Annotated in this window: 50 protein-coding genes and 4 tRNA genes (1 of these 54 only partly in view); 29 read left to right on the top strand and 25 right to left on the bottom strand. The window is 53.8% G+C overall.

Annotation, left to right across the window (positions count from 1 at the left end; translation table 11 throughout):
* The 3 genes in view from CYR55_RS04540 to CYR55_RS04530 are tightly spaced (at most 56 nt apart) and all read left to right on the top strand, a layout consistent with a single transcriptional unit that may run on beyond the window.
* Positions 1 to 109, top strand: the 3' end of a protein-coding gene (locus CYR55_RS04540) for an L-fucose dehydrogenase (protein ID WP_101814954.1). 668 nt of this gene lie to the left of the window's left edge; the window shows 109 of its 777 coding nt (coding positions 669–777); its start codon lies beyond the left edge, outside the window; it ends in the stop codon at positions 107 to 109.
* Positions 106 to 453 carry an L-rhamnose mutarotase gene (locus tag CYR55_RS04535; RefSeq protein WP_101814953.1) on the top strand — a complete coding sequence of 116 codons (348 nt, stop codon included), beginning with the start codon at positions 106 to 108 and terminating at the stop codon, positions 451 to 453. The genes CYR55_RS04540 and CYR55_RS04535 overlap by 4 nt, the downstream gene beginning before the upstream one ends.
* A 56-nt stretch (positions 454 to 509) precedes the next feature.
* On the top strand, positions 510 to 1,751 hold the full coding sequence (locus CYR55_RS04530; protein ID WP_101814952.1) for a sugar MFS transporter: 1,242 nt from the start codon (positions 510 to 512) through the stop codon (positions 1,749 to 1,751).
* Positions 1,752 to 2,074: 323 nt separating this feature from the next.
* On the opposite strand, the gene ampH is transcribed toward CYR55_RS04530, so the two are convergent.
* Positions 2,075 to 3,223: a D-alanyl-D-alanine-carboxypeptidase/endopeptidase AmpH gene (gene ampH / locus CYR55_RS04525; protein WP_101814951.1), complete on the bottom strand. Its 1,149-nt coding sequence runs from the start codon at positions 3,221 to 3,223 to the stop codon at positions 2,075 to 2,077.
* A 238-nt stretch (positions 3,224 to 3,461) separates the two neighbouring features.
* Between ampH and CYR55_RS04520 the strand changes: the two genes are divergently transcribed.
* From CYR55_RS04520 to CYR55_RS04500, 6 genes are all read left to right on the top strand, one after another.
* Positions 3,462 to 3,546, top strand: a tRNA-Leu gene (locus CYR55_RS04520).
* Between the two features lie 485 nt (positions 3,547 to 4,031).
* Complete coding sequence (gene dptF / locus CYR55_RS04515) at positions 4,032 to 5,681, top strand: DNA phosphorothioation-dependent restriction protein DptF (RefSeq protein ID WP_101814950.1); 1,650 nt, start codon at positions 4,032 to 4,034, stop codon at positions 5,679 to 5,681.
* Positions 5,682 to 5,685: 4 nt separating this feature from the next.
* Entirely contained in the window at positions 5,686 to 7,008 is a 1,323-nt protein-coding gene (gene dptG, locus CYR55_RS04510) for a DNA phosphorothioation-dependent restriction protein DptG (RefSeq protein WP_101814949.1), read from the top strand.
* A complete protein-coding gene (dptH, locus tag CYR55_RS04505) occupies positions 6,989 to 12,094 on the top strand; it encodes a DNA phosphorothioation-dependent restriction protein DptH (protein ID WP_101814948.1) in 5,106 nt (1,701 codons plus the stop codon). Before dptG ends, dptH begins: the two co-directional genes overlap by 20 nt.
* Entirely contained in the window at positions 12,094 to 12,597 is a 504-nt protein-coding gene (locus CYR55_RS23285) for a hypothetical protein (protein WP_146000945.1), read from the top strand. Before dptH ends, CYR55_RS23285 begins: the two co-directional genes overlap by 1 nt.
* 2 nt (positions 12,598 to 12,599) lie before the next feature.
* The gene (locus CYR55_RS04500; RefSeq protein ID WP_101814947.1) at positions 12,600 to 13,808 is read left to right on the top strand and encodes a DGQHR domain-containing protein; all 1,209 of its coding nucleotides are present in this window, start codon (positions 12,600 to 12,602) and stop codon (positions 13,806 to 13,808) included.
* 50 nt (positions 13,809 to 13,858) lie between these two features.
* Here the strand turns inward: CYR55_RS04500 and dndE are convergent, their stop codons facing one another.
* The 9 genes from dndE to CYR55_RS04455 all read right to left on the bottom strand — a co-directional run bounded on the left by dndE (position 13,859) and on the right by CYR55_RS04455 (position 23,237).
* Positions 13,859 to 14,218 (bottom strand): DNA sulfur modification protein DndE, encoded by a 360-nt coding sequence (gene dndE / locus CYR55_RS04495; protein WP_101814946.1) that lies wholly within the window; start codon positions 14,216 to 14,218, stop codon positions 13,859 to 13,861.
* On the bottom strand, positions 14,218 to 16,215 hold the full coding sequence (gene dndD / locus CYR55_RS04490) for a DNA sulfur modification protein DndD (protein WP_101815030.1): 1,998 nt from the start codon (positions 16,213 to 16,215) through the stop codon (positions 14,218 to 14,220). Before dndD ends, dndE begins: the two co-directional genes overlap by 1 nt.
* Positions 16,205 to 17,842 carry a DNA phosphorothioation system sulfurtransferase DndC gene (gene dndC, locus CYR55_RS04485; protein WP_101814945.1) on the bottom strand — a complete coding sequence of 546 codons (1,638 nt, stop codon included), beginning with the start codon at positions 17,840 to 17,842 and terminating at the stop codon, positions 16,205 to 16,207. Before dndC ends, dndD begins: the two co-directional genes overlap by 11 nt.
* Positions 17,839 to 18,924, bottom strand: a complete 1,086-nt coding sequence (gene dndB, locus CYR55_RS04480) for a DNA sulfur modification protein DndB (RefSeq protein ID WP_101815029.1) — start codon at positions 18,922 to 18,924, stop codon at positions 17,839 to 17,841. Before dndB ends, dndC begins: the two co-directional genes overlap by 4 nt.
* 389 nt (positions 18,925 to 19,313) lie before the next feature.
* On the bottom strand, positions 19,314 to 19,673 hold the full coding sequence (gene symE / locus CYR55_RS04475; protein ID WP_101814944.1) for an endoribonuclease SymE: 360 nt from the start codon (positions 19,671 to 19,673) through the stop codon (positions 19,314 to 19,316).
* A gap of 235 nt (positions 19,674 to 19,908) precedes the next feature.
* Positions 19,909 to 20,481 carry a DUF1349 domain-containing protein gene (locus tag CYR55_RS04470; RefSeq protein WP_101814943.1) on the bottom strand — a complete coding sequence of 191 codons (573 nt, stop codon included), beginning with the start codon at positions 20,479 to 20,481 and terminating at the stop codon, positions 19,909 to 19,911.
* Between the two features lie 48 nt (positions 20,482 to 20,529).
* Entirely contained in the window at positions 20,530 to 21,366 is an 837-nt protein-coding gene (locus CYR55_RS04465; RefSeq protein WP_101814942.1) for an ABC transporter permease, read from the bottom strand.
* 12 nt (positions 21,367 to 21,378) lie between these two features.
* Positions 21,379 to 22,203, bottom strand: a complete 825-nt coding sequence (locus CYR55_RS04460) for an ATP-binding cassette domain-containing protein (protein ID WP_101814941.1) — start codon at positions 22,201 to 22,203, stop codon at positions 21,379 to 21,381.
* 101 nt (positions 22,204 to 22,304) lie between these two features.
* Entirely contained in the window at positions 22,305 to 23,237 is a 933-nt protein-coding gene (locus CYR55_RS04455) for a LysR substrate-binding domain-containing protein (protein ID WP_101814940.1), read from the bottom strand.
* Between the two features lie 105 nt (positions 23,238 to 23,342).
* Between CYR55_RS04455 and betC the strand changes: the two genes are divergently transcribed.
* From betC to CYR55_RS04440, 3 genes are all read left to right on the top strand, one after another.
* Positions 23,343 to 24,890, top strand: a complete 1,548-nt coding sequence (gene betC / locus CYR55_RS04450) for a choline-sulfatase (protein WP_101814939.1) — start codon at positions 23,343 to 23,345, stop codon at positions 24,888 to 24,890.
* Positions 24,887 to 25,828: a choline ABC transporter substrate-binding protein gene (gene choX, locus CYR55_RS04445; protein WP_101814938.1), complete on the top strand. Its 942-nt coding sequence runs from the start codon at positions 24,887 to 24,889 to the stop codon at positions 25,826 to 25,828. The genes betC and choX overlap by 4 nt, the downstream gene beginning before the upstream one ends.
* Before the next feature lie 189 nt (positions 25,829 to 26,017).
* Positions 26,018 to 26,932: a restriction endonuclease gene (locus CYR55_RS04440; protein ID WP_101814937.1), complete on the top strand. Its 915-nt coding sequence runs from the start codon at positions 26,018 to 26,020 to the stop codon at positions 26,930 to 26,932.
* Positions 26,933 to 26,998: 66 nt separating this feature from the next.
* Here the strand turns inward: CYR55_RS04440 and CYR55_RS04435 are convergent, their stop codons facing one another.
* The 5 genes from CYR55_RS04435 to CYR55_RS04415 form a co-directional block, all read right to left on the bottom strand.
* Positions 26,999 to 28,114 carry an NAD(P)/FAD-dependent oxidoreductase gene (locus CYR55_RS04435; RefSeq protein WP_101814936.1) on the bottom strand — a complete coding sequence of 372 codons (1,116 nt, stop codon included), beginning with the start codon at positions 28,112 to 28,114 and terminating at the stop codon, positions 26,999 to 27,001.
* A gap of 39 nt (positions 28,115 to 28,153) precedes the next feature.
* Positions 28,154 to 29,233, bottom strand: a complete 1,080-nt coding sequence (locus CYR55_RS04430; protein ID WP_101814935.1) for a Gfo/Idh/MocA family protein — start codon at positions 29,231 to 29,233, stop codon at positions 28,154 to 28,156.
* Positions 29,233 to 29,991: an amino acid ABC transporter ATP-binding protein gene (locus CYR55_RS04425; RefSeq protein WP_101814934.1), complete on the bottom strand. Its 759-nt coding sequence runs from the start codon at positions 29,989 to 29,991 to the stop codon at positions 29,233 to 29,235. Before CYR55_RS04425 ends, CYR55_RS04430 begins: the two co-directional genes overlap by 1 nt.
* A 1-nt stretch (position 29,992) precedes the next feature.
* Entirely contained in the window at positions 29,993 to 30,811 is an 819-nt protein-coding gene (locus tag CYR55_RS04420) for an amino acid ABC transporter permease (RefSeq protein ID WP_101814933.1), read from the bottom strand.
* A gap of 78 nt (positions 30,812 to 30,889) precedes the next feature.
* Positions 30,890 to 31,711 carry an ABC transporter substrate-binding protein gene (locus tag CYR55_RS04415; RefSeq protein ID WP_101814932.1) on the bottom strand — a complete coding sequence of 274 codons (822 nt, stop codon included), beginning with the start codon at positions 31,709 to 31,711 and terminating at the stop codon, positions 30,890 to 30,892.
* Between the two features lie 202 nt (positions 31,712 to 31,913).
* On the opposite strand from CYR55_RS04415, the gene CYR55_RS04410 reads away from it, so the two are divergent.
* Entirely contained in the window at positions 31,914 to 32,981 is a 1,068-nt protein-coding gene (locus CYR55_RS04410; RefSeq protein ID WP_101814931.1) for a LacI family DNA-binding transcriptional regulator, read from the top strand.
* Between the two features lie 50 nt (positions 32,982 to 33,031).
* On the opposite strand, the gene CYR55_RS04405 is transcribed toward CYR55_RS04410, so the two are convergent.
* A complete protein-coding gene (locus CYR55_RS04405) occupies positions 33,032 to 33,796 on the bottom strand; it encodes an HNH endonuclease (RefSeq protein WP_101814930.1) in 765 nt (254 codons plus the stop codon).
* A 401-nt stretch (positions 33,797 to 34,197) separates the two neighbouring features.
* Between CYR55_RS04405 and CYR55_RS04400 the strand changes: the two genes are divergently transcribed.
* Positions 34,198 to 35,442: a DNA cytosine methyltransferase gene (locus CYR55_RS04400; protein WP_101814929.1), complete on the top strand. Its 1,245-nt coding sequence runs from the start codon at positions 34,198 to 34,200 to the stop codon at positions 35,440 to 35,442.
* Positions 35,443 to 35,566: 124 nt separating this feature from the next.
* On the opposite strand, the gene CYR55_RS04395 is transcribed toward CYR55_RS04400, so the two are convergent.
* The 3 genes from CYR55_RS04395 to CYR55_RS04385 all read right to left on the bottom strand — a co-directional run bounded on the left by CYR55_RS04395 (position 35,567) and on the right by CYR55_RS04385 (position 36,970).
* Positions 35,567 to 36,058 (bottom strand): SinI family restriction endonuclease, encoded by a 492-nt coding sequence (locus tag CYR55_RS04395; RefSeq protein WP_241522083.1) that lies wholly within the window; start codon positions 36,056 to 36,058, stop codon positions 35,567 to 35,569.
* 14 nt (positions 36,059 to 36,072) lie between these two features.
* Complete coding sequence (locus tag CYR55_RS23925; RefSeq protein WP_241522075.1) at positions 36,073 to 36,255, bottom strand: hypothetical protein; 183 nt, start codon at positions 36,253 to 36,255, stop codon at positions 36,073 to 36,075.
* A 370-nt stretch (positions 36,256 to 36,625) separates the two neighbouring features.
* The gene (locus CYR55_RS04385) at positions 36,626 to 36,970 is read right to left on the bottom strand and encodes a hypothetical protein (protein ID WP_101814928.1); all 345 of its coding nucleotides are present in this window, start codon (positions 36,968 to 36,970) and stop codon (positions 36,626 to 36,628) included.
* Positions 36,971 to 37,262: 292 nt separating this feature from the next.
* On the opposite strand from CYR55_RS04385, the gene CYR55_RS04380 reads away from it, so the two are divergent.
* From CYR55_RS04380 to CYR55_RS04365, 4 genes are all read left to right on the top strand, one after another.
* Entirely contained in the window at positions 37,263 to 38,912 is a 1,650-nt protein-coding gene (locus tag CYR55_RS04380; protein WP_101814927.1) for a dihydroxyacetone kinase subunit DhaK, read from the top strand.
* A 243-nt stretch (positions 38,913 to 39,155) separates the two neighbouring features.
* Entirely contained in the window at positions 39,156 to 40,514 is a 1,359-nt protein-coding gene (locus CYR55_RS04375) for a glycoside-pentoside-hexuronide (GPH):cation symporter (RefSeq protein WP_101814926.1), read from the top strand.
* A 10-nt stretch (positions 40,515 to 40,524) separates the two neighbouring features.
* The gene (locus CYR55_RS04370) at positions 40,525 to 42,561 is read left to right on the top strand and encodes a glycoside hydrolase family 31 protein (protein ID WP_101814925.1); all 2,037 of its coding nucleotides are present in this window, start codon (positions 40,525 to 40,527) and stop codon (positions 42,559 to 42,561) included.
* Between the two features lie 285 nt (positions 42,562 to 42,846).
* A complete protein-coding gene (locus CYR55_RS04365) occupies positions 42,847 to 43,848 on the top strand; it encodes a LacI family DNA-binding transcriptional regulator (RefSeq protein WP_101814924.1) in 1,002 nt (333 codons plus the stop codon).
* A 6-nt stretch (positions 43,849 to 43,854) separates the two neighbouring features.
* Here the strand turns inward: CYR55_RS04365 and CYR55_RS04360 are convergent, their stop codons facing one another.
* The gene (locus tag CYR55_RS04360; protein WP_101814923.1) at positions 43,855 to 44,952 is read right to left on the bottom strand and encodes a GGDEF domain-containing protein; all 1,098 of its coding nucleotides are present in this window, start codon (positions 44,950 to 44,952) and stop codon (positions 43,855 to 43,857) included.
* 265 nt (positions 44,953 to 45,217) lie between these two features.
* On the opposite strand from CYR55_RS04360, the gene CYR55_RS04355 reads away from it, so the two are divergent.
* The gene (locus CYR55_RS04355) at positions 45,218 to 45,505 is read left to right on the top strand and encodes a DUF1435 domain-containing protein (protein ID WP_101814922.1); all 288 of its coding nucleotides are present in this window, start codon (positions 45,218 to 45,220) and stop codon (positions 45,503 to 45,505) included.
* 129 nt (positions 45,506 to 45,634) lie between these two features.
* On the opposite strand, the gene CYR55_RS04350 is transcribed toward CYR55_RS04355, so the two are convergent.
* The 4 genes from CYR55_RS04350 to CYR55_RS04335 form a co-directional block, all read right to left on the bottom strand.
* A tRNA-Leu gene (locus CYR55_RS04350) sits at positions 45,635 to 45,721 on the bottom strand.
* A 45-nt stretch (positions 45,722 to 45,766) separates the two neighbouring features.
* Positions 45,767 to 45,853 (bottom strand) — tRNA-Leu (locus CYR55_RS04345).
* 33 nt (positions 45,854 to 45,886) lie between these two features.
* A tRNA-Leu gene (locus CYR55_RS04340) sits at positions 45,887 to 45,973 on the bottom strand.
* A gap of 142 nt (positions 45,974 to 46,115) precedes the next feature.
* Positions 46,116 to 47,018: a LysR family transcriptional regulator gene (locus CYR55_RS04335; RefSeq protein ID WP_101814921.1), complete on the bottom strand. Its 903-nt coding sequence runs from the start codon at positions 47,016 to 47,018 to the stop codon at positions 46,116 to 46,118.
* Between the two features lie 112 nt (positions 47,019 to 47,130).
* Here CYR55_RS04335 and CYR55_RS04330 point away from each other — a divergent pair, with 112 nt between their 5' ends.
* Positions 47,131 to 48,123 (top strand): aldo/keto reductase, encoded by a 993-nt coding sequence (locus CYR55_RS04330; protein ID WP_101814920.1) that lies wholly within the window; start codon positions 47,131 to 47,133, stop codon positions 48,121 to 48,123.
* Here the strand turns inward: CYR55_RS04330 and rsmC are convergent.
* Positions 48,113 to 49,162, bottom strand: coding sequence for a 16S rRNA (guanine(1207)-N(2))-methyltransferase RsmC (gene rsmC, locus CYR55_RS04325; protein ID WP_101814919.1), 1,050 nt, complete (start codon positions 49,160 to 49,162; stop codon positions 48,113 to 48,115). The genes CYR55_RS04330 and rsmC overlap by 11 nt on opposite strands.
* A 111-nt stretch (positions 49,163 to 49,273) precedes the next feature.
* Here rsmC and CYR55_RS04320 point away from each other — a divergent pair, with 111 nt between their 5' ends.
* From CYR55_RS04320 to CYR55_RS04280, 9 genes are all read left to right on the top strand, one after another.
* Positions 49,274 to 49,711 carry a DNA polymerase III subunit psi gene (locus tag CYR55_RS04320; protein WP_101814918.1) on the top strand — a complete coding sequence of 146 codons (438 nt, stop codon included), beginning with the start codon at positions 49,274 to 49,276 and terminating at the stop codon, positions 49,709 to 49,711.
* Positions 49,656 to 50,096, top strand: a complete 441-nt coding sequence (gene rimI / locus CYR55_RS04315) for a ribosomal protein S18-alanine N-acetyltransferase (protein ID WP_101814917.1) — start codon at positions 49,656 to 49,658, stop codon at positions 50,094 to 50,096. The genes CYR55_RS04320 and rimI overlap by 56 nt, the downstream gene beginning before the upstream one ends.
* A gap of 131 nt (positions 50,097 to 50,227) precedes the next feature.
* Complete coding sequence (locus CYR55_RS04310; protein WP_101814916.1) at positions 50,228 to 50,539, top strand: helix-turn-helix domain-containing protein; 312 nt, start codon at positions 50,228 to 50,230, stop codon at positions 50,537 to 50,539.
* Entirely contained in the window at positions 50,539 to 51,801 is a 1,263-nt protein-coding gene (locus tag CYR55_RS04305) for a type II toxin-antitoxin system HipA family toxin (RefSeq protein ID WP_101814915.1), read from the top strand. The genes CYR55_RS04310 and CYR55_RS04305 overlap by 1 nt, the downstream gene beginning before the upstream one ends.
* Before the next feature lie 153 nt (positions 51,802 to 51,954).
* Positions 51,955 to 53,544, top strand: coding sequence for a peptide chain release factor 3 (prfC, locus tag CYR55_RS04300; RefSeq protein WP_101814914.1), 1,590 nt, complete (start codon positions 51,955 to 51,957; stop codon positions 53,542 to 53,544).
* A 547-nt stretch (positions 53,545 to 54,091) separates the two neighbouring features.
* Positions 54,092 to 54,703 carry a molecular chaperone OsmY gene (osmY, locus tag CYR55_RS04295; RefSeq protein ID WP_101814913.1) on the top strand — a complete coding sequence of 204 codons (612 nt, stop codon included), beginning with the start codon at positions 54,092 to 54,094 and terminating at the stop codon, positions 54,701 to 54,703.
* A 223-nt stretch (positions 54,704 to 54,926) separates the two neighbouring features.
* Entirely contained in the window at positions 54,927 to 55,088 is a 162-nt protein-coding gene (locus CYR55_RS04290) for a DUF1328 domain-containing protein (protein WP_072928640.1), read from the top strand.
* Between the two features lie 156 nt (positions 55,089 to 55,244).
* Positions 55,245 to 56,357, top strand: a complete 1,113-nt coding sequence (locus CYR55_RS04285; RefSeq protein ID WP_101814912.1) for a patatin-like phospholipase family protein — start codon at positions 55,245 to 55,247, stop codon at positions 56,355 to 56,357.
* Complete coding sequence (locus CYR55_RS04280) at positions 56,354 to 57,151, top strand: TatD family hydrolase (protein WP_101814911.1); 798 nt, start codon at positions 56,354 to 56,356, stop codon at positions 57,149 to 57,151. Before CYR55_RS04285 ends, CYR55_RS04280 begins: the two co-directional genes overlap by 4 nt.
* Positions 57,152 to 57,671 lie beyond the last annotated feature (520 nt).

Below are 57,671 nucleotides of genomic sequence, written 5' to 3'. Positions count from 1 at the left end.
GATCGCCGACACCGTGGTGTTCGCACTGTCGCCGCGCTCGTCGCACACCACCGGGCAGTGGCTTTCGGTGGATGGCGGCTACACCCACCTCGACCGGGCGATCACATGAGGATCTGTCAGGCGCTCGACCTGGTGGAGTCCCCGGCGCTGATTGCCGAGTATCAGACGCACCACCAGCGCATCTGGCCGGAGGTGGCGGCGCACCTGCGGCAGCACGGCATTCTCGACATGGAGATTTACCGCCTCGGCACGCGGCTGTTTATGGTGATGGAGGTGAGTGACGCCTTCGACCCGGCGGCCTTTGCCGACGCGAGCAACGCTAACCCGCACATTCAGCGCTGGGAGGCGCTGATGTGGCAGTACCAGCTTCCCACCCCGTGGACGCCACCGGGTGATAAATGGGTGACGATGGACCGCCTGTTTTCCCTTGCGGATCAACCCGCAGCGCAGTAACCCGGCGCGCCGGACGCGCCAATGATGCGTTATCCAACCTGGATCAAGGAGTTAACATGCTAGTCAATAAAAGTGCGTCACTGTCGGCCAATACCGGCCAACTGGCCACCAGCGGGCGCTGGGCGCTGATGCTGGTCACCAGTCTGTTCTTTATGTGGGGGTTGTCGTATGGGCTGCTGGATGTGTTGAACAAACACTTTCAGGAGACGTTGCATGTGACCAAGGCGCAGTCCGGCCTGTTGCAGGCGGCCTATTTCGGTGCCTATTTCCTGGTAGCGCTGCCCGCCGGGCTGTTTATGGACCGTAAAGGCTATAAAGCGGGGATTCTGGTCGGTTTATGCCTGTATGCGCTGGGCGCGCTGCTGTTTGTGCCCGCTGCGTCTGCCAACAGTTTTGCGCTGTTCCTGCTGGCGCTGTTTGTGATTGCCAGCGGGCTGGGCTGCCTGGAGACGGCGGCGAACCCGTATGCCACGGTGCTGGGTGACCCGGCCGGGGCGGAGCGGCGGCTGAACCTGGCGCAGTCGTTTAACGGGCTGGGGCAGTTTATCGGCCCGATGATCGGCGGCACGCTGTTTTTCTCCGCCACGCAGGCGCCGGGCAGCGGGCAGGAGTCGGTGAAGATCACCTATGTGGCGATTGCGGGGCTGGTGCTGGTGATTGCGTTTCTGTTCAGCCGCACCCGGCTGCCGGACATCCGTGAGAGCGGCGACGTGCCGGGGGAAGCACCGCGCGGGTTGTGGCAGCACCGGCATTTTGTCGGTGGCGTGGTGGCGCAGTTCTTCTACGTGGCGGCGCAGGTCGGCGTGGGGGCGTTCTTTATCAACTACGCCACCGAGCACTGGCATAACGTGTCGAACCAGAGCGCCTCGTATCTGCTGTCGGTGGCGATGATCAGCTTTATGGTCGGGCGGTTTTTCAGCACCTGGCTGATGGGGCGCGTGGCGGCCACCACGCTGCTGATGCTCTACGCGCTGGTGAATATCGTGCTGTGCGGGCTGGTGGTGATGAGTATTGAGAACGTGTCAGTGATTGCGCTGGTGGCGGTGTTCTTCTTTATGTCGATTATGTTCCCGACCATTTTCGCGCTGGGCGTGAAGAACATGGGCGTTCACACCAAGCGCGCCAGTTCATTCATGATCATGGCGATTGTCGGCGGCGCGATTATGCCGTACTTCATGGGCGCACTGGCGGACCATTACCACACGGCGATCTCCTACCTGTTGCCGATGGCCTGTTTCGCGGTGGTGTTTGTGTATGGGCTGAGCCAGCGCCGGGCGCAGAGGGCGGGGCGCGTATAGATTGCAATAAGTTTGGCGATAGCCGCTGCCAGATCGGCGATACCCGTTGCCAGTTGCTGCCGGATCGGCGATACCCGGGGCGACCAGCAGGCCGGGCGTCCCTCCGGGAACCCGGTCTGCTGTTTCCCCTAATAGCGGGCGTTGTGAGTTGCTGTGAGATATGTTGCGACAGGACTAAAAGCGCATAGGCCGCTGTGGGGGCGTCGCGGTAAGTCTGGAGACTCACGGGGCGACCAGCGGGCGAGGCATCCCTCCGGGAACCTCGTCCACTGTTTCCTCTGTTATTGGGCGTTGTGAGTTGCTGTAGGTATATAAGTCACGCGTCAGTCATGGCTGTTGTTATTCACCAGCGCCGTCACCAGATCGTTTACCCCGTCACTCATATTGGTGAAGCGCGTCAGTTCGGTGCGCGTCACCACCACGAACACGCCGATGTTTTTCTTCGGCACCATCGCCATATAGGTAATGAACCCGCCACCGCCGCCGGTTTTCTGGATGATCGCCGGGCGGCCGTTTTTCGCGGCCATCGTCACCCAGCCCAGCCCGAGCGCATCCGCCTGACCCGGTACGTCCATGCCTTTCAGTGACACCAGTTCACTGCGGCGGAAGTACATGGTCTGATCACGCGTGGCAACGATTGAAGGCGCACGGCCGTTAGAGGCTAAGAACTGCTGCATCCAGCGTTGCATATCTTCCGGCGTGGAGTAGACGCCGCCACTGCCCGCCGCCGCAAGGGTGCTGCGGCAGGCGCTGCTGCCTTTGCCGACCATCAGCCGGGCGCACTGTGCCGCCGTGGGCGTGAAGGTGGTGTTGACCATGCCGAGCGGGCCGGTGACTTTCTCACGCAGCAGCGTGGGGTAGGGCTTACCGGTGGCGTTGGAGAGCGCATCGGCCAGCAGGTCATAGCCTAAGTTTGAGTAAGCGGCATGCACGCCCGGCGGCACGGTAACCTTGGCGGAGCGCAGGTATTGCCAGCGGTTGGCCTCGGTCGGCCAGGTAAACACCGTGCGCCCGGCCTTGCCGCCCGGCTGCTCACGCGGCAGGCCGCTGGTGTGGGTGGCGAGGTTCAGCAGGGTAATCGGCTGGCGCGCATTATAGGCAGGCACACGGGCACCGCGCGGTGCATATTTTTTCAGCGGATCCACCAGCCGGACTTTACCTTCATCCGCCAGTTTCACCATCACTTCGCCGGTCATCAGCTTGGTCAGCGAGGCGATGCGGATCATCGAGTCCGGCCGCGGGCGCAGGTCATTACCCGGTTGGGTTTCCCCATAACTGCGGAACACTTGCTGGTTGTTATCAATCACCACCAGCGCCATACCCATCGCACCGCTGTTATAGAAAATGTGCTCTGCAAAGCTGTCCACGACCTGCGAGGTCAGCTGCGCCTGGGCAAAGCCACGCATTGGCAACGCCGCCGCGACCAGCCCGAGCAATAAAGAGGGGAGTAATTTAGCCAATCTGGTTTCCATGAGAGGCAAGAGACAAGTGGCGAATATCATAATGGCAACTGCCGCATCTGGCAGGCAGAAAATGCGGCCGATACTAAAAAAAGTGTGAACAATCCTCACGCCCGCGTTGCGCACGCCCGGTGGGGCAGGATGATGAAGCGCTGAATTTTTCGTCACTTAAGCGGAGACAAAAGGGATAACAGTTGCATGGCGATCGTGGGCAGGTATAATGCACCCGTTTTCCGCATACTACTTCAGTGCCGAAGTGGCGAAATCGGTAGACGCAGTTGATTCAAAATCAACCGCCGCAAGGCGTGCCGGTTCGATTCCGGCCTTCGGCACCATCGAGTATGAACAATCAAACCACCGCGAGGTGGTTTTTTTGTTTTTGGGGGTTGGGGATTATTGGTCTTTGCGACCGCTCATGTTATTCAAGTCATTAGGGGCAAAGGAAAGGTATTCAGATTAAAGTCAACAGTCATGTCTTAGAGTTATGACCTGAAGCTAGTTAATTGGACGAAATCTGTTTTGGGGTAGCAGACGAGCTAACGAGAACATAACTCTGGATATACGCCTTAAGCCCATATAGATGGGTATCAAACACAAGAAAATTCTGTAACATTAACTAATTGACTGAATGTGAAACGTCAAAGCAGAGTAGCCTATACGCCTCTCCGATATAAATTTTCGACAGAATGTTGGGATGCAGTGCTTAGTTGCCTGGCTAAATGGGGCAAGCAACACTAATAAAAACCTTACAAAGTAGGGTAGAGATAATGAAATTATTTATATAAAATAGTTATTATTTATTATTAGAGAACATTCGGTTATGAGCGCAATCACATTACGTAAAGCGTTGGGTGTACTTGCGAAATCATCGTCGTTTTCCGTCACGACAGTGACACAGCGGCAAAAGGATAATTTCGATCGGCTAAAAGAACAACTCTTTGTTAAACAGGACATTGAGACTGATCTGCAACGTCACTTGGATGTAGCGATGCCTGGAGAAATCATTTTTCTATGTGGCAGTAGTGGTGATGGAAAATCTGAAATTTTAACCCGATGTCAGTCTGCTCCACGCAATCAACAACGATTTAATTTTCATCTGGATGCCACACATAGTTTCGCTCCGCAACAATCAGCTATTGAAGCTTTAAACGAGTTATTTGGGAATCATCACCAACAGTCACATCCGTTGCTCGTCGGAATCAACACGGGCATGCTCGCTAATTTTGCTAGAGAAGGTGCTGACTGCCATCAAGCCATCCGTTCTGCGATTGACTCATTCTTATTGAAGCAACAGAATGAAAGTCGGCCTTATCAAAATGGAAATTGTACATTTTTTGACTTCGAACAGTATCCTAAATTTCATTTTGATGAAAGTAAACAGTACTCACCATTTATTAAGCAGTTATTAAGTAACTTAACTTGCGATGATGACAGTAATCTTTTCCATTTCATTTTTAGGAGAGATGAATCAATTAATCCTGATTTAAAAGAAGTCGTTAATTTCAAGTTGCTTTGCATGTCAGGCGTACAAGACGTATTGATCACACAACTCTTTAAGGCTCGATTAATTAAAGACCAGTTTGTTACCACCAGAACGCTGCTAGATTTTATACATCATTTGCTCATGGGGCCGGATTACCTATTTGATAACCTCTTTAACAACTTAGAAAACGATTTAATCAGAAAAATTTCTGATTTTGATCCTGCTAGATTACATACCTATGAGCTAGATCAATTCATTTTACGTTATGAGCTTGGCTTGCCTGATCCCGAGCTAGATGATTTCTTAATAGAGCTTGGGAAATTGCACATTAAGTTTGATCGCCAGGACGTTAAAGCAGGGGATGCAGCCTCCTTAATTCGAATGTTCTGGTTGTTACAATATGAATCATTGGGAAATGATTACCATAGAAAATTTTCAGCATTTTTTAATGAAATAATTTTTGAGTCTTATTCGAAAATCTGGCATCTACATAAAAACTATACTGGAAACCTAGAGCAGAAAAGGTCATTGAATCGATTTTATTCTTTCGAGCTTATTGCGGGTATCCAGCGCTACGCAAACCGCAAAGCTCCTGAATTAATTACGCAAAAAGATGAATTCTTTTTAGGCGAGTTTGGTGGAGTTAAAATCACCGCACCTGTCGCGCTGAAACCGGACTGGGATGCCATTCTCAGGAAAAACACTGCTCACCCAACTTATTTCAATATTCATCTAAAAGTGGGGGAAAAGCCGCTGTTACCTTTTCGTATCGGGCTTAATTTATTTGAGCTATTGACTAAACTGAATAATGGTTATCGCCCTAATAAATATGACAAGAGCGCAATTGTATTGCTTGATGAAATGATTGAACTGATTGCGGAACAGGCTAAATCCAGTAGTGAAATAAAATTTTATGAGGGCGCCCAGAAAGTTTACAGCGCTAGGGCGGATGACGACATTATCACCATTAGTGGCATGGAGGGATAATATCATGTATCCCATTGCAACAACGTTAAAAGTTGGCAACAACCTACTAGATAGCTATCTACCAATACGTAATAAAAACAATAATATTGACTGGCAGATTGTCACCGGTCTAGTGCTAAGTTATGCCGTGAAGTATAAGATCGACACATATAATCTTGAGCAATTTCGTGAGGATTGCAAAAATCACCTGCAAGCATTGATTGATGAGCCCGCTTTCTGGACTGTGCTAGAGCGGATGTATTTTTCTAGCAAGGATATTTTTCATGTCTCGCCACTTTTTTTGCTGTTCCACGCCCAGTTCGATGCTGAAAAGATAAGCTCAGGCTCTGCGGCAGACAGACGCCTTGGAACGTTATTTGCCAATCTAATGAAGGACTTTAGACTTGGTCACCCGATCCAGGACAAACTGAATTTTGTCGAACAGCAAATGCTGAATAAACTCAATGAAAAATTAAAACGGTTAGGGGAAGGCCCGTTTGCTAAAGAACAACCTTACCTTCCCTATATGGCAACGTGCTTCCAATCAGATCTGGCATTTCTGGCAGAGCACCCGCAATATCTTTTGCAAGAATTGACTAATACTTTGCGTTTATATGCTTTTAGCTGGTGCGCTCAATTGGCACTCAACTTGGATAATTGGCGGGATGGTGAGCCACAAAGCAAATCTTTGTTTTTTATCCTCGATACCGAAAAAGCCAGTTCAGAGCGAGATCAAATAAAGCGTTTTGGCTATAAATGGTTCGCTAGCCACAGTGAAAAACTTTTCCCGATGCTCTCTGCACTAGAGGTTTTGCAATGGGGGAAAGGAGCGACAAAGCGTCCCTTATGGCAGGTCTATCAGGATGTTATGAATTATTCAGAGCCTTCTGAGCAGATATTAAATTCCCTTAACAAGTACTTGCAGGAGTTTATTGAGGATCGCCAACTTTCCTCTCGTGAGCGAGCTACAAACCTGGACGATGCTTTCAAACAGCTACTATCGGTTGCGGTTGAACAGTTTCAAGGTAAGAAATCAGAACGAGCATCGGTAAATCGTAAATACATTAATGAGCTGGAAAACCAGATTTGTACGGAATTTATTCAAGTGCGTGGCCGGGCGGGAAAAGTGCTGGTGCTTAATCAGGATCGGTTGTTGTTACTGACAAACCTTACCGTAGGTAAAAACAAAAAACTTCGGTTGCATGAACTACTGCACGGTTTTGAGCAACGCGGATTTTATCTGGATAACCAGTCTACACAAACGTTGATAGCGTTTTATGAACGCATGGGGAACGTGGAGCGAATGAGTGACAGTGGAGACGCCGTATATGTCCGTAAAACAGTATGAAACTTATCTAGCGGAAACCTTCATTGAATGGGTTAGTAGCACCATCCAGCCAGGTGAGCGCTACCAGTTCAAATCTCCCGATCCTGACAACGCCTTAAAACTCTGGGAGGCTTTCGATTACCTGGCTGATGGAAATACATTAGAGATTGCGCCGGAACAGTACCTCTCTTACGTATCATGTAACGGTATTCAGCTTATTCCGGTACTGCACGGTACTACCGCGCCCGCATTTACGGAAAACTATATTTCTCATTTGCGCGATCAGGTTTCCGGCCGCAATGGCGTATTTGCCCAGACGGCGTTATTGATTATTCATAACAGCATGCTGGATACCTTGCTCAATAGTACCAAAGATGTGGCTGCTCCAGATGCTATTTGGCATCCCGAAACCTTCCGTTATCAACTCGAAAAATTAATCACAACGGACAGTAATCACTCACAAGTATCCCGCTGTTTACTAAGCGATCAATTGACAACGATACTAGATGAAGGTGCAACCGTATTTGGTTTCTCATCGTTATACCGTCTGCTGGAAGACGGTAACTTGGATTTCTCTGAGCTAAAACTATTCAACGATAGTCAATTACTGAACTTTAGCGGTAAACAGTTACGCTCCCGATTAAATGAAAACCAGAAGTTATATCGCCAGATAGAGGACAGCATCGAGCGTTACAGTGGGCAACTGGAGAACGTGCTGACTGAGTTCAGTACCAAATTTATTCAGAAACATTTTGTCGATACAGACGACTGGCGCGAGCTTGATTTCTCTGTCTACCAGAATGAAAAAGCGCAAAACAGCGAACAGAAACTGGTACTGGAAAATATCTGCGTTGAAAACGGTGAAGTCTGGCAAAGAGCAAAAAGCATCAGTAAGGTGGGTAAGCGTGATATTAGTGTCCTAGTGCAGGTACAGCCGGGACAATCGCAGGTCGAACTGGAATTCAGCTTTCAGAGCAACGATCTTCAGGATGACCAGATAAAAATTGCTCATCATCGCCGGTTACAGAAAGAGCGTTTCTGGCGTACCAGTCGGGCCGGAGGAAAATCTTCCCGGATTATGGCGTCAGTACCTTTCGACGGGCACCCCTGCTTCTTTAGCCTCGAAATAGTCAACCGCAATAACTCGGCGGAGGAGTATAAGTTTCGCCTGCTGATAGTTGAACAAGGGCAATTCTGGCTGAATGAGATCCAACACTGTTACCGCATTGAGCCGGGTAAAGACCAGCTAACTTTGCAGCTGGAAGATAATGAGTTACGTATTGCGGAGACAGGCGAGCAGACATGTACGCTGGATGAAGATAGCGATGACATTAACTGCCGGCATTATGCTCGGGTGAATTTTGAGACATTAGCGAACCAAAGTGAGCTGATCAAATTCGCGCTAATTTCAGGTGATTCACGTCTCTTACTTAATATTGAAGGGCCAGGAGCTTCTGAAGGATTAACATTACCACTGCTTTTTGATCAGAGCCGTTTCAATAAGCTCTTCAAAGAAGAGGGAAATGGGACTTGGAATCGGATTAAAGGACGCGTCATTCTGGATAATACCGAACATAACGTGGTCGGTGTGCGTCAGCAGTTGTTGATACTAGAAGCCTCACTAATTGAACGGGGCATCCTCGGGGCAGGCAGTGACAACAGTGTATTTGCGCTGGATGAACTTCTTGCCAGCTATCCTGACCTCCATAATGCATACCATCAACTACTGGCTTATTATCAGCGGCGTAACACTCTGCCAAGCCTGGTATCATGGTCAGCAGAATATCGTGCGCTGGTCAGCCATGTAGTCACTACTTTTGAACAGGCGTTGCAACAAATTGGTCTAAGTAGGGCATTAACAATACAGGAAAAAAGGCTATTGCATCTGGGGATCTGCCGGGGTGAAACGCATGAGCGTCTTTCTCCATTGCATCCATTAGTATTGTCTTATCATTTGCAATTGGCAGAAACCATCCTCACAGAGTCAGAGCACTCGACATCGGCTTCATTTGCCTCATTACCATCAATTACCCTCGATCGCCTAGTTGTCTCTGGATTAATGCCTTTTGTATACCATAGTGAACATGAATATGCGCAGCTACAGCCAGTAGTGGAAAATCGTTTCTGGATTGACATTATTCCACAGCGCCAAATGAGTCATGACTATGTTAAGAGACTGGTAAAAGATAAACTTAACGAATTCACGGATGCCTATTCCCGATTATTCCAACGATCTGGTAACAATGCTTTAATTATCAATGGAATTAACCAGGGGTATTCTAGAGAGTTATTTCTAGGGGTCGTGGAGTACTTCAAGCAGGAAAAAGAGCGCGCTATTTCAGTACATGTAAACTGCTATGATGAACGTCTAATACCCAATGCGTTTGACCATTTTGCCGAAAGCGGTAGTTATGAACAGCTTAAAAATGATCTTGGCTTGAACAGCGGTGGATGGCGTGCAGAAGCCGATATGCTGATCGATTTGCTGCGCAGCCGCTTAACATTCAGTAAATTTATTTTGCCGCGGGAAAGTGACAAACTGGCCTACGCTCATCTGGCATTTTTTACAAATACCGCACCGGTTGATTGCCGTCAGATCCGTATTGAAGACGCCGCCAGCGGGGTGTTATGCCATGGGCTTATTGCTGGCGAAGGGGCGGAAATACAGGGCGATGCCTATTTTACCGCTTTTGGCTTGCGTAATGTTGATACTGAACCTTATTGCACACTGCGCCTTGCACGCTTGCTGGGGGGGCTGTGGCAACCGGCGCGTCAAAGTAACAGCCAGTATCACGGTCAGGGAATCAGCCTGGCAGTGAGTGGCAATTTTAAGCAGTTGCTCGACTACTCTTATGACAGCTCACTCTGGACCACTATTATCGACCCCAAAGTCACACTCGATTTCTTTACCAGTCAGAAAGATGTGGTGCTTATCCACTACTCTGACCAGTACACCAGTTGTGCGGGTTATGATGCCGTGACCGTCACAAAACAGGTCGAGCTGTTCCTGCGTTTACTTCAGACAGAAAATCAGACCGGGCAGCCTTCCGTTGGCAGCCAGCACCTGCTGGCTGAATTTAATGCCTTTAACGGTGAATGGCTGCTGAAAATGCTGCGTTCAAACGAGAAGGAGCGCAAAGAGAAGCACGGCATTATTGGCGCGTATAAATTCGTGCAGTCCATGCTGCATCAGTCCGATATTTGCTGGGTTCCACTATCGGTGGCCGAAATGATCCGTGTGTCCGGTAACGTCGGACTGAGAATGAAAGAAAGTGATTTATCTCGCCACTTACAGGGTTACCAAAAAGGTGCGATTTCGGATGATGTGCTCTTTGTAGGTTTCAAAGAAAACAGCCTTTACCTGTTACCGCTGGAAGTAAAAACGGGCGCGCGGCCTGATTACAACTATGCCGGGCAGCAGGCTCGTGAACTGAAGCGTTACTTACAGCAGGATATCCTGGGGCCACAAACGCTGGCATCACAACTGTACCGAGCACTTTTTATTCGCCAGGTATTAATGCAGGTGGAAAAGCTGCGTCTATATGGCGTGCTGGATAACGACAAACTGGCTCCCCTGTTGGCACGACGCGAGTGGTGGCTCACCGGCGACTACCAGTTAGGTGAACTTGCCGACTACGCGGATGGCTTTGTAATAGCGCACGTAGACAGTGAGAGCTGCTTTGATCTCTCTTATAAAGTGACGCCGGATAATATTTTACAGATTGAGATCCCTTATTCACTGCTGCCGTCACTCATTTCCACGCAGGGAGAGCAATCACTGCTGGCCGAACGCTATCACGTGCCGGAAAAATACCGGCTGAAGCCAGGGTGTGAGTTATCGCCGTACCAGCTTGAGTCGGTAGCAGAAACACCTTCTCAGACTGAAGTGCAAGCGGTTCCCGAGCCTGAACTGCAACAGCCTGTTGCACCATCGCTCCCTCCTGAGATCAACGGTGCACCGCTGCAAATCCTGTTTGGTCATGATGCTGTGCGTCAGAGCCCATTGTATTGGGAGCCAACGAACACAGCGAAGTTCATGAATACCAATACCGGTATTATTGGGACGATGGGTACCGGGAAAACCCAGTTTACCAAATCGCTAGTCACACAGTTGATGCGCAATCAGTCCTGTAACGTTGATGGTAAGCCGATTGGTTTATTGATCTTCGATTATAAGTCGGACTATGTAGATGAAGCTTTTCTGGAGGCGACGGGTGCTAAGAAATACCAGTTATCTTTGTTGCCTTATAATCCGTTATCACTATTTGGCGATATGCCAATGTTGCCCAGACATACGGCAATGGCATTCTCTGAAACGATGGGGAAAGCCTATAACCTTGGTGTGAAACAACGGATGAAGTTGGTTACGTTGATTATGGATTGTTACGACCTTGCAGGGATTGTTCCTCATGATCGTACAACCTGGAACCGTACCGCACCGACAATCGAAGATGTTTGGCAACAGTATTTAGCTCAGGAAAAAGTAGACGAAGATTCATTGTACGCTGCACTTTATAATCTGGCAGGTTTCCAAATTTTTGAAACAAATCCTGAAAAGATGACTAGCTTGTATGATTTGGTTGATGGCGTCATTGTTATTGAGTTGGCGGGCTATCCATCTGAGATTCAAAACCTGGTGGTCGCCCTGACGCTGGATTTGTTTTACGCACAAATGCAAAAAAGAGGCAAACCTGTTGTGCGAGGAGATTACCGTCAGCTAACCAAAATGATCCTAGTTGACGAAGCCGATAACTTTATGAGGCAGGATTTTGCCAGCCTGCGTAAAATTCTTAAGGAAGGCCGTGAATATGGAGTTGGCGCAATCCTGTCAACGCAGGAGATTACCCACTTCAAAACTGGAGAAAATAATTACGCCTCCTATATCTTGACTTGGGTGATTCATCGCGTATCTGAGATTAGGAATGCGGATATCAAGGCGGTATTTAACATCGATGATAAAGGTGAGCAGGAGTCTTTGATGGGGCAGATTCGGCAACTGGAGAAACATTTTAGCTTGTATGTAGATGGAGATAAACAGGTTAAGAAGATGCGCGATAGGGCATTTTGGGAGTTGCAATATGAATTACATACAAAGGGGATTGAATAATGGTTAAAAAAAGACCAAATCCTTGGGGGGACGTTTTGGATGAGTTTTCATCTCGCTTATGCAACGCTATAAAGAGCCCTGCATTTTTAGTTTATTTTTTTATTGGTGTTATTTTCATTGGTGGTGTTGGTATTTGGTTACCTTACTTCTCTTCAGATGACCCGAATCCAGTTTTTATGGAAAGTCAAAATGTATTTACCTATTCATTTGCAATATTGGGCACTTTAGCTATAGAGGTTATGCTAAGTTCGTCTGTTAGCAAATATTTGAAATCATTGGGGCTGTTAATCGGAGCTATAGCATTGGTTTTTTGTGGGCTTGGATATTATTACATAAAACATGGCAATTCAATTTCTCTGAATATTGGAGCTTTTTTAACATTGCTCCTTTTTTTGCTGGCAAATGTCAATGATGAAAAATTTGATCATGATGATTCTTCTGCTCCTGCCTCCCCGGTTGGTTTTGAAAGTGCTAGAAAAGACCTGATAACAGATAAGGAATAACAATGAATAATTATCCTTTGCGCTTGCCTGCATTGAAAATAATACAGCCACTAGGTGAGTTTTATGTCGCGTCAATAAGTGCAGAAACTTTATTGGAAGTTAGTTATACAATTAAAGCTGAAATATTAGATGATGAAGATGAGGCATCCTCTGGTTATTTAGGTGGGGTGATTAATAAATTGGTAGGCAATCAACGGAAAAGAACTCCAAAGCGATTGGAAGAAATCCGAGCCTATACAGAAACAATTGATGCAAGTTTTCCAAATTCTATTATTTTGGGGGTTAATTATCACGAGGATGGCGGCCTAGAAACAAACCCTGAAGAAAGATGGTATATAGAAAAAGTTGGAAATGATTTTTATAATATAGTTATTCCATCTTCTAAGAAACTTGCTTCAATAATTGATGGTCAGCATAGGGTATTCGGTTTTGAAAACTCCAAAGCTAAAAGCATGGAGCTCTTGTGCTCGGTTTATCTAGACCTACCTTTAGCATATCATGCGCGAATATTTACAAATATAAATATCAATCAAAAAAGAGTTGATAAAAATTTAGCTTATAATTTATTTCAATTTGATATAGAGCAAGGGGAACCTGAAACTTGGTCACCGGAAACTTTAGCTGTTTATTTTGCTAGGGTTTTAGAAAAAGATGCAGATTCTCCTTTTAAGGGGAAAATTAAACTCGGGGTTGAAAACTCATCATCATCAACATCTATATCAATGGCATCAATAATAGATGGTATTTTATCTCTGATTACTAATAACCCTAAATCAGATAGAGAGTTGCTTCATACTAAAAAAATAGGTGATGGACGTAACAGAACTATGCTTTCTAGAGTTAAAAGTAATGCACCCCTAAGAGAGCTTTATATAAAATCTCAAGATAAAACGATCTTTAATATAATTAATGATTTTTTCTTGATCATAAATAAATATTTAGGTAGATATAAGGTTTTTAATAAGACACTGGGAGTGCATGCAACATTTGATTTCTTAAAGATTATTTTGAATAAAAATATTAAATTTACTCCGAGTATGGCTATTCTTTGTTCTAAGGTTAATTTCAACGATTCATTTTTTGGTGTCCAAACGAAACTAAGAGTTAGGCTAAAGAACACTTTGTTGCTTGCTTCAGGTGTTATCGACATTGTAGATCTTGAAGTAAAGGATCCAAACGAGTTACAAGAATATATCCGTATCCTGAAGTAAAGAAAATTACGACAGTCATTGTAAATGTGTACAATGACTGTCTCTATTTTTTAATTTTTTAACGCAAGTACTATATGTTTTATGCTTTTATAATTTCTCAACGCAGCAATCCCATCCTCGACATGCGCCGCCCAGACCTTAATTAGCATTTTCTGTTCTATTTGTGGATAAAGCATCTTTAGCACTAGTTCCGTGGTTTGCAGTGTTTCGCCCAACCATGTAATTTTATCCAGAACCAATGACCCATCTAGCTTCTTACTATCCATTTCAGGCGAATAACGAAATTTACTTTCTACCGAGCGAAAAAATGCTAAGCGGGCAGCAACGTTAGGGGTGATGCCCGTATACACTTTTAACTTTTTCAGTTGTTCCTCAGTCTCACGACTTAGTTGCATGCGATTGGGGAGCATTAGATGGCCTCCTTAGTTAATTCCCAAAAATACCCTGGCTTAAGCGTAGATGATTTAGTATTAGCATTAAATACGATCTCATAGGCATGAGAAATATCATCTCTCAACTGATCGACAAAGTAACGCTCATCGACTTCTGTATCGGTGGACAGTAAGACAACCTGATGGCTAGCAAATGGGAAATAGTGGTTGATCAACTTATCACGATGCTGAGAATCTAAACGCCCTAACGGAGTATCAATAATCACAGGCAGATCTCGGCCCGACGTTTTTGCAAGCGCTTCAAGAATGGCTATAGCATAAATTTGCTTTTCACCCGCAGAAAGTAACTTACGGTTAATGACTGCTCCTTTTTCATTAACCAGCTCTACATCGAACGTCTCGGGGTTAATATGCGCATTAAGTTGTAGATCCTCTTTACGTGCTAACTTTCGATAAGCTACTTCAAAATTTGTAGAGAGTGTTTTTACTCGTGCCTGGGTCAATACTTCACTATAACGATCAAGCAGGTTTATCGTTTCCTGAGCATTTTTAAAGGCGCTGCTAAAGCCATGCTGATTACGTACTGCATCATGTACTTTTTGCACTTGACGGACGCAATCAAGTTGCTGCTGTTTTGTACGCTTAGCATCTTCTAATAATGAACTATATTTCTGGCGCAATGCCTCCCGCTGCCGGTCAAGCTCCCGCAACTTTTCAAAAATATCGAGAAGCTGTTCATCTTCTGGGGCACGAGCAATATTTGCGGCAGCCTGTTCTAACTGTTTTTCTACATCAGCGAGCTGATTCCTATAAAGATCAAAACGTTGCCACGCTTTTTTACTTTCCTGCTCAATGGCTTGTTGAAGCATACCCGCTTCACGTTCAGAAATATCAAAAAGCAAATCGCCTTGAGGTTTAGTTGCCATATACTCTTTTAGATTATCAGTAATGGCTTCTGTAGCGATTTTACTTGTGGTGCTGGATCGCAATGCAATATCGTTTCTAAGTAGAGTTAAAAACTGGTTTAATTCTTTCTCAAAACTATTCGCTTGCTTAATTTGTGCTTCGTTAGCAATCCTTTCCAGCAACTGGGACAAGATATTAGGAGCGAGAGCATAGGGTAGTGTCCCATCGCACTCTTGACGTAATGCTTTTTCTAAATTCTCTTTATCTCTTAACAAGGTATCGACTTTTTGCTTCTCCTGCGCCTTAGTCTGAGCAAAAGCTCCACCCTGTGCATTTAATAACCCTTCATAGCGGATAATATCTTTAGATAGAAAATCAATTCTCGTTTTCGTAAAATCAGCGTTTTCCAGAAGCTCTTCAGTTTTATAAGTTAACTGCTTAATTTGGGTTTCGAGTTCTGCAAGTTGCTGCTGTTGAGAGCCTACCAATTGGCTAGATTGTTGGCGCTTAACAAAAATCATTAAGTCGTTACGTAATTTGGAGATGAGATCCAGGCCCAATAAACGGCGCACCGCAGTCCGCAATATGTTACCTGATTCATCTTCAGCCAATTCCGCGATTTTTTCACCATCAAAAAAGAATAGATCAGCTATGCCATGTGGGATTAGTTCATTAAGAAAACCCTGGCATTGCTCATAGTCTAATTCATTAAGAGGCTGGCCATCTTGTTGCAATGAAAGGCGGTCTTTCTTACCATTTTTCCAAGTACGGGTTACTGTGAATTCAGATTCTTGCCCTCCTTTATTGTAAGTAAAGGTGAGCTCTACGGCAGCCTCTTCTGGGCGTTCAGTAGCATGATTACCATGATGAATGAGTGTACTGAGTTGCTCAATATACTCTTGTTGTTGAGTAGCGAGTCCAAAAGCTAGTCTGCCATATAATGCTAATCGTATAGCTGATAAAATAGACGTTTTCCCTGCGCCATTTAAACCACCGAATAACACTATAGGGCGTGGATTATTATCACAACGTGTTTTGGGTGCGAGATCGATAATATGCGTGCCATTAAACACCCGGAAATTGCGCAATACCAGTTGTTTAATCAGCATGTTCATTACCCTCAGTAGTCAAAACTGATAAATTAGTAGCCTCAGAAATTCTGCGCTGCAAAATCTGAATTTCGCTTTCTAGCTTTGTCACTTCTTCTTGATAAATATCTCGATCACTACGTTTTTGTAGCATAATTTGTTGTTGCTTTATTTCTTCCAAACTGCCCCAGTCCTGTTTAAGAATGCTGCCGAGTTTGTCAAAAATTCCCTGGCGGCGACTTAGCCCTTCCATTGATATTTCAAGTTCGATTAACTTCATTACCATCTCTGGTTCGACGTCAAAACCTTGTGAAATCTGTACTAATAGATCTGCATCACTAGCATCAAATCGTGATTGATCGTCGACTACCCAATCTAAATCTTTTTGGTAGACTTCACGATAGATATCAGGCAAAGAATCATACCAATCGGGCTCATTAGGATCTTTTAACCACTCTTGACGAATAGCATGCAATTCTGGCTCTGAAATCAAAGAAATAGTATGGCCTTGTGCATTTAAATCGCGCTCTATTTCCAATAACTGTTTTAGCCATTGTTGACGGTATTTTAACCAGTAAGGGCCGGGGACATGCTTACGTTCTGCATTGATCTCCTCACCTTCTTTGGCATATTGGTAACTTACCTTACCGCTGCGGCGCTTGTAATTTCGAAAGGTATCTTTATTGACAGGATCAGTTGTGAATGCAAGTAAATCGCGATATTTGAGTAATGGAGACATCCAGTCTTCACCATTTTGGATGAGACTTTCCATTGCTTTATCTTTTGTGACAACAGTACAAGTCCAGCAGCCAAAGCGTGAGCTGCCGCATGAAGGCGTACTATCATCGATCACTAATGGGCATTCACCTTGTGCTGAAGAGTCCATATATAGTGTCCAAAGGGGGCGATTATTTCCTCCCCATGGACTTTCCCACTCTTCAAACTCATTATCCTGAGCATACCGGAATGCACCTCGCAGTAGTTTCCATACATCTTCTACATCCCAGGTATCAATTGGAGTGTAGATAAAAGCGTTCGGCAACGTGGTATGACGTGCAAGCCGAGAACCATCAATTTTATGCTTAGCTATAACTTGCGCGCGTGTTGCGCTTTCACTGCTGCGCGAACCAAGCACCACAATAACTTCATCGAATTGACTAACTTTATCTTTGATAAAATCGCTGACTGGATTGATCTTCATGCGTTCCGTACACCAACGGAAGCTACGGGTCGGCGCTGGATAACCTTTACCTAATAGATTTACCCAGAATGTTTCGTGAGTTTTTGGTGTCACCGCATGTTGAGTCATGGGCAGCTTGTTACGTTTTGCACCTGCTTCAATTTGCAACATGGTTTTTTTGATCAAATCGACTACCACAGGTGTTTCTACCAGCGTATCGGATGAGACGACAAACACATCTTTGGTACGCATTTCTGGCGGAAGCCCTAACAATGCCAAATATACCAATGTTACAACCGCGGAGGAGTCTTTACCGCCGCTATAGCCAATCACCCATGGGCGGTTATCTGTACAGTAGATGCGCTGAACTTCAGAGACATACTCTGCTAATGGACGTCCAGCAAAGTTCTCTTTATTAATAAAATCTTCGTATTCGGCCAAATCATAGGCTTGAATAAGTTCGCTCATAATACAACCATTTGATTTTCAAGCTCTTGCTCTTCAGGAGAAAGAGGAAGGGAAAGTGCAATTTTCAGTGCGTTGCAGGTTAGCTGGATAGCGGTACTGGTTTTGCTTAATTTGCCATGCTGCATGGCCCGTTTAATTAATTCGGGGTTACTTTTACGCCAGTCAAAGCTTTTAAGCTCAGCAATTTTTTGCTGCCAATCTTCAGGGTGTTCTATCAGTAAAGCTCTCCCTAAAAGACCGAGAGCCTGAAGGCCTATACCATGAGCATGAACATACTCCTGACGTAGTTGTGCAGCAGAAACTTCTTTTTTGGCAGCGAGTTGCCAATCCGGCATAATATAGAAAATCGCTCGCCAGTAGAGCGTAGCAATGTGTGTATTCTCTTCGAAATTATCTTCTTTGGGATCTTTACCCAACAAGGCGCGTGTTGCCTGTTTGATACTGCTAAGCGTAAATAACTTGTTAGAGCGCGCACTAATGCTGGATTTCTCTAGCTCAGTGAGCCCAATAAACGGTTCAACAGACATGGCTAAACAGCGTGCCAGGCTAGAGCTGATATCTCGATGATCATACAACGCTGACAGCGATGGGCTAGGGCGAATGGCATACTTGTTTAAGTCGGCAAACATCTGCTGGCTACGTTTTAAGCCCTCATCCACGAAAAACAGGACAGGGATGTTGTCCTGTCCCAACTCTGGGCGCTCTTCAAGTGCATCTTCGATTGCTTTTCGTCTATGTTGCCCATCATTAATGAGAATCTGCGCTTCCATTGGAACACGTAACGTACCAAGGTTATTCGAGCCCGAAAATTCATCAAATTGGACATCAATAGCTATAGAAGCTGTTAATGCAGAGAAGACATAGTCGTTAGGATTTTCAAGAAGATAGCGCACCATTTCTGGAATTCTTGACTTGTTAAGTATACGTTGCGCCCGGAGTTCGGGCGGAACTTCATTCTCATCAAAGCTAAAAATCTTAGGAATGATGCGCATCGGACAAGTTGCAATGTAGAAGGGACGCCCCGCCTGCATGCCTCGAACAGCAGGGAAGGAGTAGCAATAGTCAGTGTCAAAGTAGGCCATATACATGTTTCGCTTTGTGTGAATAACATAGGGTACGTGATTTATTACGTATTTTGAAGCGGATGAGGGATTTATTACGTGAGAAGTCTAACTATGGGGCAATAATCTGGGTAGATTAATAATAGATGTTTGCTTTAGGTGCAACGTCAGAGCCACTTCCAGGTCTTCTGACGTATAGAACTCCAAAAGTAGCTAGCTTTCCAACGCCGATCATTCAGTCCTTCATCTGGTAGCGGGGGTGAACCTACTGTGGAAAGATCGGAGCATCTTAACCATTAGCACTACGATGCTTATGTGTGATTTAGCCTCACTAGTTTGCTTTTATAAGATCTCAACATCACCAACCATCCCGGCCTTCGGCCGGGACACCCCCCCACCTCAACACCTGTTTACCCCCGCCTGCAACTTCCGGAGACACCATCAATAAACGCCCACACCTGCTTCTGTTTCCGCTTCGAAAGTTTCCCCACCCGGCGCAGTGCCTGCATCAGTTCCGGTTCCGCTTCGTCCTGCGGTTTCTCCTCCGGCACTTCTTTCGCCATCAGCACAATGCACCCCTTCATCACCCGCACATCCACCTCTGTGCCGGTATCAAACCCTGCCGCTGCCAGCCACTTGCCTTTCATAATTACCGCCGGAATTCGGGTGTAATCTGGATAACGGCTCGCATAACTGACTTTTAAACGGCGAATAGTCTCCTGGGTGGCTTCTGTTACTGAATTTTCTGCAATACAATCCTGTGCAGCCATTTTGACTACCTCGATTAGTTATTGTGGTCAGCGGTAAAGGTGTGTTGCACCACATCTTTGCCGCGCTTAATTACCCTGTAAAAATAGCCAGTTACGTGATGAAAAGCCAGATGAAAATAAATGAAAATCATCGGCGAAATAATGCGACATGTATTCCTTTTTTATTGGGGTAAATAAAAGAAGTCTGAGGGTTTTAAATATAATAAGGCACGCAATAAACGCGTGCCTTATTATTTCAGCTTAAATCATGCAGCGCTTTATCCAGCGGCGGGGTGAGTGCCATATCTAAGAATTCGACCTCTAATCCGCGGCGTTCTGGCGTGCAGCACATCACACCCACTTTTACAGATACTGCCGGGAAATAGCTTAAGCGCAACAGCGGCCAGTGCCGGCCGTCGGTGGAGTACTGTAACCGCAGGCCGTCGCCTTTGCGGCTCAGGCGGAGCCAGAAGGTGCGCGGGTCGCCGGGGAAAATGCCGGTCGCCCAGTCGGAGTGGCCGAGCGTCAGCACGCTGCCGATAGCGGGCGCGCCGTCATTGTACTCAATGCCCGCTTTTAGCCAGTGATGCTCGTCGGCCATCAGCATAATCCCGGCTTGATCGTAGAGCGTGTTGAAGTCGGCACACACTTTCACCTGAAAGGTGAAATCGTCGGCCGCATCTGTTGCGTAAATATGCCCGGAAAAGCGTTCGAAGCCGTACCAGGTTTTGCGCCAGAAATCGGTATGGTCATCCGTGACCACCGTTAATTTATCGTTCTGGTAGTGCCACTGTTGCGGTTCGTTAATCCAGGAAAAAGCGTTGCGCATCGGTTCTCCGGGGCAGGCATGGGTCGGGTCTACCGAGAATAGAAGATCTTATGCGCCTTCGCTGCTGCGCCGCGCAAAACTTGCGGACAGCCGATCAAGCAGGATCGCCATCAGCACCACCACAATGCCGCTCTGTAGCCCCAGCCCGATATCAAGCTGCTGGATGCTGCTGAGAATGTCATTGCCCAGCCCACCGGCACCCACCATCGAGGCGATAATCACCATCGACATCGCCATCATAATGGTCTGGTTCACCCCGGCCATAATCGCGGGCTGCGCGGCGGGCAGCTGCACTTTCCACAACAGCTGGCGCGGCGTACAGCCGAAGGCGAGGCCCGCCTCAATCCGTGCGGCGTTCACCTGGCGGATGCCGAGATCGGTCAGGCGCACCACCGGCGGCATCGAAAACAGGATGGTAGCGAAAATCCCCGGCGGGCGGCCGAGGCCGAACAGAATGGTGGCGGGGATCAGGTAAACAAACGCGGGCATGGTCTGCATAAAATCCATCAACGTGCGCACCACGCTGCCCACCGTGGCCCGGCGCGCGCTCCAGATGCCGAGCGGAATGCCGAGCACCAGGCTGAAAAAGGTCGAAGAGAGCGTCAGCGCCAGCGTGATCGAGGCGTGTTCGCTGTAGCCGCTATAAACGATGTAAAGCGTCGCCAGCAGGGCAAACAGCGCAAACCCTTTACCGATGCGCCAGGCACCAATGCCGACCGCCAGCGCCACCAGCCCCCATGGGGTCAGCCAGCCGAGCAGCGTCTCCAGCCCGCCGGAAAAAGCATCAATGCCTGCGGAAAGCCCGTCAAAAAAACCACCGGCATGCACCAGCAGCGCATGAATGCCGCTGTCGATCTGGCGGCTGAAATCTAAAGGATGTGACATACCGTTACCTGTTCAGACATGGCCATAGCTCTCCGCCCACTGCCAGCGGGCGGTGTCCACGCCGGAGAAAAAGTGCCGCACATAGGGTGAGGCGGGCGTGTTGATGATGTGCTCCGGGGAACCGACCTGCACCAGCCGCCCCTCTTGCATAATCGCGATGCGCGTGCCGAGCCGCAGCGCCTCTTCCATATCATGGGTGACGAACACCACCGTGCGTTGCTGCTCCTCCTGCAACGCCAGCAGCAGTGACTGCATCTCACGGCGGATGATCGGGTCGAGCGCCGAAAAGGCCTCATCCATCAACAGCACCGCCGGGTTCACCACCAGCGCCCGCGCCAGGCCGACCCGTTGCTGCATCCCGCCGGAAAGCTGGTGCGGATAGTGCGCGGCCACCTGCGCCAGCCCGACCTTCTCCAGCATCGCGTGCGCCCGCTGGTGCCGCGCCTCCCGGGCCACCCCGGCCACCTCCAGCCCGAACGCGACGTTATCCAGCACCGTGCGCTCTTCAAACAGCGCGAAAGACTGGAACACCATGCCGATCTGCTGCCGCCTCAGGGCGATCATCTCCGCGGTGGTCAGCGTGCCGAGCGGCTTCCCCTGAAAGCGCACTTCACCGCGGGTCGGGGCGATCAGGAAGTTCAGGGTGCGCAGCAGCGTCGATTTACCCGAGCCGGAAAGCCCGACAATCACAAAAATCTCACCCGGGAAAATCTCCAGGTTAATCTGGCTTAACGCATTGGCCGTAGGCGTGGTATCCGGCCGGGAAAATAACCGCTTCCCCGGCGGGGGAGAATAATTTTTATCAACGTCGCGTAATTCAATGATAGGTTGCGTCATGGCAGCATCACATATTATCGGGGAACGCACTCACGCTAACCTAAAATAAACGGCGTCAGGTAAATATTTTACGCAGGCAGATAGACATATTTTGCATTTACTTATTTATAATCCGGCAATGCGGCTGGTTGATGATGAAAGTTCCAGGCCTCATTTAATAACCAGTGGGAAACTTTCTCCTGCTGTGCAGAGGCGGGTTTACCGCTGGCGGAAATCAGGTAATAGCCCCGTTCAGTGCGGACTTCCGGGCCACAGACCACCAGCTGTTTTGACGCCAGCAATGAGGAGATCAGCGGCCGCCAGCCGAGCGCGATCCCTTGCCCCTCCACCGCCGCCTGAATCACCAGCGAGTAGGCGTTAAAAGTGCGTGACCCGGCGTGCGCGTGGGCGGGCACCCGCTGAAAACGGAACCAGTCTTCCCAGTTCAGCCAGCGTTGCGGGCGCGTCTCCGGCAGCTTCAGCAGCGGGAAGTTCAACAGCTCGCCGGGCGTGGGCGTGATGCTCATCTTGCGGATAAGTGACTGATTACAGACCGGAACCACATCCTCCGGGAACAGCTTCTGCGCTTGGGTTCCCGGCCAGTTGCCATTGCCGAAATAGATCGCCAGGTGGGCGTGGCTGTCGCGGAAATCGTAGTCATTGGGGGAGGTGGAAACCTGCACCTCCACGCCGGGGATCAGCGCCTGAATGGCGTCCATCCGCGGCAGTAACCAGTAGCTGGCAAAGCCCATATCGGTGTCGATGCGCAGGGTGCTGCGCTGGTGCCGGGTGCGTTCAATCTGCTCGCTGATCTCGGTCAGGCTGGCGCGGACAATCTGGTAAAGCGCATTGCCGGACTCGGTGAGTTGCACCCCACGGTGACGCCGTTCAAACAGCGGGCCGTTGAGTAAATTTTCCAGGCCCTGAATACGCTGGCTCACCGCCGGTTGCGACAAACCTAATTCATTTCCGGCGGCGGTAAAATTACCGTGACGCGCGGCCGCCTCAAATACCACCAGCATTTGTAACGGAGGTAACGCTAATTTCCCTGCCATAAGCCTGCCTTATACCATGATAATTTAGCCGCCCCTTCACAGAAAGAAACAGGCGTGCGATAAAAATATCACGGATCGTTTATTTACTTTATCACCGGATGAATCATGCTTATAAATAAACCGAATATCGTTATTCTGATGGCAGATCAGTTAACCGCCGGGGCATTACGCACTTACGGAAATAACGTCAGCCTGACGCCCAATATTGATAGGCTGGCGGAAGAGGGCGTGGTATTTGACTCCGCCTATTGCAACAGCCCGCTGTGCGCCCCGGCCCGCGCCTCGCTGATGACCGGGCAGCTGCTCTCCAAAAATGGCGTCTTTGATAATGCGGCGGAGTTCCGGGCGGACTCGCCGACCTTCTGCCACTACCTGCGCGAGCAGGGCTACCGCACCTGGCTCTCCGGCAAGATGCACTTCTGCGGGCCGGACCAGCTGCACGGCTTTGATGAGCGCCTGACCACGGACATCTACCCGGCGGATTTCGGCTGGACGCCGGACTGGGCGCACCCGGAGCGCCGGCTCGACTGGTTCCACAACATGAGTTCGGTGCTGGAGGCGGGGGAGTGTGTGCGCACCAACCAACTGGACTTCGATGACGAGGCGCTGTTTATGGCGCGCCAGCGCCTGTATGACGCCGCCCGCCGCCCGGATGAGCAGCCGTTCCTGCTGCTGCTGTCGCTGACCCACCCGCACGATCCGTTTGCCATTCCGCGCCGTTACCTCGACCGGTTTAACGAAGAGGATATCGATCTGCCGCACACCACGGCGGCGGAGGTAGAAAGCGATCCGCACTCAGCGCGCCTGCGTGCCATGTATCAGCTGGAAGAGGGGCTGCTGAGCGACGCGCAGATCCGCCGGGCGCGCCACGCCTATTACGGCGCGATGGCCTACGTCGATGACTGCTTCGGGGAGGTGATTCGCACCCTGGAGGAGACCGGGCTGGCGGAAGACACCATCGTGTTCGTGGTGGCGGACCATGGCGAAATGCTGGGCGAGCGCGGGCTCTGGTACAAAATGAGCTTTTTCGAGGGGGCGGTGCGCATCCCGTTTATCGTCCATAACCCGAAACGCTTTGCCCCGCACCGGGTTAAGGAGAGCGTGTCACTGGTGGATCTGCTGCCGACCTTCACCGACCTGGCGGGCGGCGGGGCGCGTCTGCGGCAGCCGGTCGCGCCGCTGGACGGCCACAGCCTGGTGCCGCACCTGAAGGGCGACGCCGGGCCGGATGAGGCCTGCGGGGAGTATCTGGCCGAAGGCGCGGTCGAGCCTATTGTGATGATTCGCTGTGGCCCGTGGAAATACATCCACTCACTCACTGAGGCGCCGCAGCTTTACCATCTTCAGCAGGATCCGCATGAGCGGCAGAACCTGGCTGCGCAGCCCGCGTATCAGGCACAGGCTCAGGCGTTCGCTGCGGAGGTGGCCGCCCGCTGGAACCTGGCAGATCTGGATAAGCAGGTGCGCGCCAGCCAGCAAAAACGCCTCTACCTTACTGAGATTGCCGGTCGCGACGCCATCCCGAAATGGGATTTCCAGCCGCACCAGCCTGCGTCCCAGCGCTATATCCGTAACCATCAGACACTGGATGAGCAGGAAGCCTTCTCCCGCTATCCACGCCCACACCAGCACACGCCCGGGAAACCCTTATGAAAAAATTGACGACCTTTATGCTGCTGGCCGCTTCCGGCCTGCTCCCGCTCACCAGTGTGGCGGCGGAACAGGCGCGCTGCGCCACCGTGAACCAGTCCGATCCCGGCTGGACGGACATCGCCGCCACCAATGCGCTCTCCGGGGTGGTGTTAAACGCCCTCGGCTACGAGCAAAAAGTGCAGAACCTCTCGGTGGCGCTGGCGTTCCAGGGGCTGAAGACCGGGCAACTGGACGTCTTCCTCGGGAACTGGATGCCGGCGCAGGCCCCGGTCATCAGCAAATACAGCAGCGACGGCGCGATTAATGTCATCGGGGCGAACTTACCGGCAGCGAAATTCACGCTGGCGGTGCCGGATTACGTGGCGGCGGCCGGGGTGAAGGATTTCGCTGACCTGCAAAAGTACGCCGACAAATTCGGCCATAAAATCTACGGCATCGCGCCGGGCGCACCCGCCAACCAGAACATTAAAAAGATGCTGGATAAGCATGATTTCGGGTTACAGGGCTGGAGCCTGGTGGAGTCGAGCGAAAGCGGGATGCTGGCGCAGGTAACGCGCGCCGTCAGCCGCCAGCAGTGGGTGGTATTTTTGGGCTGGGAACCGCACGCGATGAATACCCGTTTCAAACTCACCTACCTCAGCGGCGGTGACGCCTGGTTCGGCCCGAACTACGGCAGCGCCACGGTGAACACCGTCACCCGCAAGGATTTCGCCGCCGAGTGCCCGAACCTCAACCGGCTGTTCACCCAGCTGAAATTTGACGTGCCGCTGGAGAACGCCATCATCACCCGCGTATTGGATGACAAACAAAGCCCGGCCGACGCCGCCCGCGCCGAACTGGCCAAACGCCCGGCGTTGCTCACCGGCTGGCTGAACGGCGTCACCACCCGCGAGGGCCAACCGGCAGAACCCGCCGTGAAGAAAGCGCTGGGCATCTAAGGGTGTAACCCACCTCAAAACGGGTGCCGCCACGGCAGGGCGACACCCGTTTTCGTTTGTTATTGGGTCTTGTTTTTAAGTCATGCCTGCCAGCCGTCGCACCCGTAACCTATGCATTTTCATGTTCTTGCTTTGAAATCGTGGGTGATATGATTATCGGCCAGCCCCAGATCACGCAAGGATGACGCCATGGCCGTACCAACCTATGACAAATTTATTGAACCCCTGCTGCGTTTTTTAGTGACGCGGCCGCAGGGGGTACCCGCCAGAGAGGCGCATGAGGCCGCCGCCGCGGCGCTGGGGTTAGAGGAGAGCCAGCGGGCGGAGGTGATCGCCAGCGGTCAGCTGATGTATAAAAACCGGGTCGGCTGGGCGCATGACCGCCTGAAACGTGCCGGACTATCGCAAAGTATGTCCAAAGGGAAATGGTGCCTGACGCCGCAGGGCGTTGACTGGGTAAATGCGCACCCTCACGCCCTGACAGACGCGGAGGTGAATCATCTGGCGTTTGCGTTTAATAACGTGAAGCTAAAACAGCAGCCTGATGCCGTGGATCTTGACCCTCAACCCGAACCCGTCAGCACGGTAGATCTGGCCAAAAGCAGCCCGGATGATCGTCTGGAACAGGCATTAAAAGAGTTGCGCGATAACGTTGCCGAAGAGCTGCTGGTCAACCTGCTGCAGGTCTCGCCGGAGCGTTTTGAAATCATCGTGCTGGATGTGCTGCATCGCCTCGGCTATGGCGGCCACCGGGACGATCTGCAACGCGTGGGCGGCACCGGGGACGGCGGCATCGACGGCGTGATCTCCCTGGATAAACTGGGGCTGGAAAAGGTCTATGTGCAGGCCAAGCGCTGGCAGAACACGGTAGGGCGGCCGGAATTGCAGGCGTTTTATGGTGCGCTGGCCGGGCAGAAGGCGAAGCGGGGCGTGTTTATCACCACCTCCGGGTTTACCGCGCAGGCACGGGATTTTGCACGGTCGGTGGAAGGCATGGTGCTGGTGGACGGCGATCGTCTGGTGCACCTGATGATCGATAACGGCGTGGGGGTCTCTTCACGCCGTATCAATGTGCCGAAGCTGGACATGGATTATTTCGAATAACCCGCCCGCTTTCCGGCGGGCAGGCTTACTGTTTATTTAAACCCCAATTATTTAAAGCCCCTCAAATCACCCAAACCGCTCAGCACGGAACGTGGCGAGCATCGGGTGTTTTTCGCCGGTGAGGATCTCATCGGCCAGCAGTTCACCGACGATCAGCGCCAGGGTTGCGCCGGAGTGGGTAAAGGCGACGAAGCAGCCGGGTACGCTCTCCAGTTCGCCGAGTACCGGGTTGCCGTCGCCGGGGATCGGTTTGGGGCCGAGTTTCCAGCTGGCGGCCTGTAACGCGGTGCCGTCACCAACCAGTGCGCCCGCTTCCTGCATCAGCTTGTCCACCACGCTTTCGGCGATGGTGTAGCGGCCGTCCGGTTGCTGCACGATATCCTCTTCATACCAGTCGTGATCCGCGGCCAGCGTGCTGCCGGGGTTGGGGCGGATGGCGGCACGCGGCGTGTTCATTACCACCTTCAGGCCGTGCGCGGTGGGCTGGCTGATGACCAGCATCGACACCGGCGAGCCGTTAGGGATGGTGACGCCGAGCGGCGCGACCACGTCCGGCGTCCAGGGGCCACAGGCCACCAGCACCGCATCGGCGCGCAGCTCGCCTTTATCCGCGCTGCGGATGCCGCAAGCGCGCCCGTTCTCCGTCAGCACATCCGCTTTCCCGGCTTGCTCCACAACCTCACCGCCCAGGTCGCGGAACTGCTGAGCGAGGAATTCGATCAAATGCGGCAGGCTCACCCAACCTTCGCCGGGGTTGAAGATCGCGGCATCCGCCACCACGCGCGGGTTGACGCGGCTGTCCACCGCCGCCACACCGTCGGCATCGACCAGATGGGAATCGTAGCCGTGCACCTTCTCGTAGGCGTGGCGGGCGCGGGTGCCGGTGGCGTCGTTCGCGGCCCAGCAGAGGCCGCCGTCAAAGCGCAGCCACTCGCGCGTTGGGTCTTGCGCGAACAGCGTGCGGTAGCGGTCGATGCCCGCCATGCGCAGCGCGTGGTAGGGCAGGGTGCGTTCGCCCGCCGAGTTCAGCCACGACAGCGACCGGCCGGACGCGCCCGAGCAGAGTTCCGCTTCTGTCACCAGCGTCACCTGCGCGCCGCGTTTCGTCAGCTCCAGCGCCGTGGAGACGCCCAGCACGCCGCCGCCCAATACCACCACTGTTTTTTTCAAATTCACAGACATCGTTCTGTTCCTTGCAATAAGAGGAAAAGGGAACGCCGTTCAGGCGTTGCGCACCGTGGAGCGCGCATGGAGATCGTCAATCAGCCGCAGCACCGCCAGCGCCTCGCGGGCGTCCACCGGCGCGGGTGCGCCGTCATGCAGGGCGCGCGCCAGTTGCTGATAAAAAGCCGGGTAGTTGCCGCGTTCCTGCGCTACCGGCTGGTGGTTATCGCCCTCGCCGAGCGTGCCCCACTGGGCGGCAGGCGTCACGCCGTAAGCCGCATCGGTGGGCGTCATCCCCGCCGCCAGCGATGGTTCCTGGTTATCCAGCCCCCAACTGGTGAAGGCGGCGCGGCTGCCGAGCAGGTGGAAACGCGGGGCCGGGCGCGCTGCCTGGCCGTTCATCCACAACCGCGAGCGCACGCCGCTCTCATGCAGCAGTGAGACGAAGGTGTCTTCGTCAGTGTCCGAGAGCGCCGGGGAGCCGTAGCGCGTCAGCTCCGCCGAGGCTTCGCGCACCGGGCCGAACAGCTGAATCGCCTGATCGATTAAATGGCTGCCGAGATCCAGCAGCAGCCCGCCGCCCTCTGCCAGGGTCACGCGGTCGCGCCAGTTGCCGAAGCCCTCCGGCCGCCACCACTCAAAGCGGGACTCAAAACTGCGCACCCGCCCCAGTTGCTCCTCCGCCAGCAGGCGCTTTACCGTCAGGAGATCGCCGTCCCAGCGGCGGTTATGGAACACCGTCAGCAGCGTGTTGTGGGCCTGCGCATCGGCGATCATCGTCTCCGCCTCGGCGGCGTTGGCGGCGAACGGCTTATCCACCACAAGGTGAAGGCCGCGGCGGCTGGCGTCATGCGCCTGTTGGGCGTGCTGCGCAGGCGGCGTGCCGAGCACGATCAGGTCAATGGCCAGCGCGCCGCTGTCGATCTGCTGCATCAGCGCGTCCCAGTCGGCAATCAGGCTCGCCTGCGGGTAGCGCTGTTGCGCGGCATGGCGGCGCTCAGCGTTGCTGGTAACAATCGCTGCCAGGCTGAACTGCGGATCGGCGGCCAGCAGCGGCGCGTGGAACACCTGCCCGGAGATGCCGAAGCCCACCAGCGCGGTGCGGATAACCGGGGATGAAACCCGTTGATGCGTCATTACAGAACCTCCGAAAGAAAACGTTGCAGGCGCGGCGACTGCGGCCGGTCAAAAATCGCGTCCGGCGGGCCGAACTCGACGATCTCGCCCTCATCCATAAACACCACCTGGTCGGCGACGCGGCGGGCAAAGCCCATCTCATGCGTCACCACCGCCATCGTCATGCCGCGCCGGCAGAGATCCGCCATCAGTGACAGCACGCCCTTGACCAGCTCCGGGTCGAGTGCCGAGGTCGCTTCATCAAACAGCATCACTTCCGGGTCCATCGCCAGTGCGCGGGCAATGGCGACGCGCTGCTGCTGGCCGCCGGAGAGATCGCGCGGCCGGTGGTCAGCCCGCTGGCCCAGCCCCACCTCCTCAAGCCGCTGGCGGGCGATCGCCATCGCTTTGGCTTTTGACATCCCTTTGACTTTCCAGGGAGCCAGCGCCACGTTCTCCAGCACACTGTGGTCGGGGAACAGGTTGAAATGCTGGAACACCATGCCGATGCGCAGCCGCAGCGCGTCGGGCTGGTCCCGCAGTACCGATTTGCCCGCCAGCAGCACATCACCGGACTGCGGCTCATGCAGCCGGTTAATGCCGCGCAACAGCGTGGACTTGCCCGAGCCGGACGGGCCGATGATGCAGGTGGTGGTGCCGGGCGCGATGTGCAGCGACACCTTGCGCAGCACCTCAATCGGCCCGTAGGCCAGCGTCAGGTCGCGCAGCTCCAGGCTGGCGCCGTGGTAGGCGGCTGCCGTCGTGGTCGGTTGATTCATGTTATTGCCCTCGCTCGGTGATCAGCGGGTTAATCGCCCCGCCGGTCAGGGCGGGGGCGGGCTTTTGCTGCACTTCGTCCACCTCTTTTAAGCCGCTTTGCGGGGCGGTCAGGCGACGGCGGCCGGTGCGGTAGCGCACGTCAACGTGGTTCACGGCGTGGGTCAGCGGCACGGTGATGATCAGGTAAAACAGGCCCGCCAGCAGCAGCGGCGAGAGGTTACCGGTGAGCACGGCGGCATCCTGCCCGACGCGGAACAGCTCGCGCTGGCCGGTCATCAGCCCCAGCAGGTAGACCAGCGACGAGTCTTTGATGATGGCTATGAACTGGTTGACGATCGCCGGCAGCACGCGGCGGATGCCCTGCGGGATAATCACCAGCCGCATCGCCCGGCCGTAGCTCATGCCGAGCGCGCGGCAGGCTTCCATCTGGCCTTTCTCAATGCTCTGAATGCCGGAGCGGAAAATCTCCCCCATATAGGCGCTGGCGATCAGGCTCAGGGCGAAAATGCCGAGCGGGTAGGGCGTCGGCCCGAAAATCTGGTAGCTGAAGCGGGCGAGGCCCTGGCCAATCAGCAGGATGGTCAGAATCGACGGCAGGCCGCGGAACAGGTCGGTGTAGAGGCGCGCCGGGATGCGCAGCCAGCGCGACGGGGAGATGCCCATCAGCGCCAGGATCAGGCCAAACAGCGTGCCGAGGATGGTGGCCGCCACGGAGATGATCACCGTGTTCACCAGCCCGGTGCTGAGCAATTGCGGCAGCACCTCCAGCATCGACGGGATATCAAAAAAGGTGCGGGAAAGTACAGTTAACAGATCCATAGCCGTATCTCACTAAAAGCGGGTGACGGGGCGCGCCCATCACCTGTTGAGCGGACTGAACGCAGAACGTTCGCGGAGTTACTGGGGCAGGTACTGCTTCGGCAGCGGCGAGCCGGGGAACCACTTCTCGTAGAGCTGTTTCCAGGTGCCGTCCTGCATCGCGTCTTTGATGGCTTTATCCAGCGCGGCCTTGAACGCCGGTTTATCTTTGGCGATCGCGACCCCGGCCGGGGCATCAAAGGAAGGGATGTCGGCGGCGGTGACCAGCTTGAAGCGTTCGGCGTAACTTTTGGCGGCCTCGTTATCGAGGAAAATCGCGTCCAGCGTGCCGTTGTTCAGCGCCGAGACCGCGGCGTTGTTATCCGGGAAGCGCACCACGTCGGTCTGCTTGAAATGCTCGATCGCATAGGCTTCCTGCAAGGTGCCCTGCACCACGCCCAGCCGCTTTTTCGCCAGCGTCCCGACGTTCTTCACGCCGGAGTCGCTGCGCGTCAGTACCGTAAGAAAGCCCACCAGATAGCCGGTGGAGAAATCCACGGTTTTTGCGCGCGCCGGGGTGATGCCGATGGCGGCGACGCCCGCATCATACTGGCCGTTCGCCACCGCCGGCAAAATGGCGGTGAAATCCTGGCCGATAAAATCGACCTGCTCGATCCCGATGCGATGCGCGACGTTCTTGAAGAACTCCACATCGAAGCCGGTGAACTGGCCGGTTTTGTCGGTGAAGGTGTAAGGTTTGGCATCGCCGAGGCTGGCGACCCGCAGGTGGCCCGGCTCAATCAGGCCATAGGGGTTGCTGTCTGCGGCGGCATACGCGCCGAAGGAACAGAAGGCAACCGAGGCAAACAGCGTGGCGGCTAGGGTTGGCAGGCGATTGTGCAGATAGTTATGCGATGTCATAAGCTCATCCGTTTTAGTCAGGTGTAAACATCAGAGTCTGTTGAACCGGCAGTGTTATGGTAATATGAGACCGGTCTCAACACAGGTGACTGTTTGGCCCTGTGACTCAAGTGAGACCGGTCTCAAGCAGTTGTAGAGATAATAAGCACAGCGCTTTTAGAGCGTCAACATTGATGTTAACAACTTGTGATACAATTTCATTATGACCAACATTCTGCCCCCAATTAAAGCGCCGACCGTTGCCGATGTGGCAAGGGCTGCCAACGTTTCCAAAGCCCAGGCGGCGCGTGCGCTGGGCGGCTATGGTGCTGTCAGTGAAGAGGTACAGACGCGGGTCAACCACGCGGCGGCACAGCTCGGCTACCGGCCGAATGAGCTGGCGCGCAGCATGAACACCGGCCGTTCCAACACCATCGGCGTGATTGTCGGGGACATTGAGAATCCGCACTTCGGCCTGGCGTTACGCGGCATGGCGGACGTGGCGCGGCAGGCGGGTTACCACCTGCTGCTGAGCAACAGTGACGAGCAGCTTGCGGCCGAACAGGACGCGGTACACGTGATGCTGGAGAAGCGCGTGGACGGCATCATCGTCGCGCCGTGCAGTTCGGTCGCCGGCGACAACGTACACCTGGCGCAGATCCTGGCGGCGGGGCGGGCGCTGGTGCTGTTTGACCGGACGGTCGAAGGGCTGGAGGTCGAGGCGATCTGTGCCGAATTCACCGTCCCGGCGCGCGAGGCAACGCGCCGGCTGTTAGAGGCCGGGCACCGGCGCATCGCCTACGTGACCAGCATGCGCTGCGCAGAGCCGTGGCGTTACCCGGAAGATTTCGGCCTGACGCCGGTGGCCCAGCGCGTAGGCGGCATGGAACTGGCCTTCGCCGACGCCGGGGTAATGTTCGATCCCACGCTGATTAAGGCCAACGCGCTGGATGAGGCCTCTATCGCACGGATTGTGGAAGAACTGTGGCAACGCCCCGCGCCACCGACGGCGCTTATCGCCTCCGACAGCCTGATCGCCATGTCACTGCTGCGCGAACTAAGCCAGCGCGGCCTGCGCATCCCGCAGGATCTCTCCTTCGTGATGTACGACAACTTCCCCTGGACGGAGATCGTCCACCCGCCCCTGACCGTGGTCGCCCAGCCGGTCTACGACATGGGCCGCGAAGCCGCCCGCCGCCTGATCGCCCGCATCAAAGGCGAAGAACCGGGGCCGATGCTGCCCTTTAGAGCGGAACTGCTGGTGAGGGGATCGATTGGGGAGGTGGGGTGAGGGGCCCCACTCTTTTTATCGGGAATAGCGGGCGTTTAATTCCCTGCTTGCTATAAGTTATCGATAAAAATATGTTTCCGATGAAAATCCAAATGTTCTTCACTCGGTGAGAATTGGGCCGAGTGCCGTATTTTCACACCCTCATATTTTAAGAAATTATCCCGCGCAGAGACGCTTTTTAAACGTTTAAGGTGTATGGATAATACAAGCTCTAAATCCTCGTTAAAGGTAATAAGCCCTTGGTCAAAGGCGCGATCATGAAGATTAGACAGGCATAAACCATTTCTAGGATCCAGACGGTACCGCGGATCTGCTTTCCATGGGCGAATATGGCTGGCAATCAGCAAGATAGGATCTTCTAACCCGGTTATGCAGCACCGGTTGTCATACGCTTCCAAAACCCGCTTACGGAATAGTTGCTGGCCAATACGGGTTTTAACGGGTTTGATTTCTTCTTTCCCTGTAAAATCAGCGGGTTCTTCATCATTTTTTACCGGGGTAGGTGGTTCATACATCGCCATCACCGATTGGCACTCATGTTCAAACTTGTCGGGATCTTGATTCATCTCCTCCCACAAGCGTCGATCTGCGTTAGATGCGCCCGTTAAGCCAGTACGGCCCGAGTTAGTAATAAAAGGATCTAAACTCGCAATATTAACTAATTTCATCGCAAGGGCTGAAGGCGTCCGGCCGATTAAGTCAGCGTAATATTGGATAGTGGAATTTTTGGAATGCATTTGCCCAAAGGGCAGTTGGCTATATAAGGTAAAAGCGACTAAGAGTTGATCACGCGTCCATAATGTTGTTGATAACATATTCTTACCTAGAGATAAATTAAAATTTATATATTATAACATTAATTTATTTTTTAAAAAATCATCACCACCTAATAAATTCGAGATTTTTTAATTTTTTTTAACCCGTCTAATAAAGAGCATGCAGAAATTAAATATTTTTAATCGTATTAATAAGAGTTATTTAACGAAGAGTTCTTGGTAAAAAAATACCCATGCTTATTATTCTAGATTAGATTATTTAAAAAATTTCTATAAAATATGGAGATACTTTTTTAATAAAAATAATCACTGTTTATATTGACAGGTGTTTTGGTTAGGGCAAAATAGTATCTATGAAATTTATCATATAGTGTATATACTACATTATAAGTATAACTATTAATCTACTGTTTTTAAATGATAATTTTAGGATTTTGCAAATGTTAGATGAAAGCCAAGTGAGGATAAGTTCTACTAATGGTAGGGCTATATTAGATAATTCTATGCAGATTGCTCAAAAACCTATTGCATTAAGTTTTTTTAGTGGAGCTATGGGATTAGATATTGGCATTGAGCAAGCTGGATTCAAAACTCTGTTAGCCTGTGAAATCGATAAGGCAGCTAGAAAGACTATTCAAAAAAACAAGCCTAATTTACCTTTGATCGGTGATATTAGAGATTATTCCTCTGAAGAAATCATGGAAATTTCCGGGTTAAAAATAGGTGATGAAGTCGATTTAATTATGGGCGGGCCACCTTGCCAAGCATTTTCTACTGCTGGTAAAAGATTAGGTCTGGAAGATGATAGAGGGAACGTTTTCATAAAGTTTTTAGAAACAGTATTAGAAATAAAGCCTAAATATATAGTTTTAGAAAATGTCCGCGGTTTACTATCGGCACCGCTATTACATAGGCCTCATAGTCAAAGAGGTGAGGATTTTCCTCCGCTGGCGTCCGAGGAAAAACCTGGCGGTGTTCTACACTATATAGTAAGAATGCTTGAAAATGCAGGATATAATGTCTCTTTCAATCTTTATAACTCTGCTAATTTTGGCGTTCCTCAGATTAGAGAGCGAGTGATAATAATTTGTTCTAGAAACGGAAAAAAAGTTCCTTATCTTAAGCCTACTCATAGTGAGCATGGCGAGTTTGGGTTAAAAAAATGGCTAACTTTCAAGGAAGCTGTTAAGGACATTCCAGATGACGATGCTGAACATATAGAATTTCCTGAAAAAAGACTAAAATACTTTAAACTATTAAAAGCTGGACAATATTGGAAAAATTTGCCAGAAGAGCTGCAGAAAGAAGCATTAGGTAAATCCTTTTATTTAGGCGGTGGAAAAACTGGTTTTTTAAGAAGAATTTCTTGGGATCGGCCGGCACCAACATTGGTCACGCATCCAGCAATGCCCGCCACTGCTCTTGCGCATCCTGAGAAATTAAGACCTTTATCTATACAAGAGTACATGAAGATACAGCAATTTCCAGATGACTGGATTATTGAAGGAAAGACTTTAGATAAATATAGACAATTGGGTAATGCAGTGCCTGTTGGTTTAGGAAAAGCGGTAGGTGATTGTATTATAAGAGAAATAAATGAAGAAGAGCATCCTTTAATCGAAGGGTTTAAATATTCAAGATATAAAAATACTTCTGATATTGAATTTATGAAAAAATTCTCTTGAGATAAAATGAAGGCCCCTCATCTGGCGCCTTCATTTTTATATAAAGATTATTATTTTTGGGTGTTACTTGCAATTAACGATGCTTTGCATTATTAATTTTTTTCTTCATTGTTAAAAATAAATTTTATTTAAGAGAGTTCAAATAATTAATTACAAAGTCTCTGAATTTTTCTTCGGAAAGGTGTTTAGTTGAAACCTCATCGGGGAATCTTTCCCAGTTAGAACCAATCTTTTTAGAGAATGTTCTAAACCATTTTATTATATCTGTATTATTACGAATTGCGCTACTTGATGAGTTCTCTGTATTATCTCTATTCTTTACTTGTAGCATTTTCCATTTATTCTCACCTTCTTCCCATTTTATAAAGTCTACAGCTTTAACAACAGTTCCTGAACACCAAATCCACCCATGAGGTTCTAACTCATGTGCTAAATATCTTTCAAGCAAATCGCCAATTATATTCTCAGCACCCATAGATAGCGCATGCGTGTCTTTTATTTCGCTTAATTTTTCAGGTGAAATATCAAAAGTAGTTTGAAGCACTACACCCACCATTTCATCAGGAATTGTATTTGGCCTAGAAGGCTTTTTTGGTATTCTACTGTTTGAAAATATACGAGCTGCATTCTTTATATATTCTTCTGTACCAACAGGCGGGCTGTTTTTTTTGTTGAAGCACTCTCTGGGTATAAACTAATGAATCCAATCAATTCGCCAAATTTAGTACATAGCTCTGGGTTGATGTGTTGCATTTCTCTTTTGGCAATTTCAATGGCATTAGTAGTGAAAACATTTTCTCTATTCGAAGTCATAATCTTTCCTTGTTTAGTTGAAATCGAATTATTATACTTTTATGTCAATTTTATTACAAATATATTCTTTATCTCTTAAAAAGAAATGTTAATTGGACATAGTGTATAAAATTTTATGCTTTGAATTTGGTAATCAGCTGAAATTTTTTCTATAAGCTGAATGGAAATATATTGCACCTTAATTCAAAAAATAATAAAAATTACGATTAAGGGTTTATCCGTATTCACCGATCTGGTGCCGGTCTACCCCAACTGCCATAGCATTATCCATCGTAAGAAAAACCGCACCCTCTCTATCGCTGAGATGAAAGCGATGATCGCTGCCCAGCGTCGTTAAAAACCCGCCGCTGCTTATACAGCGGCGCGCTGTTTACCCCTGCTTCTTCAACTCCGCCAGCACATCATTGCGGCATTTGGCGGGGTCTTTGGCCAAGACGCTGCGCTGCTCTTCGTTGAGGTCCATAAACGCGTCGACCACGGCTTCGGCTTCGTCGTCCTGGAACTCCGGCTTGTTCATGGCGGAGGAGGAGACGCCTTTGCCGGCGCGGACTTTCAGCTGATCGAGGTAGTGATCGCTGTCGCCTTTGCCGCTGTCCGCTTTTATCTCTTCACACAGGTTATTGATATATATCCCGGTGTGGCTGTGGGCGTCGTCTGCGGCGTGGGCGAAGGAAGAGGCCGCCAGCAGGGCGGAAAGTATCAGTATTTTTTTCATTGTTGTTGCTCCTGTAGATGCCGGGCCGCGATGCCCGGCAGGGTTGGCAGGCAGGTGCCCCTTGGAAACGGTGATGACTTCAAAACCATACTCAGTGAAGCGTCTGTTAAGTATCGGACAAATCGGCAAAACGGCAACGCGTAGTGGCGGGCGTGCAGGGCTGGGGTGCTCATTTTTCAGACCCTTTCCCCACGTTCTCCCCCACGGGCGGGGTGCGGGCTGTGCTATGGTCGGGGAGGGTTATACTTCGTGATGATGTTTTCATCCGTTCACCAATAAGGGACTGAAAGGTATGTCTAAATTTTTTATGAACGACCGTAAGAACCTGATTAATGATGCTATCGACGGCGTGATCCTCAGTTCGCCGCACAACAATCTGGCGCGGCTGGAGGTCGATCCGGCGATCCGTATCGTGGTGCGCCGCGACTGGGATAAGCAACAGGTCGCGCTGATCTCCGGCGGCGGCTCCGGCCATGAACCGGCACATGTCGGCTTCGTCGGCAAAGGGATGCTGACCGCGGCGGTCTGCGGGGATGTGTTCGCCTCGCCGAGCGTGGATGCGGTGCTGAATGCCATCGTGGCGGTAACGGGTGACGCGGGTTGCCTGCTGATCGTCAAGAACTACACCGGCGACCGGCTGAACTTCGGGCTGGCGGCGGAGCGCGCCAAAAGCCTGGGGTATCAGGTCGATCTGGTGATGGTCGGCGATGACATCTCCCTGCCGGACAACAAACAGCCGCGCGGCATCGCCGGCACGGCGCTGGTGCACAAGATCGCCGGGTACGCGGCGGCGCAGGGGCAATCGCTGGCAGAGGTCAAAGCGCTGGCGCAGCAGGCGATTGACGCCACCGCCAGCATCGGCGTAGCCATGGCGGGCTGTAACCTGCCGGGTGAAGGCGATGAAGAGTCCGACCGCATCGCGCCGGGCACCGTGGAGCTGGGGCTGGGCATCCACGGCGAACCGGGGGTCAGCACGCTGGAGACGCAAAACAGCCGCGAAATCGTCGCGACGCTGGTAGAAAACCTGCAACGCGTGGTGGATAACAACGCGCGGCTGGCAGTGCTGATCAATAACCTCGGCGGCACCTCGCCGCTGGAGATGGCGCAGGTAACCAAAGAGCTGGCGCACTCCCGGCTTGGTGACGCCATCGACTACCTGATCGGCCCCGCGCCGCTGGTGAGCGCGCTGGACATGAAAGGCTTCTCGCTCTCGGCCATCGCGCTGAATGAGACCTTCGAAACTGCCCTGAAAGCTGAAGTGGAAGTCGCCGGCTGGCAGCCGCTGGTGAAACTGGCACCGGTGCCGAAACAGAAAGCGGAGAAGGTCAGCCAGCACGTGAGCGCGGAACCCTCCGAAAACCCGCAGGTGAAACAGGTGGTCGCGACCATCACCCAGACGCTCGTTGACCTGGAAAGCGCCTTGAACAAGCTGGATGCGCAGGTGGGGGACGGCGACACCGGCTCGACTTTCGCGTCAGGCGCGAAAGCGATCGCGGAGCTGAATGACGCCGGCAAACTGCCGCTGGCAGACCTCGCGGCGCTGTTCGCGCTGGTCGGCGACCGCCTGGCCGTGGTGATGGGCGGATCGAGCGGAGTGCTGATGTCGATCTTCTTTACCGCTGCCGGGAAGCAGATCGAAGAAGATCACGGCGTGGCGGAGGCGTTGCTCGCCGGGTTGCAGCAGATGAAACACTATGGCGGCGCGGATCTCGGCGATCGCACGCTGATCGATGCGCTGCAACCGGCGCTGGAAGCGCTGAAAGCCAACGGCGACCTGGCTGCCGCGGCGAAAGCCGCAAAAGAGGGCGCAGAAGCCACGGCGAAGATGCAAAAAGCCAACGCCGGGCGCTCGGCCTACCTCAGCAGCAACAGCCTGGACGGCATTAAAGATCCGGGCGCGGTGGCGATCGAAAAGGTGTTTGAGGCGCTGGCCCAGCAGTAACTCTGCCACAGTAAAACGATCTGACTCACCGGCTGGGGTAACCCGGCCGGTGTTGCGATCCGCTTCCCATGCCTTTCCCTGCGGCAGCAACCGATTTACCCTTTCTATGTTACCGGTATCACAAAAAACAGGAATCGTAATAGCTAAAGGAAATCTGAGAATCGTTATTGGTGGCGTGCTGGCCTATAACCACTGTTCCCACGGCGCAGCGGGCGTTGCCGTGCTTCACTCACTGGAGCGAACATGACTCAGAGACTTCTTCCCCAACGGCTCTCGGTAAAAGAAAAAGTCGGCTATGGCCTCGGCGATATGGCGAGCCACATCGGGCTGGATAACGTCATTATTTTCCTGACCTTTTACTACACCGACGTGGTCGGCCTGCCTGCGGTGTTTATCGGCACCATGTTTTTGCTGGCGCGCATCGGCGATGCGGTGATTGACCCGGTAATGGGGCTGCTGGCGGATCGCACCTCGTCACGCTGGGGCAAGTTCCGCCCCTACCTGCTGTGGCTGGCGGTGCCGTTCGGCGTGAGCTGTATGCTGACCTATGCGGTGCCGGAATCGCTGTCGCTCGGGGCGAAAATGGTGTTCGCCACCGTGACCTACTGCTTCATGATGCTGATGTATACCGCCATCAATATCCCTTACTGCTCGATGGGCGCGGTGATCACCGCCGATAACGAGCAGCGCATCTCGCTGCAATCCTACCGCTTCTTTTTAGCCACGGTGGGCGGCGCGCTCTCCACCTTCTTTATGCTGCCGCTGGCGCAGTATCTGGGCGGCGATGACAAGCTGATGGGCTACCGCTGGGCGATGGCGATCATGGCGACCGCCGCGATTGTGATGTTCCTGGTCTGCTTCTGGACGACGCGGGAGCGCATTCAGGCCAAACCTTCCCACGCACACTTTATGGCCGACCTGCGAGACCTCTGGCAAAACGACCAGTGGCGCGTGGTGGCGGTGCTGGTACTCACCAATATCGCGTTCGGCGTGATCCGCTTAGGCGCGCTGATGTACTACGTCACTTATGCGCTGGGGGACGCGACACTCTTCTCCTGGCTGCTCGGTGCGCACATCGCCGGGAAAGGGGCGGGCAGCGCGCTGTCCAAAGTGCTGACGCGCGGGCGCAGCAAAATCACCGTGTTCGCCTGGGCGGCGATGATGGCGGGCGCGCTCAGCATCGCGATTTTCTTTATGCCGCCGTCGCTGGCGCTGCTGGTCGGCATGATGTTCCTGGTCTCCACCTTCTACCAAATCACCACCACGCTGATGTGGGTAATGATGGCGGACGTCGCGGATTACGGCGAGTGGAAGCAGGGCAAACGCATGGACGGCACCATTTTCTCCACGCTGCTGGCGGTGCTGAAAATGGGTATGGCCATCAGCGGGGCGATTGTCGGCTGGACGCTGGGCCTCAGCGGCTATGTGCCCCATGCGGCGGAGCAGAACCCGCAGGCGCTGTTCAGCATCATCGCGCTGTTCAGCCTGGTGCCCGGCGTGCTCTCGTTTATCAGCGTGATCGCACTGCGCTGGTACCGGCTCACCGATGCCACCATGAGTGACATTAACCTGCATAAAGCCGTTTTACAGGGTGATAACTAAAGGAGCGACCATGAGTTTACTGACGCAAGAGAACCGGATCCTGTGGCAATTTGATAACCAGACGCTGGTGGTAGAGCCATGGGGGCGCAACAGCCTGCGGGTGCGCGCCACCTGCCAGCCACGGCTTGATGACGAACCCTGGGCGCTGTTGCCGCCGGAAGCGGCAGAAGGCGTGACCATTGAACAGGGCAACGAGACGCTGACGCTGCGCAACGGCAAGGCAAAAGCGGTGCTGAACAGCCAGGGGCGGCTGGCATTCTACAACCAGCACGACGAGCTGATCCTTGAGGAGTTCTGGCGGCAGCGCGGCAGTGTCGGCGTTGGTGCCGTGGAGAAGGCGCAGGATAAGTACATCAGCGCGCTGAAACTGGACGCGCGGGCGTTCCGGCCCATCCCCGGCGGCAAGCACCAGCTGACGGTGCGTTTTGAAGCGCGCCCGGATGAGAAAATCTACGGCATGGGGCAGTACCAGCAACCGGTGCTGGACCTCAAAGGCTGTGTGCTGGAGCTGGCGCAGCGTAACTCGCAGGCCAGCGTGCCCTTTATGGTCTCGAGCCTCGGCTATGGCCTGTTGTGGAATAACCCGGCGGTGGGCGAGGTGCATTTCGCCAAAAACCTGACCGAATGGCGTGCGCAGGTCACGGCACAGATGGATTACTGGCTAACCGTCGGTGACACGCCCTCTGAGATCACCCGCCAGTATGGCAAGGCCACCGGCACCGCGCCGCCGATGCCGGAATTTGCCACCGGCTTCTGGCAGTGCAAGCTGCGCTACCGCACGCAGGAGGAGCTGCTGTCAGTGGCGCGGGAATATAAACGCCGACAGTTGCCGATTTCGGTGATGGTCATCGATTTCTTCCACTGGCCGAAGCAGGGCACCTTCTGCTTTGACGAGCGCTACTGGCCCGACCCGAAAGCAATGGTCAGTGAGCTGAAGGCGATGGGCATCGAACTGATGGTCTCTATCTGGCCGACCATCGATGCCACCACCGACAACTATAAGCAGATGAAGGCCAAAGGCTATCTGGTGAACAGCGATCGCGGCGTGTCGGTTAACCTCGATTTCCTCGGCAACACCACCTTCTTTGACGCCACCCACCCCGGCGCGCGGCAGTATGTGTGGGATCAGGTGAAACAGAACTACCATACGCACGGTGTGCGCCACTTCTGGCTGGATGAGGCGGAACCGGAGTACCGCGCTTACGATTTTGATAACTACCGCTACCACCGCGGCCCGGTGCTGGAAGTCGGGAATATCTATCCGCGTGATTTCGCCCAGGCATTCTGGGACGGGCTGCGCGCCGAGGGGGAGGAGGCGATCGTTAACCTGGTGCGCTGCTCGTGGGCAGGCAGCCAGCGCTACGGCGTGCTGGCGTGGTCGGGGGATGTGCATTCGTCGTTTGTGTCGCTGCGCAACCAGCTGGCGGCCGGGCTGAACATGGGCATGGCTGGGATGCCGTGGTGGACCACCGACATCGGCGGTTTCCAGGGCGGCCATGTGGAAGATCCGGCGTTCCATGAGCTGCTGCTGCGCTGGTTCCAGTGGGGCGTGTTCTGCCCGGTGATGCGGCTGCACGGCTACCGCGAACCGCATGTAGCCCCGGCACAACGCTTTGACAGCAACGGCGTGGCCCAGTGCGATAGTGGCGCGCCGAACGAAGTGTGGAGTTACGGCGAAGAGAATCTGGCGATCATGACGGCCGGGCTGCGCCTGCGCGAGAAGCTGCGCCCCTATATCCAGCGCCAGATGGCGGCCGCCCATGAACAGAATGACCCGGTGATGCGCCCGCTGTTCTTTGACTTCCCGCAGGAGGCGCAGAGCTGGCAGGTGGAAGACCAATACATGTTCGGGCCGGATATTCTGGTCGCGCCGGTGCTGCACGCCGGTGAGCGCCGTCGCCGCGTCTGGCTGCCGGCCGGGGCCAGCTGGCAGGATCTTCAGGGGGAAACCTACTCCGGCGGCAACTGGATCGAGGCGGATGCGCCGCTGGAGGCGATTCCGGTGTTCCTGCGGCAGGGCTCGCCGGTGATTGCTGAGTTACGGTGAGCACAGGAGTTATAGCGATCGCTGAATGGCCGCGATCGCCACAGTCCCTCACGTGCGCGGGGCTGTGGCGGGACGGCCGCGATGTTGTCAGCGATGCGTGGCAGGCCCGACAGGGGGGCGCTGCGCATTGTGATTGCGCGCTTCTGACGCGCGAGTATTTTGGCCGCCTGCTGCAGGCTTCCGACGCGTAATGAGTATTTCTGTCGCCTGCTGCGCGTTGCTATTATTTTTTCCGCCCGCTGCACTTTGCTATGCTGACCGCCTTACCCTTAGCCCGGAAACCGCATGAAATCCTCCGCTGTGACCCTTGATGATGTCGCCCGCCAGGCCGGTGTCTCTTACCAGACCGTTTCCCGTGTGATCAATCAGGCACCGCATGTGTCGGCCAAAACCCGCCAGCGGGTCGAGGCGGCGATGGCCGCGCTCAATTATGTGCCGAACCGGGTGGCGCAGCAGTTGGCGGGTAAACGCACGCAGGTGCTGGGGCTGGCGACCAGTTCGCTGGCGCTGCATGCACCGTCACAGATTGCTGCCGCCATTGAACAGCGCGCCGGAGAAGCGGGTTACAGCCTGGTGATGGCAATGGTGCGCGGCAGCGGGCCGAACGCCTGCCGGCAGGCGTTGCAGGAGTTGCGCGCTCAGCGGGTGGACGGTGTGCTGATTAATGCGCCGTTGAGCAGCCACGACGCCGCCGCGCTGGCAGAGGCTGCCGGGGCGTGGCCGTTGCTGTTCCTCGACACTGACCCCGGCGGGGCGGTGCCGTCAGTGTTGTTTGATCCGGCCGAAGGCGCGCGCTGCGGGGCACACCATCTGCTGCAACACGGGCACCGGCAGATCGCGCTGCTGGCAGGGGAGGCGCACTCCATTTCTGCGCAACTGCGGTTACAAGGCTGGCGGGAAACGCTGGCAGACGCCGGGCTTGAGCCGGTGGCGGTGCAATATGGGGACTGGAGCGCGGCAGAGGGCTACCGGCAGACGCAGCACCTGCTGGCGGCCGGTACGCCGTTTAGCGCGATGCTGGTGGCAAATGACCAGATGGCGTTGGGCGTAGTGCGCGCCCTGCATGAGGCGGGGCGGCAGATCCCGCAGCAGGTGTCGGTGGTGGGGTATGACGATACCGCCGACAGCGCCTTTTTCTATCCGCCGCTGACCACGGTACGGCAGGATTTTAAAGTGCTGGGCGCACAGGCGGTCGACACGCTGCTGGCAGGTATTGACGGCGGGATGCGCAGCCAGGTGTTACCCGTCACGCTGGTGGCGCGCGGCACCACCGGGCGGTGCCGCTGACAGGCGTCAGGCCAGGGAGGTCACCGGTTGTTCCTGCACAACGGGGATCTCCTGGGCAAATTCAATAGCGTTGCGGCCATTGTTTTTAGCCCGGTAGAGCGCGTTGTCTGCGTGGGTCACCGCGGCCACCCAGTCACGATCGGTGAGTGATGCAATGCCCATGCTGAGCGTGACGTGGGTCGAGACATCCTCATTAAAGACGTGCGGAATCTCCAGCCCCAGCACCTCCTGCTGGATGCGTTGCGCCACCTTCTGCGCATACGCGTGCTCCACGTGGGTCAGCAGCACCATAAACTCTTCGCCGCCATAACGCACCACGATGTCACGCGAGCGCACGTTGTCCCGGATGGCGGCCGCCACCCGCACCAGCGCCTGGTCGCCCATGGTGTGGCCGTAGTTGTCGTTGTAGGCTTTGAAGTGGTCGATGTCCATCAACAGCACAAAGTGGCTCTGTGGCCGCATCGGCGCGGTGATGGATGCCCAGCGGTTTTCCAGCCCACGGCGGTTATAGAGGTTGGTCAGTGGGTCAAGCATGCTGAGATCGCTGAATTTTTCCCGCTCAATATAGAGGTTGTCCACCAGGCGGCGGGTAAAGGCGTCGCTGCGCTTCTGCATCAGATGGTGCAGGGAGAACCCGGCCATCGGCAGCGCAATAGTGAATAAGATGCGAATAATATTATGGAATTGATCAAGGTATATCACCATGAGCGCCGCCGGTAATACATGCAGGGTAAAGGCAATGAAGTTACCTGAGAGGGCAATGGCGCTAATAAAAAATACGCTAAATAAACTCAGCAGCAGAAAGTTTTTATCATCTGGCGCAATCTGGTGGTATTTGAGCGTAATATGCCAGGCCCATAATATCCCCATCGCAATGGAATAAGTATTCAGTACCTTGTGCAGCTTTTGCGTGCGCAGCAGGGTAAACAGCAGGCCGGTCACGCCCAGCACGGCGATGATCACCACCGGTATGGTAATCAGCTTCCGGTTGTCGACCGTGGTCAACATAGTAAAAATGGATGATGCAGTATTAAGGAATAAAAAGAGTAATAGGGAAAGACGATGCCTACTTTTGACAAGCTCGTCATAGGAATGCAAATTCATATCATTTCACTCTGGTTAAACGCTATTAGTCTGAAAATAGTAATAAATTAAGAAACGCTATTTCTGCGAATGCCAGCGGCCGGAGTATGATTAACCGGCGTAACTATTTGCTTAGTAATTATTTAGTTGGTGCTGAGAATTCAAATTACCATTTTTGTATAGCAGTGTCATCCTTGTACAAGATTTCTCAGAAAAGGGTGAAAAAGCGCCACTGATACTATATGATATTAATTCTCATTATCACTTCATTGTTAAGGGAATTAAGATGGTGGCAGCGATGATTACCGTATGCGGAATGTGGAGCCTGGTGTGGTGCATGGGGCGCAAGCTTTCTGGGGCATGGGGTGTTCTGGTGCCGTGCACGCTGTTGCCGGTGCTGGCGATGATGGAGATAAGCCTGGATACGCTGCGGCTGCTGGTAATGGCGGCGATGCTGGTCACGCTGGGGATGCTGTTCAACCGGCATTTGCGCCACTATATTCTGGTGCCGTCCTGCATGGCGCTGGCGGGCGGGCTGGCCGCGATGTCACTCAATTTCAATCTGTTGAATTGACTAGCAAAAAGCAAAACGGGAAACGGCAGTTTCCTGGCTTTTTTATGTTTTTTGATAGGGGTGGTGACGTGCGTTGGAGCTATTTCAATGGGAGAACAACAAGAGGGGGAGGGTCAGCGGGGAATCATGTGGTGCGAAGAGAGGGACTTGAACCCTCACGTCCGTAAGAACACTAACACCTGAAGCTAGCGCGTCTACCAATTCCGCCACCTTCGCACAGATGATTCTGCTGCTTTACTGCTTTAAATTTATATCACCGCATGGTGCGAAGAGAGGGACTTGAACCCTCACGTCCGTAAGAACACTAACACCTGAAGCTAGCGCGTCTACCAATTCCGCCACCTTCGCATTATGCCCTGCGATATAAATCATGTGGTTATATGGTGCGAAGAGAGGGACTTGAACCCTCACGTCCGTAAGGACACTAACACCTGAAGCTAGCGCGTCTACCAATTCCGCCACCTTCGCATTCCATGTGCACTACCGGAGTAATGCAACCACGGAGGCGAATTCTAGAGATTTTCGCCGGGGCGTCAATAGTTATTTCCGTAAGATGACACGACTGCTGCAAAAACCATCAGAAAAAGTGCAGATTGGGCGGTTTAGCCGCTTACCCCTTCTCCATTTGCTGCAATAAGTCCGCCAGCCAGGCCAGCATCACCCGCACGCGGGGCGCAATAAAACGGCCGGGCGGGTGCATCAGCCAGACCGGCATCGGCGGCGGCGGGCAATCTGCCAGCACTTCCACCAGCTCACCGGCCGCCAGCTCGCGCTGCAACGCGTGGCGTGCCGCCTGAATCAACCCAAACCCGCTGCGCCCGGCGGCAATATAGGCATCCGCCCCGCTGACACTCAGGGTATGCGGCAGCCGTAACGCCGTGATCTCCCCGTTTTGCCGGAACTCCAGCGCGTCCGCCTGCTGGCCATGGCGGAACACGTAACCCACCATGCGATGATCGCCCAGCGCCTGCGGCGAACGCGGCTGCCCATAGCGCGCGAGGTAGCCGGGCGAGGCGCAGGTTACCTGCGGCAACGCCGCGCGGGCATGCGTCACCAGCTGTTCATCAGCAGAAGGCCAGGCGCGCAGCACGCAATCCACGCCGTGGTGCAGCAAATCGATGGCGCTGTCATTGGCGCTGAGCGTCACCTCAATCTGCGGGTAGCGGGCGGTGAAGTCCGGCAGCGCCGGGATGACGATTTCACGCGCCAGCGAGTGCGGCATATCCACCCGCACCTTGCCCTGCGGCTGGTGGCGCTGGTGGGCGAACAGGGCGTCAGTTTCCGCCAGGGCATCCAGCAGTTGCAGGCAGCGATGGTAGTAAAGCTCGCCTTCGTCAGTGATGTGCAGCCGCCGGGTGGTACGCACCAGCAGGCGCACGCCCAGCCGCAGTTCCAGCCGTTTCAGGGTGGTGCTGACGGTGGCGCGCGGCAGGTTCTGGTCTTCCGCCGCCCGGCTGAAACTCTGTAACTCCACAATGCGGGTGAAGATCCGCATCGCCTGGATCTGATCCATAGGGCATCCGATTGTTAGTGTTTTATGAACAGTGCTGAGCGGAAAGCATGGTTTATCTTCGTCGGATAAACAACCACACTCTTCTCCACTGACACATCACCGAGGAAACACCATGCAACAGCGTCAACTGGGTACAAATGGGCCGACTGTCTCCGCCATCGGGCTGGGGTGTATGGGCATGAGCGATTTCTACTCCACCGGCAGCGACCACAAAGAGGCAGTCGCCACGCTGCACCATGCGCTGGAGCGGGGCGTGACCCTGCTCGACACCGCCGACATGTACGGGCCGCACACCAATGAGGAACTGATTGGCGAGGCGATCAAGGGCAAGCGCGACCAGGTCTTTCTGGCCACCAAGTTCGGCATCCTGCGTGATCCGGCGCAGCCGTCGCTGCGCGGGGTCAGCAGCCGCCCGGCGTATATCCGCCAGTCTGTCGAGGGCAGCCTGACGCGGTTACAGGTGGAAGTGATTGACCTCTACTACCAGCACCGGGTCGATCCTGCGGTACCAGTGGAGGAGGTGGTCGGCACGCTGGCCGATCTGGTGCGTGAAGGCAAGATCCGTTATATCGGCCTGAGCGAAGCCTCCGCCGCCACGCTGGAACGGGCCTGCGCGGTGCACCCCATCACGGCGCTGCAAACGGAGTACTCGCTCTGGACGCGTGATGTGGAAGACGGAATTCTGGCCGCCTGCGAACGGCTGGGGGTGGGGTTTGTGCCTTACAGCCCACTGGGGCGCGGCTTTTTGACCGGGACGCTGACGTCGCCGGAGGATCTGGCGGCCGATGATTTCCGCCGGGATAATCCGCGCTTTAGCCCGGAGAATTTCAGCCGCAACCTGGCGCTGGTGGAGAAGGTGAAAACGCTGGCAGAACAGAAAGGGGTGACCCCGGCCCAGTTGGCGCTGGCCTGGGTGCTGGCGCAAGGGGAGCACATTGTGCCGATCCCCGGCACCAAGCGCCGCCGCTATCTGGATGAGAACATCGCCGCCCTCGACGTGACGTTAACGCACAGCGAACTGGCGGCGATTGAGGCCATCTTCCCGTATCACGCGGCCGCCGGCGGGCGGTATCAGGACCACGTGATGCCGATGCTTAACGCTTAGATTTTTTCTTCGAGGCACGCGGCGGGCGGCCCAGCTCAGCCTGGTACACTTTGAAACGGCCGGTTTGCGCCAGCACTTCATGGCTGCCGAAGGTGGCATCCAGGATGTCGGCGTACGGCAGGAAGGCGTTCGCCACGATGCGCAGCTTGCCGCCGATGTGCAGGTGGCTGGCTGCGCCGCGGATCAGCATTTCTGCCGCGTGCAGGCTGGTTTGCAGCCCTTCGTGGAACGGCGGGTTAGAGACGATCATGTCAAAACGCCCGCGGATGTCGGAATAGACGTTACTGGCGATCACGTTGCCTTCCAGGCCGTTGGCGGCCAGCGTGGCGCGGCTCGCTTCCAGCGCTGCGGCATTGACGTCACTCAGCGTCAGTTTTACTTTCGCGAAATGGGTGCCCAGCACCGCGCCGACCACACCGGCCCCGCAGCCGATGTCCAGCACGGCGCCTTTGATGTCTTCACTGAAGGTGCCCAGCAGCAGCATGCTGCCTGGGTCGAGCGCATCACGGCTGAAGACGCCCGGCAGGGTTTTCACCGTGACGTCCGCCACCACATAGGATTGCCACCACGCGTCGGCATCAAATTCCGGCTGCTGTTCCAGGCGGCCGTGGTAGAGGCCGCAACGGCGGGCGCTGTCGATTTTCTGCAAGGTGCACAGCCCTTCCAGCATCGGTTCTGCACTGCGCACCCCGGCGCGGTTTTCACCAATCACAAACACATCAATGCCGACCGGCAGCAGGGAGAGCAGGTTAGACAACTGGAACTGCGCTTCCTGCTTGCTCTTCGGCCAGTAGTAGATCAGCGTATCGCAGCCGCTCACAAACTCCGCGTCAGCCAGCAGGCTGTACTGAACGTTTTCCCCCAGCGCCTGGCTCAGCATCTGTCCGTGATGATATTGGTTGGTATGGACACGCACCTCCGCGGCTTCAAGCTGGGCGGGCAGGCTGTCTTGTAAGTCGCCGGCAAACAGCACGCGGCGCTCGGTAAATTCATCAGTGTGGCGCAGTATGACTTCACTGGCGGGGGTTAATGCAGACATCAGGGTGTGGCTCCTTAAGAAGATGACCGGGGATTATAGAGGTTTGTTGGCGCATGTTCGATGGGTTTGCTAGCATAGCGCGGCACATTTGGATACCTGGCAGGGTTTGGCATGGCAACACGACGCGACATACTGTTACAACAACTGGGTATTACGCAGTGGACGCTGCGCCGCCCGGCGGTCTTGCAGGGTGAAATCGCCGTCCATTTGCCGGACGATGTGCGGCTGCTGATTGTGGCCGATGACCTGCCGCCGCAGGATCACCCGCTGTTGCAGGATGTCCTGCACGCGCTGGGGTTGCAGCCGCACCAGGCCTACAGCCTGACCCCGGATAATGTGGCGATGCTGCCGGAAGGCACCCGCTGCGCCAGTTGGTGCCTCGGCCTTAGCACGCCCCCCGCCCTTGAGGGCGTACACCTTTCCAGCCCGGCCCTGCCGGTGCTTACCCAGGACGCCGGTGCGAAACGCGCACTCTGGCAGCAGATTTGTGACCATGAACAGCATCTCTATCCTGACGCCGGACGACCATCCGCGCGCCATGCAGATTGAACGCGCCAGCCACGCTTTTCCGTGGAGTGACGCCACCTTCGCCGGCAACCAGGGCGAGCGCTACCTTAACCTGAAAATTGAGGCTGGCGGGCAGATGGCCGGTTTCGCCATCACCCAGATCGTGCTGGACGAGGCGACGCTGTTTAACATCGCCATCGACCCGGTGTTCCAGCGCCGCGGCCTCGGCCGCGAACTGCTGGAGGCGCTGATAGCCCAGCTCGAGGCGCGCGGCATCCTTACGCTGTGGCTGGAGGTGCGCGCTTCCAATGCCGGGGCCATCGCCCTCTATGAGCAGCTCGGCTTTAATGAAGTCTCACTGCGCCGCAACTATTACCCCACCGCCACTGGCCGCGAAGATGCGGTAATCATGGCGCTGCCGGTGTAACGACATCTCATTACAATAATATCGCTCCCCGAATACAGCTCATGAGTTGTATTTGCATCTGAAAACAACCAATCTGTTGTAAAGAAACCGCTTAACAACTAATGTGTTGTTAATGTTTCTGGGGGGTGTTTATGAAAGAACTGGATGAGCTTGCCGGAATTTTAAAGCAGCGTCGTCAGGCGCTGGCGCTTAACCAGCACGATATGCTGATGAAAATCGGCATGACCCAGCAGCAGTACCAGCGGATCGAAGCGGGGGGCGATGTACGGCTCTCCACGTTGCTGCGGGTGCTGGAGGGGATGGATCTGGAGCTGCAGCTCGTCCCGCGCGAGCGTGCATCTCAACTGGGCACTTCCGCTGAACGGGAAACCCCTGCCGCTTCAACAGAAGCGGAGCGGAATTTCCGGGAGTGGGAAGAGATGATGCGCAGGCTGGAGGATTGATGGAGGAAAGGCAAACAGAGTCTGTGGAGGCGCTGGAGCTCCTGCTGCATGATCGGCAGATCGCGGTGCTGGCACACTATTCAGGTAACCGTAACATCCTGACATTCAACCCCCACTACCGGGCTTTGCCTGCCGGCCAGCAGCCGCTATTTACTCTGACCCAAAAAATTCGCCCTGATTATCTCTCCCAGCCTTTAACCTCCACCGGGCGTCTGCCGCCGGTGCTCTCTAATCTGCTGAGTGAAGGCGCACTGCGGGAATGGATGGCCCGGGAGCTGAAAGTGCATAGTGATGCAGAATTCCCGCTGATGGCGTTTGCCGGTAGTAATTTGCCGGGGGCGCTGGTGGCCAAACCGTTGCCGTTAGGCGGTATACCGGCTTGGGCGCAGGCCTCGCGTGGCGACCGGCTGCTGCCTGTACAGATAGAGGTGCGCCATCAGGCGGATAAATTCTCTCTGGCCGGTGTGCAGATGAAATTCTCTGCGCTACGGCAGGATGGACGGTTCATGATCAGTAATGGGGTAGGGAGGGAAAGTTGGATCATCAAGACGCCCTCTACCGTACATAAAGGGGTACCGGAGAATGAGTTCTCCGCCATGCTGCTGGCACAGGCCATCGGGGTCACTATTCCTGAGGTGAAACTCATTCCCCTCACGCAGCTCGACGCGTTGCCCGATATTGCTTTACCTGTCGAGCCCTACGCCTATGGCATCCGCCGGTTTGACCGGCATGAAACCGGGCGGGTGCATGCTGAAGATTTCGCCCAGATTTTCGAAGTTTATCCGCATGAGAAGTACCGGCGTTTTAACTATGATCAATTGGCCGCCACGCTCTACCGGGTGGGCGGGGGCGGTCTTGCTGACATCCAGCAAATGGCACGCCGGCTGCTGGCGAATATTCTGCTGGGCAACGGTGACGCCCACCTGAAAAACTGGACGGTTTACTACCCGGATGGCCTGGATGCCCGGTTGTCTCCGGCCTATGATATTCTCAGCACGCTGCCTTATGTCCGGGATGAACAGGAAGTCGCGCTTAATATGGCGCATGAGAAACGCTGGTATCACCTGAGTATGGCAACGTTCGCCCTGTGGGCTGGAAGAATCGGAGTGCCCTGGCCGGCGCTGCGTGTCCACCTGGAAGAGGCGCTGCAACTGGCGCATGAACGCTGGCCGGCGATGCTGGCGGAGTTGCCGATGCATGAGGCGCATAAACAGGCGTTACGGGCCCATCAGGCACGGCTTCACCCCGATTTTCGCTTGTGATGGGCGTAAAACGCACAATATTCCATCATTGATTGTCTCTGCCGGGTAAATCATAGAAAATAGCGCCCCATAATTTATTCCTTCCGCTTTGCCTGCTGCCGTTCGCGGCGCGATGTTCCTGTCGCAGGGCGGTACAACTATAGAAACGTGAAAATGTCTCCAAGTGAATACGCCCGCGAAGTGGCCAAACGCCGCACCTTCGCCATTATCTCTCACCCCGATGCGGGTAAAACCACCATCACCGAGAAGGTGTTGCTGTTCGGACAGGCGATCCAGACCGCCGGTACCGTCAAAGGCCGCGGCTCCAACCAGCACGCGAAATCGGACTGGATGGAGATGGAAAAGCAGCGTGGTATCTCCATTACCACCTCGGTGATGCAGTTCCCTTACCGTGACAGCCTGGTCAACCTGCTGGACACCCCGGGGCACGAAGACTTCTCGGAAGATACCTACCGTACCCTGACGGCGGTGGACTGCTGCCTGATGGTGATCGACGCCGCGAAAGGCGTTGAGGATCGTACCCGTAAGCTGATGGAGGTCACCCGTCTGCGCGATACGCCGATCCTGACCTTTATGAACAAACTTGACCGCGACATCCGTGACCCGATGGAAGTGATGGACGAAGTCGAGCGCGAGCTGAAGATCGCCTGTTCACCGATCACCTGGCCGATCGGCTGCGGCAAGCTGTTCAAGGGGGTTTACCACCTCTATAAGGATGAGGTTTACCTCTACCAGACCGGTAAAGGCCATACCATCCAGGAAGTGCGCACGGTGAAAGGGCTGAATAACCCGGATCTGGACGCCGCCGTAGGCGAGGATCTGGCCGCGCAACTGCGTGATGAGCTGGAGCTGGTGCAGGGGGCCTCCCATGAGTTTGAGCGTGAAGCCTTCCTGAACGGCGAGCTGACCCCGGTCTTCTTTGGTACCGCGCTGGGTAACTTCGGCGTCGACCATATGCTGGACGGCCTGGTGGAGTGGGCGCCGGCCCCGATGCCGCGCAAAACCGATACCCGTGAAGTGACGGCGCAGGAAGAGAAATTCACCGGTTTCGTGTTCAAGATCCAGGCGAACATGGACCCGAAACACCGTGACCGTGTGGCGTTTATGCGCGTGGTCTCCGGCCGTTATGAGAAGGGCATGAAGCTGCGCCAGGTACGCACCGGCAAAGATGTGACCATCTCCGACGCGCTGACCTTTATGGCCGGTGACCGCTCCCATGTGGAAGAGGCGTACCCGGGCGACATCCTGGGCCTGCACAACCACGGCACCATCCAGATCGGTGACACCTTTACCCAGGGTGAAGATATGAAGTTCACCGGTATCCCGAACTTTGCGCCGGAACTGTTCCGCCGCATCCGCCTGCGTGACCCGCTGAAGCAGAAACAGCTGCTGAAAGGGCTGGTGCAGCTGTCGGAAGAGGGCGCGGTACAGGTGTTCCGGCCGATCGCCAACAACGACCTGATTGTGGGCGCGGTAGGGGTGCTGCAGTTTGATGTGGTGGTTGCCCGCCTGAAGAGTGAATACAACGTTGAGGCAATTTACGAGTCCGTAAACGTCTCCACCGCCCGTTGGGTGGAGTGCAATGACGTGAAGAAGCTGGAAGAGTTCAAGCGTAAGAGTGAGCTGAACCTGGCGCTGGATGGCGGTGACAACCTCACCTACATCGCCCCGACCATGGTTAACCTCAACCTGACGCAGGAGCGTTACCCGGAAATCAGCTTCCGCAAGACCCGCGAACACTAATCACCGCGTTGTTCCAGAAGGTCAAAAAAACGGCAGGAATGCCGTTTTTTTATGCCTGTTATCCCGCCGCTATCCCCCATTTTTCGCCCGGTTTTTGATGCTTTTTTCCTCTCCCAGCCGTTTTTTTGGCTATTTTCAGGCCGAAAAGCTCAGACTAGTCTGCATTTCCCTGCTTTTCCGCAATTTTCCAACCAGCCCGGACTTTTTCGACTATATTTAATTTGTGCCCGGCAAAAACCGCCATAAAGCACTGGAGTTAACAAGGAAGTTGGTTTGTTATAGGGTGATTATGCTAAAAAGCAGTTTTTAATCCTTATAACAGGCAAATTCCTCAGGAGCCCGGTACGGAGACCGGAGATGTCAGGGAGAGGGTGATACGCATAAGCGTGAATCCATAAGACAACTGAACGTTTAGCTTTTAAGACGCACACTCTGCAAGTTTCCGACGTGCATAAAAACGTGAAATTGTCGCAACGATGAGTCGTCACACTGTGAGTGACTCACAGTTTCCCGGCAGTTGGGAATCACAACATAAAGGAATGAATCGATGAAAAAGTCTAAATTTGCCTATTCAATGATGGCCGTGGTGTTGAGTTCTGCGCTGGTGGGCGGTAATGCACTGGCCGAAACCATGACAAGCAAAGCTGACAACGCCGCGGACACCGCCGGCGCGAAAATCGATAGTTCAGTTAACAAAGTCAGCAACTACATGGGCGACAGCGCCGTCACGGCTAAAGTGAAAAGCGCGCTGGTAGATGACGAAGCGATCAAAAGCACCGACATCTCCGTCGACACCACCCACGGTGTCGTGACTCTGAGCGGCTTTGTGGCCAGCCAGGCTGAAGCCGACCAGGCTGTGGCTGCTGCCAAGAAAGTAGAAGGCGTGAAATCCGTCAGCGACAAGCTGCATGTCCGTGATGCAAAAGAACAGTCTCCGAAAGCCTATGCCGGCGACACCGCCACCACCGGTGAAGTGAAAGCCAAACTGCTGGCCGATGACATCGTTCCATCCCGTCACGTGAAAGTCATCACCACCGAAGGTGTGGTTCAGCTGACCGGTACGGTTGAGAACCAGGCCCAGTCTGACCGTGCAGAAAGCGTTGCCAAGGCGGTTGACGGTGTGAAATCCGTTAAAAACGACCTGCAAATCAAACCATAAGCTTCTCTGAACTGATGATGTAACGGTTGCCCTGGTTGCAGGGCAGCCGGTAGCGTGACCAAAACCACAAGAAAATGTGCGCCCGGCAGCATGAAAAAGCGCGCGAAAGTCAGGCAGGATTCTGATTTAACGCTATCTTTTTTAATAAGGTTTCGCGTTCCGGCGACGAAACTCTGTGCTGTGTAAGGGCATCTCAAATTTTAATAAGGTAAGGAGAGATTTTATGTTTCGATGGGGCATTATCTTTTTAGTCATCGCACTGATTGCCGCAGCACTGGGCTTTGGTGGACTGGCAGGTACTGCGGCATGGGCTGCGAAAATCGTCTTCGTTGTCGGTATCATCTTGTTCCTGGTCAGCCTGTTCACCGGCCGCCGGCGCTCATAGCGAGGCTGTAGACACGTTTACCCGCTCGCCGCGGTGAGTAAATTACGCAGGATGCAACGATTTATTCACCAATGTTATACAAGATGGTGACGGCAAGAGAAAATACCGGGTATCCTCAGAGCATGATGCGAAGAACACCAGGTAATGGGGTAAAGGTTGGGATACAGAATACCGATCACGCTGGGGAATATTGAGTCCCTGGCGTATAAACCCTACCAGCCCGGGAAAATCGCGCTGGTATGCGAAGGGGGCGGGCAACGGGGAATATTCACAGCCGGTGTGCTGGATGAATTTCAACGGGCCCGCTTTAATCCTTTTGACCTGCTGATCGGCACCTCTGCCGGTGCACAGAACCTCTCTGCGTTTGTTTGCCAGCAACCCGGCTACGCCCGGCGCGTTATTTCCCGCTATACCACCTCTCCCCAGTTCTTTAACCCTTTGCGCTTCGTGCGTGGCGGGCACCTGATCGATCTCGACTGGCTGGTTGATGTCACAGCACAGCGTATGCCGCTGGCGCTGGAGGCCGCAGAAAGCTATTTGGGGGATGATCGTGAATTCCTGATGTGCGCCTGCCGCAGTGATGACTACAGCCCCACCTATTTTTCGCCGACGCGTGAGAACTGGCTCTCGGTGCTGAAAGCGTCCAGCGCGATCCCCGGTTTCTACCGGATGGGCGTTGAGCTGGACGGCATCAGCTATCAGGATGGCGGCATCAGCGACGCGATTCCGGTGGAAGAGGCCTACCGGCGCGGGGCGGATACCATTGTGGTGATCCGCACGGTGCCGTCGCAGATGTTTTATGCCCCGCAGTGGATGAAACGCATGGAGCAGTGGCTGAGCGAAAGCAGCCTGCAACAGTTGGTGCATATGATGCAGCACCATGAAAAAAGCTACCGGCGTATCCAGCAATTTATTGAGAACCCGCCGGGTAATCTGCGCATCTTTGAAATTTACCCGCCCAAGCCGCTGGCCAGCCGGGCGCTGGGCAGCAAGGTGTCGGCGTTGAACCGTGATTATCACCTCGGGCGGCGTTGCGGGCGCTATTTCCTGGCGACCGTGGCGCACTGGCTGCTGCCGCGTGACGAGCAGCCGGATCTGCCGGTGAGGGCCCCGGCCGCGATGGTCATCCCGGAGGAGCCGGCCAATACGCCGCTGATCACCGATTCCCCGCTGGTTTCGGCGGTGAGCGATGCGGTCAGCGGCCTGCTGGCGGATGCGCCGCCGGTGGCGGAGAATGAGGAGCCGGACGACGAGGAGCAGGCGGGATGAGTACACCACGTTATTTTATTGATACTCATTGCCATTTCGATTTCCCGCCCTTTGTCGATGACGCCGCCGCCAGCGTGGCCCGGGCTGCTGACCAGCATGTCCGCCAGATCATCGTCCCGGCCGTGACCGCCGATCGTTTTGGCCGCGTGCTGGCGCTGGCAAACCAGCATGATGCGCTGTTCGCCGCGCTGGGGCTGCACCCGTTGTTCATCACGCAGCACGATGATGCGGCGCTGTCGCAGCTGGCGGCCTGCCTGAAACAGCCGCACCCCAGGCTGGTGGCCATCGGCGAGGTCGGGCTGGATCTCTATATGGAGAACCCGCATTTTGAACGGCAGAAAGCGCTGCTGGAGGATCAACTCCATCTGGCGAAACAGGCGAACCTGCCGGTGATTTTGCACTCCCGCCGTACTCACGATCAGCTTTTTTCCCTGCTGCGCAAACGGGCATTGCCCGCTACCGGCGTGGTGCATGGCTTTGCCGGCAGCCTGGCGCAGGCGCAGGCATTTGTGAAACTCGGCTACGCGATTGGCGTTGGCGGCACGATCACTTACGAGCGGGCGCAAAAAACCCGCAATACCATCGCCGCGCTGCCGCTCTCCTGCCTGCTGCTGGAAACCGATGCGCCTGACATGCCGCTGGCCGGTTATCAGGGCCAGCCCAACCGGCCGGAGCGCGCCGCCCTGGTCTTTGAAACGCTCTGCCAATTGCGGCCGGAGCCAGCGGACATCATCGCTGCCGCGTTGAATGCCAACACCCGCCGTATTTTCAATCTGCCGCTGCTGGCGGGTTAAAACATAACCTCTGCCCGAATCTGAAAATGAATGTGAAAATAATCACATTTGCCGGGCAGTTATCCGGTTCACCTTTCATAATCCTGCACGATTTTGGGCTGTGACGCGGAAATCCGTTCTCTTCTGAATGTGACTATTATAACATCGCCGCCAGGGATTGTGGCCGCCCTTTGCCCTGGGCGGCATTCGTGCATCGGGCCGCAGTGCCTGGTGTACACTCATCATCATGGTCACTTTCTGAGCATTAAGCGATTATCCTGTGATGTCTGTCACAGTTAATCTAAACGCGTTACAATTGGCTTTAAGATTTTGTGAATCAGAACACATAAGCGTCCCCTGTGCTCATGGTTCAATAGCCGGTACTGGCCTGGTATTTACCGGCTAGCGCGGTGAGAAGGAACTCAACCGCGGCCCGCTTTTCAGGCAGGCCGCGGCCTCTTCATGGAACCAAGTCCGCTCGCCAACCTGTAAAACGCGTTGCCCATGAAATCTCAGAAGTGATCGTGGCCATCAGCAACGA

Origin of the sequence: Chimaeribacter californicus (assembly GCF_002858675.1) — a bacterium.
Classification (GTDB): Bacteria; Pseudomonadota; Gammaproteobacteria; order Enterobacterales; family Enterobacteriaceae; genus Chimaeribacter; species Chimaeribacter californicus.
The sequence above is the reverse complement of the archived record's forward strand: the minus strand, read 5'-3'. Positions and strand labels throughout refer to the sequence as shown.

Excerpts from the sequence above, each read along its gene's own strand:
- CYR55_RS04535 (WP_101814953.1), top strand. The coding sequence starts at position 106 with ATGAGGATCTGTCAGGCGCTCGACCTGGTGGAGTCCCCGGCGCTGATT.
- CYR55_RS04530 (WP_101814952.1), top strand. The coding sequence starts at position 510 with ATGCTAGTCAATAAAAGTGCGTCACTGTCGGCCAATACCGGCCAACTG.
- ampH (WP_101814951.1), bottom strand. The coding sequence starts at position 3,223 with ATGGAAACCAGATTGGCTAAATTACTCCCCTCTTTATTGCTCGGGCTG.
- dptF (WP_101814950.1), top strand. The coding sequence starts at position 4,032 with ATGAGCGCAATCACATTACGTAAAGCGTTGGGTGTACTTGCGAAATCA.
- dptG (WP_101814949.1), top strand. The coding sequence starts at position 5,686 with ATGTATCCCATTGCAACAACGTTAAAAGTTGGCAACAACCTACTAGAT.
- dptH (WP_101814948.1), top strand. The coding sequence starts at position 6,989 with ATGTCCGTAAAACAGTATGAAACTTATCTAGCGGAAACCTTCATTGAA.
- CYR55_RS23285 (WP_146000945.1), top strand. The coding sequence starts at position 12,094 with ATGGTTAAAAAAAGACCAAATCCTTGGGGGGACGTTTTGGATGAGTTT.
- CYR55_RS04500 (WP_101814947.1), top strand. The coding sequence starts at position 12,600 with ATGAATAATTATCCTTTGCGCTTGCCTGCATTGAAAATAATACAGCCA.
- dndE (WP_101814946.1), bottom strand. The coding sequence starts at position 14,218 with ATGCTCCCCAATCGCATGCAACTAAGTCGTGAGACTGAGGAACAACTG.
- dndD (WP_101815030.1), bottom strand. The coding sequence starts at position 16,215 with ATGCTGATTAAACAACTGGTATTGCGCAATTTCCGGGTGTTTAATGGC.
- dndC (WP_101814945.1), bottom strand. The coding sequence starts at position 17,842 with ATGAGCGAACTTATTCAAGCCTATGATTTGGCCGAATACGAAGATTTT.
- dndB (WP_101815029.1), bottom strand. The coding sequence starts at position 18,924 with ATGGCCTACTTTGACACTGACTATTGCTACTCCTTCCCTGCTGTTCGA.
- symE (WP_101814944.1), bottom strand. The coding sequence starts at position 19,673 with ATGGCTGCACAGGATTGTATTGCAGAAAATTCAGTAACAGAAGCCACC.
- CYR55_RS04470 (WP_101814943.1), bottom strand. The coding sequence starts at position 20,481 with ATGCGCAACGCTTTTTCCTGGATTAACGAACCGCAACAGTGGCACTAC.
- CYR55_RS04465 (WP_101814942.1), bottom strand. The coding sequence starts at position 21,366 with ATGTCACATCCTTTAGATTTCAGCCGCCAGATCGACAGCGGCATTCAT.
- CYR55_RS04460 (WP_101814941.1), bottom strand. The coding sequence starts at position 22,203 with ATGACGCAACCTATCATTGAATTACGCGACGTTGATAAAAATTATTCT.
- CYR55_RS04455 (WP_101814940.1), bottom strand. The coding sequence starts at position 23,237 with ATGGCAGGGAAATTAGCGTTACCTCCGTTACAAATGCTGGTGGTATTT.
- betC (WP_101814939.1), top strand. The coding sequence starts at position 23,343 with ATGCTTATAAATAAACCGAATATCGTTATTCTGATGGCAGATCAGTTA.
- choX (WP_101814938.1), top strand. The coding sequence starts at position 24,887 with ATGAAAAAATTGACGACCTTTATGCTGCTGGCCGCTTCCGGCCTGCTC.
- CYR55_RS04440 (WP_101814937.1), top strand. The coding sequence starts at position 26,018 with ATGGCCGTACCAACCTATGACAAATTTATTGAACCCCTGCTGCGTTTT.
- CYR55_RS04435 (WP_101814936.1), bottom strand. The coding sequence starts at position 28,114 with ATGTCTGTGAATTTGAAAAAAACAGTGGTGGTATTGGGCGGCGGCGTG.
- CYR55_RS04430 (WP_101814935.1), bottom strand. The coding sequence starts at position 29,233 with ATGACGCATCAACGGGTTTCATCCCCGGTTATCCGCACCGCGCTGGTG.
- CYR55_RS04425 (WP_101814934.1), bottom strand. The coding sequence starts at position 29,991 with ATGAATCAACCGACCACGACGGCAGCCGCCTACCACGGCGCCAGCCTG.
- CYR55_RS04420 (WP_101814933.1), bottom strand. The coding sequence starts at position 30,811 with ATGGATCTGTTAACTGTACTTTCCCGCACCTTTTTTGATATCCCGTCG.
- CYR55_RS04415 (WP_101814932.1), bottom strand. The coding sequence starts at position 31,711 with ATGACATCGCATAACTATCTGCACAATCGCCTGCCAACCCTAGCCGCC.
- CYR55_RS04410 (WP_101814931.1), top strand. The coding sequence starts at position 31,914 with ATGACCAACATTCTGCCCCCAATTAAAGCGCCGACCGTTGCCGATGTG.
- CYR55_RS04405 (WP_101814930.1), bottom strand. The coding sequence starts at position 33,796 with ATGTTATCAACAACATTATGGACGCGTGATCAACTCTTAGTCGCTTTT.
- CYR55_RS04400 (WP_101814929.1), top strand. The coding sequence starts at position 34,198 with ATGTTAGATGAAAGCCAAGTGAGGATAAGTTCTACTAATGGTAGGGCT.
- CYR55_RS23925 (WP_241522075.1), bottom strand. The coding sequence starts at position 36,255 with ATGACTTCGAATAGAGAAAATGTTTTCACTACTAATGCCATTGAAATT.
- CYR55_RS04385 (WP_101814928.1), bottom strand. The coding sequence starts at position 36,970 with ATGAAAAAAATACTGATACTTTCCGCCCTGCTGGCGGCCTCTTCCTTC.
- CYR55_RS04380 (WP_101814927.1), top strand. The coding sequence starts at position 37,263 with ATGTCTAAATTTTTTATGAACGACCGTAAGAACCTGATTAATGATGCT.
- CYR55_RS04375 (WP_101814926.1), top strand. The coding sequence starts at position 39,156 with ATGACTCAGAGACTTCTTCCCCAACGGCTCTCGGTAAAAGAAAAAGTC.
- CYR55_RS04370 (WP_101814925.1), top strand. The coding sequence starts at position 40,525 with ATGAGTTTACTGACGCAAGAGAACCGGATCCTGTGGCAATTTGATAAC.
- CYR55_RS04365 (WP_101814924.1), top strand. The coding sequence starts at position 42,847 with ATGAAATCCTCCGCTGTGACCCTTGATGATGTCGCCCGCCAGGCCGGT.
- CYR55_RS04360 (WP_101814923.1), bottom strand. The coding sequence starts at position 44,952 with ATGAATTTGCATTCCTATGACGAGCTTGTCAAAAGTAGGCATCGTCTT.
- CYR55_RS04355 (WP_101814922.1), top strand. The coding sequence starts at position 45,218 with ATGGTGGCAGCGATGATTACCGTATGCGGAATGTGGAGCCTGGTGTGG.
- CYR55_RS04335 (WP_101814921.1), bottom strand. The coding sequence starts at position 47,018 with ATGGATCAGATCCAGGCGATGCGGATCTTCACCCGCATTGTGGAGTTA.
- CYR55_RS04330 (WP_101814920.1), top strand. The coding sequence starts at position 47,131 with ATGCAACAGCGTCAACTGGGTACAAATGGGCCGACTGTCTCCGCCATC.
- rsmC (WP_101814919.1), bottom strand. The coding sequence starts at position 49,162 with ATGTCTGCATTAACCCCCGCCAGTGAAGTCATACTGCGCCACACTGAT.
- CYR55_RS04320 (WP_101814918.1), top strand. The coding sequence starts at position 49,274 with ATGGCAACACGACGCGACATACTGTTACAACAACTGGGTATTACGCAG.
- rimI (WP_101814917.1), top strand. The coding sequence starts at position 49,656 with ATGAACAGCATCTCTATCCTGACGCCGGACGACCATCCGCGCGCCATG.
- CYR55_RS04310 (WP_101814916.1), top strand. The coding sequence starts at position 50,228 with ATGAAAGAACTGGATGAGCTTGCCGGAATTTTAAAGCAGCGTCGTCAG.
- CYR55_RS04305 (WP_101814915.1), top strand. The coding sequence starts at position 50,539 with ATGGAGGAAAGGCAAACAGAGTCTGTGGAGGCGCTGGAGCTCCTGCTG.
- prfC (WP_101814914.1), top strand. The coding sequence starts at position 51,955 with ATGTCTCCAAGTGAATACGCCCGCGAAGTGGCCAAACGCCGCACCTTC.
- osmY (WP_101814913.1), top strand. The coding sequence starts at position 54,092 with ATGAAAAAGTCTAAATTTGCCTATTCAATGATGGCCGTGGTGTTGAGT.
- CYR55_RS04290 (WP_072928640.1), top strand. The coding sequence starts at position 54,927 with ATGTTTCGATGGGGCATTATCTTTTTAGTCATCGCACTGATTGCCGCA.
- CYR55_RS04280 (WP_101814911.1), top strand. The coding sequence starts at position 56,354 with ATGAGTACACCACGTTATTTTATTGATACTCATTGCCATTTCGATTTC.